General features: G+C 71.8%; 46 protein-coding genes and 2 pseudogenes (1 of these 48 only partly in view). 31 read left to right on the forward strand and 17 right to left on the reverse strand.

The features are described 5' to 3' along the window. The first annotated feature begins 191 nt into the window (after positions 1 to 191). From ACIRB4_RS15290 to ACIRB4_RS15315, 6 genes and pseudogenes are all read left to right on the forward strand, one after another. Positions 192 to 1,457 carry an alpha/beta fold hydrolase gene (locus tag ACIRB4_RS15290; RefSeq protein WP_403291422.1) on the forward strand — a complete coding sequence of 422 codons (1,266 nt, stop codon included), beginning with the start codon at positions 192 to 194 and terminating at the stop codon, positions 1,455 to 1,457. A 45-nt stretch (positions 1,458 to 1,502) separates the two neighbouring features. Beyond that, positions 1,503 to 2,135, forward strand: a complete 633-nt coding sequence (locus ACIRB4_RS15295) for an MBL fold metallo-hydrolase (RefSeq protein WP_403291424.1) — start codon at positions 1,503 to 1,505, stop codon at positions 2,133 to 2,135. A gap of 39 nt (positions 2,136 to 2,174) precedes the next feature. Further along, positions 2,175 to 2,954 (forward strand): exodeoxyribonuclease III, encoded by a 780-nt coding sequence (locus tag ACIRB4_RS15300; protein WP_403291426.1) that lies wholly within the window; start codon positions 2,175 to 2,177, stop codon positions 2,952 to 2,954. Between the two features lie 78 nt (positions 2,955 to 3,032). After that, on the forward strand, positions 3,033 to 3,470 hold the full coding sequence (locus tag ACIRB4_RS15305) for a DUF6278 family protein (protein ID WP_403291427.1): 438 nt from the start codon (positions 3,033 to 3,035) through the stop codon (positions 3,468 to 3,470). Positions 3,471 to 3,681: 211 nt separating this feature from the next. Continuing rightward, positions 3,682 to 3,810: pseudogene (locus ACIRB4_RS15310) on the forward strand (amino acid ABC transporter ATP-binding protein); the annotation flags it as partial. A gap of 65 nt (positions 3,811 to 3,875) precedes the next feature. Further along, positions 3,876 to 3,998: pseudogene (locus ACIRB4_RS15315) on the forward strand (amino acid ABC transporter permease); the annotation flags it as partial. Between the two features lie 52 nt (positions 3,999 to 4,050). Here ACIRB4_RS15315 and ACIRB4_RS15320 read toward each other — a convergent pair. The 3 genes from ACIRB4_RS15320 to ACIRB4_RS15330 all read right to left on the reverse strand — a co-directional run bounded on the left by ACIRB4_RS15320 (position 4,051) and on the right by ACIRB4_RS15330 (position 7,747). Next, a complete protein-coding gene (locus ACIRB4_RS15320; RefSeq protein ID WP_403291429.1) occupies positions 4,051 to 5,598 on the reverse strand; it encodes an alpha/beta fold hydrolase in 1,548 nt (515 codons plus the stop codon). 123 nt (positions 5,599 to 5,721) lie between these two features. Next, positions 5,722 to 6,888, reverse strand: a complete 1,167-nt coding sequence (locus ACIRB4_RS15325; protein WP_403291431.1) for an Ig-like domain-containing protein — start codon at positions 6,886 to 6,888, stop codon at positions 5,722 to 5,724. A 127-nt stretch (positions 6,889 to 7,015) separates the two neighbouring features. Further along, positions 7,016 to 7,747, reverse strand: coding sequence for a hypothetical protein (locus tag ACIRB4_RS15330; protein ID WP_403291433.1), 732 nt, complete (start codon positions 7,745 to 7,747; stop codon positions 7,016 to 7,018). A gap of 104 nt (positions 7,748 to 7,851) precedes the next feature. Here ACIRB4_RS15330 and ggt point away from each other — a divergent pair, with 104 nt between their 5' ends. Continuing rightward, positions 7,852 to 9,696 (forward strand): gamma-glutamyltransferase, encoded by a 1,845-nt coding sequence (gene ggt, locus ACIRB4_RS15335; protein ID WP_403291434.1) that lies wholly within the window; start codon positions 7,852 to 7,854, stop codon positions 9,694 to 9,696. A gap of 108 nt (positions 9,697 to 9,804) precedes the next feature. On the opposite strand, the gene map is transcribed toward ggt, so the two are convergent. After that, a complete protein-coding gene (map, locus tag ACIRB4_RS15340; RefSeq protein ID WP_403291436.1) occupies positions 9,805 to 10,572 on the reverse strand; it encodes a type I methionyl aminopeptidase in 768 nt (255 codons plus the stop codon). 32 nt (positions 10,573 to 10,604) lie between these two features. Between map and ACIRB4_RS15345 the strand changes: the two genes are divergently transcribed. From ACIRB4_RS15345 to ACIRB4_RS15380, 8 genes are all read left to right on the forward strand, one after another. Continuing rightward, positions 10,605 to 10,856: a helix-turn-helix domain-containing protein gene (locus ACIRB4_RS15345; protein ID WP_403291438.1), complete on the forward strand. Its 252-nt coding sequence runs from the start codon at positions 10,605 to 10,607 to the stop codon at positions 10,854 to 10,856. Between the two features lie 100 nt (positions 10,857 to 10,956). Beyond that, positions 10,957 to 12,267, forward strand: a complete 1,311-nt coding sequence (locus ACIRB4_RS15350; protein WP_403291440.1) for a UL36 very large tegument protein — start codon at positions 10,957 to 10,959, stop codon at positions 12,265 to 12,267. Between the two features lie 245 nt (positions 12,268 to 12,512). Then, positions 12,513 to 13,355: a nitrilase-related carbon-nitrogen hydrolase gene (locus ACIRB4_RS15355; RefSeq protein WP_403291441.1), complete on the forward strand. Its 843-nt coding sequence runs from the start codon at positions 12,513 to 12,515 to the stop codon at positions 13,353 to 13,355. Next, positions 13,352 to 14,632: an aspartate aminotransferase family protein gene (locus ACIRB4_RS15360; RefSeq protein ID WP_403291443.1), complete on the forward strand. Its 1,281-nt coding sequence runs from the start codon at positions 13,352 to 13,354 to the stop codon at positions 14,630 to 14,632. The genes ACIRB4_RS15355 and ACIRB4_RS15360 overlap by 4 nt, the downstream gene beginning before the upstream one ends. Positions 14,633 to 14,657: 25 nt before the next feature. Further along, positions 14,658 to 16,061 carry a dihydropyrimidinase gene (gene hydA, locus ACIRB4_RS15365; protein WP_403291445.1) on the forward strand — a complete coding sequence of 468 codons (1,404 nt, stop codon included), beginning with the start codon at positions 14,658 to 14,660 and terminating at the stop codon, positions 16,059 to 16,061. Between the two features lie 11 nt (positions 16,062 to 16,072). Then, positions 16,073 to 17,071 carry a TIGR03842 family LLM class F420-dependent oxidoreductase gene (locus ACIRB4_RS15370; protein WP_403291447.1) on the forward strand — a complete coding sequence of 333 codons (999 nt, stop codon included), beginning with the start codon at positions 16,073 to 16,075 and terminating at the stop codon, positions 17,069 to 17,071. Between the two features lie 126 nt (positions 17,072 to 17,197). Further along, a complete protein-coding gene (locus tag ACIRB4_RS15375; protein ID WP_403291448.1) occupies positions 17,198 to 17,893 on the forward strand; it encodes a response regulator transcription factor in 696 nt (231 codons plus the stop codon). After that, positions 17,890 to 19,263 carry a sensor histidine kinase gene (locus ACIRB4_RS15380; protein WP_403291450.1) on the forward strand — a complete coding sequence of 458 codons (1,374 nt, stop codon included), beginning with the start codon at positions 17,890 to 17,892 and terminating at the stop codon, positions 19,261 to 19,263. Before ACIRB4_RS15375 ends, ACIRB4_RS15380 begins: the two co-directional genes overlap by 4 nt. A gap of 3 nt (positions 19,264 to 19,266) precedes the next feature. On the opposite strand, the gene ACIRB4_RS15385 is transcribed toward ACIRB4_RS15380, so the two are convergent. After that, positions 19,267 to 19,767, reverse strand: coding sequence for an SgcJ/EcaC family oxidoreductase (locus ACIRB4_RS15385; protein ID WP_403291452.1), 501 nt, complete (start codon positions 19,765 to 19,767; stop codon positions 19,267 to 19,269). A 348-nt stretch (positions 19,768 to 20,115) separates the two neighbouring features. Here ACIRB4_RS15385 and ACIRB4_RS15390 point away from each other — a divergent pair, with 348 nt between their 5' ends. Next, positions 20,116 to 21,690, forward strand: a complete 1,575-nt coding sequence (locus tag ACIRB4_RS15390; protein WP_403291453.1) for a polysaccharide lyase family 1 protein — start codon at positions 20,116 to 20,118, stop codon at positions 21,688 to 21,690. 87 nt (positions 21,691 to 21,777) lie between these two features. Here the strand turns inward: ACIRB4_RS15390 and ACIRB4_RS15395 are convergent, their stop codons facing one another. The 3 genes from ACIRB4_RS15395 to ACIRB4_RS15405 all read right to left on the reverse strand — a co-directional run bounded on the left by ACIRB4_RS15395 (position 21,778) and on the right by ACIRB4_RS15405 (position 30,474). Then, a complete protein-coding gene (locus ACIRB4_RS15395; RefSeq protein WP_403291455.1) occupies positions 21,778 to 22,107 on the reverse strand; it encodes a hypothetical protein in 330 nt (109 codons plus the stop codon). A 125-nt stretch (positions 22,108 to 22,232) separates the two neighbouring features. Further along, complete coding sequence (locus ACIRB4_RS15400; protein ID WP_403291457.1) at positions 22,233 to 28,409, reverse strand: DNRLRE domain-containing protein; 6,177 nt, start codon at positions 28,407 to 28,409, stop codon at positions 22,233 to 22,235. Between the two features lie 157 nt (positions 28,410 to 28,566). Beyond that, positions 28,567 to 30,474, reverse strand: a complete 1,908-nt coding sequence (locus tag ACIRB4_RS15405; protein ID WP_403291848.1) for an ABC transporter ATP-binding protein — start codon at positions 30,472 to 30,474, stop codon at positions 28,567 to 28,569. A gap of 617 nt (positions 30,475 to 31,091) precedes the next feature. On the opposite strand from ACIRB4_RS15405, the gene ACIRB4_RS15410 reads away from it, so the two are divergent. From ACIRB4_RS15410 to ACIRB4_RS15425, 4 genes are all read left to right on the forward strand, one after another. Continuing rightward, a complete protein-coding gene (locus ACIRB4_RS15410) occupies positions 31,092 to 31,715 on the forward strand; it encodes a class I SAM-dependent methyltransferase (RefSeq protein WP_403291459.1) in 624 nt (207 codons plus the stop codon). A gap of 266 nt (positions 31,716 to 31,981) precedes the next feature. Next, positions 31,982 to 33,403, forward strand: a complete 1,422-nt coding sequence (locus ACIRB4_RS15415; protein ID WP_403291461.1) for a phytoene desaturase family protein — start codon at positions 31,982 to 31,984, stop codon at positions 33,401 to 33,403. 186 nt (positions 33,404 to 33,589) lie between these two features. Beyond that, positions 33,590 to 34,108 carry an O-acetyl-ADP-ribose deacetylase gene (locus tag ACIRB4_RS15420; protein WP_403291462.1) on the forward strand — a complete coding sequence of 173 codons (519 nt, stop codon included), beginning with the start codon at positions 33,590 to 33,592 and terminating at the stop codon, positions 34,106 to 34,108. A 146-nt stretch (positions 34,109 to 34,254) separates the two neighbouring features. Beyond that, complete coding sequence (locus ACIRB4_RS15425) at positions 34,255 to 36,324, forward strand: SpoIIE family protein phosphatase (RefSeq protein ID WP_403291464.1); 2,070 nt, start codon at positions 34,255 to 34,257, stop codon at positions 36,322 to 36,324. Positions 36,325 to 36,403: 79 nt separating this feature from the next. On the opposite strand, the gene ACIRB4_RS15430 is transcribed toward ACIRB4_RS15425, so the two are convergent. Beyond that, entirely contained in the window at positions 36,404 to 39,157 is a 2,754-nt protein-coding gene (locus tag ACIRB4_RS15430; RefSeq protein WP_403291466.1) for a SpoIIE family protein phosphatase, read from the reverse strand. Between the two features lie 201 nt (positions 39,158 to 39,358). Between ACIRB4_RS15430 and ACIRB4_RS15435 the strand changes: the two genes are divergently transcribed. Beyond that, positions 39,359 to 40,834 (forward strand): AlkA N-terminal domain-containing protein, encoded by a 1,476-nt coding sequence (locus ACIRB4_RS15435; protein WP_403291467.1) that lies wholly within the window; start codon positions 39,359 to 39,361, stop codon positions 40,832 to 40,834. A gap of 14 nt (positions 40,835 to 40,848) precedes the next feature. Beyond that, positions 40,849 to 41,388, forward strand: a complete 540-nt coding sequence (locus ACIRB4_RS15440) for a methylated-DNA--[protein]-cysteine S-methyltransferase (protein WP_403291468.1) — start codon at positions 40,849 to 40,851, stop codon at positions 41,386 to 41,388. On the opposite strand, the gene ACIRB4_RS15445 is transcribed toward ACIRB4_RS15440, so the two are convergent. Next, positions 41,369 to 42,088: an SIR2 family NAD-dependent protein deacylase gene (locus ACIRB4_RS15445; RefSeq protein ID WP_403291470.1), complete on the reverse strand. Its 720-nt coding sequence runs from the start codon at positions 42,086 to 42,088 to the stop codon at positions 41,369 to 41,371. The two genes, ACIRB4_RS15440 and ACIRB4_RS15445, sit on opposite strands and share 20 nt — an antisense overlap. 64 nt (positions 42,089 to 42,152) lie before the next feature. Between ACIRB4_RS15445 and ACIRB4_RS15450 the strand changes: the two genes are divergently transcribed. The 3 genes from ACIRB4_RS15450 (at position 42,153) to ACIRB4_RS15460 (ending at position 44,171) form a co-directional block, all read left to right on the forward strand. Next, complete coding sequence (locus ACIRB4_RS15450; protein ID WP_403291471.1) at positions 42,153 to 42,359, forward strand: type II toxin-antitoxin system VapB family antitoxin; 207 nt, start codon at positions 42,153 to 42,155, stop codon at positions 42,357 to 42,359. 4 nt (positions 42,360 to 42,363) lie between these two features. Further along, positions 42,364 to 42,840, forward strand: coding sequence for an NUDIX hydrolase (locus ACIRB4_RS15455; RefSeq protein WP_403291472.1), 477 nt, complete (start codon positions 42,364 to 42,366; stop codon positions 42,838 to 42,840). 164 nt (positions 42,841 to 43,004) lie between these two features. Then, positions 43,005 to 44,171, forward strand: a complete 1,167-nt coding sequence (locus ACIRB4_RS15460) for a glycerate kinase (protein WP_403291474.1) — start codon at positions 43,005 to 43,007, stop codon at positions 44,169 to 44,171. A gap of 63 nt (positions 44,172 to 44,234) precedes the next feature. Here the strand turns inward: ACIRB4_RS15460 and ACIRB4_RS15465 are convergent, their stop codons facing one another. Continuing rightward, on the reverse strand, positions 44,235 to 45,434 hold the full coding sequence (locus ACIRB4_RS15465; protein ID WP_403291476.1) for a PucR family transcriptional regulator: 1,200 nt from the start codon (positions 45,432 to 45,434) through the stop codon (positions 44,235 to 44,237). Positions 45,435 to 45,618: 184 nt separating this feature from the next. Between ACIRB4_RS15465 and ACIRB4_RS15470 the strand changes: the two genes are divergently transcribed. The 6 genes from ACIRB4_RS15470 to ACIRB4_RS15495 all read left to right on the forward strand — a co-directional run bounded on the left by ACIRB4_RS15470 (position 45,619) and on the right by ACIRB4_RS15495 (position 51,359). Next, positions 45,619 to 46,437, forward strand: a complete 819-nt coding sequence (locus ACIRB4_RS15470) for an ABC transporter ATP-binding protein (RefSeq protein ID WP_403291478.1) — start codon at positions 45,619 to 45,621, stop codon at positions 46,435 to 46,437. Continuing rightward, positions 46,434 to 47,219, forward strand: coding sequence for an ABC transporter ATP-binding protein (locus ACIRB4_RS15475; RefSeq protein ID WP_403291480.1), 786 nt, complete (start codon positions 46,434 to 46,436; stop codon positions 47,217 to 47,219). The genes ACIRB4_RS15470 and ACIRB4_RS15475 overlap by 4 nt, the downstream gene beginning before the upstream one ends. After that, positions 47,216 to 48,106, forward strand: coding sequence for a branched-chain amino acid ABC transporter permease (locus ACIRB4_RS15480; RefSeq protein ID WP_403291481.1), 891 nt, complete (start codon positions 47,216 to 47,218; stop codon positions 48,104 to 48,106). The genes ACIRB4_RS15475 and ACIRB4_RS15480 overlap by 4 nt, the downstream gene beginning before the upstream one ends. Next, the gene (locus tag ACIRB4_RS15485; RefSeq protein WP_403291482.1) at positions 48,099 to 49,208 is read left to right on the forward strand and encodes a branched-chain amino acid ABC transporter permease; all 1,110 of its coding nucleotides are present in this window, start codon (positions 48,099 to 48,101) and stop codon (positions 49,206 to 49,208) included. Before ACIRB4_RS15480 ends, ACIRB4_RS15485 begins: the two co-directional genes overlap by 8 nt. Then, positions 49,205 to 50,479, forward strand: a complete 1,275-nt coding sequence (locus ACIRB4_RS15490) for an ABC transporter substrate-binding protein (protein ID WP_403291484.1) — start codon at positions 49,205 to 49,207, stop codon at positions 50,477 to 50,479. Before ACIRB4_RS15485 ends, ACIRB4_RS15490 begins: the two co-directional genes overlap by 4 nt. 304 nt (positions 50,480 to 50,783) lie before the next feature. Continuing rightward, positions 50,784 to 51,359, forward strand: coding sequence for a GNAT family N-acetyltransferase (locus tag ACIRB4_RS15495; protein WP_403291485.1), 576 nt, complete (start codon positions 50,784 to 50,786; stop codon positions 51,357 to 51,359). A 51-nt stretch (positions 51,360 to 51,410) separates the two neighbouring features. Here the strand turns inward: ACIRB4_RS15495 and pssA are convergent, their stop codons facing one another. The 6 genes from pssA to ACIRB4_RS15525 form a co-directional block, all read right to left on the reverse strand. Then, complete coding sequence (gene pssA / locus ACIRB4_RS15500) at positions 51,411 to 52,292, reverse strand: CDP-diacylglycerol--serine O-phosphatidyltransferase (protein WP_403291850.1); 882 nt, start codon at positions 52,290 to 52,292, stop codon at positions 51,411 to 51,413. Then, complete coding sequence (locus ACIRB4_RS15505; protein WP_391135563.1) at positions 52,285 to 52,941, reverse strand: phosphatidylserine decarboxylase; 657 nt, start codon at positions 52,939 to 52,941, stop codon at positions 52,285 to 52,287. The genes pssA and ACIRB4_RS15505 overlap by 8 nt, the downstream gene beginning before the upstream one ends. A gap of 179 nt (positions 52,942 to 53,120) precedes the next feature. Next, a complete protein-coding gene (locus tag ACIRB4_RS15510) occupies positions 53,121 to 54,326 on the reverse strand; it encodes an acyl-CoA dehydrogenase family protein (RefSeq protein ID WP_403291487.1) in 1,206 nt (401 codons plus the stop codon). A 2-nt stretch (positions 54,327 to 54,328) separates the two neighbouring features. Next, positions 54,329 to 54,841: a MaoC family dehydratase gene (locus ACIRB4_RS15515; RefSeq protein ID WP_403291489.1), complete on the reverse strand. Its 513-nt coding sequence runs from the start codon at positions 54,839 to 54,841 to the stop codon at positions 54,329 to 54,331. A gap of 5 nt (positions 54,842 to 54,846) precedes the next feature. Then, positions 54,847 to 55,809 (reverse strand): HpcH/HpaI aldolase/citrate lyase family protein, encoded by a 963-nt coding sequence (locus ACIRB4_RS15520; RefSeq protein WP_403291491.1) that lies wholly within the window; start codon positions 55,807 to 55,809, stop codon positions 54,847 to 54,849. Next, positions 55,806 to 57,671, reverse strand: the 3' portion of a protein-coding gene (locus ACIRB4_RS15525) for a protein meaA (RefSeq protein WP_403291493.1). The gene runs 147 nt beyond the window's last position; only the last 1,866 of its 2,013 coding nucleotides appear in the window; its start codon lies beyond the right edge, outside the window; its stop codon occupies positions 55,806 to 55,808. Before ACIRB4_RS15525 ends, ACIRB4_RS15520 begins: the two co-directional genes overlap by 4 nt.

Raw genomic sequence — 57,671 nt, forward strand, 5'->3', positions numbered from 1 at the left:
CCGCCGTGGTGGCCGGGGCGCTGGTCACGGGGGCGATAGCGGTCGGTGGCCAGTCGGCGCAAGCCGCCGGCTCGGCCGCGTACGAGGGGTCTCCATGGGCCTGCTCTGGACCTGATCTGGCGGGAGGGGGAGGAGCCACCAGGTTCGACCCGGCGACGTGAGGCGCCGTGGTACGTGAGAGGGTCTGGCGGGTGAGCGAGACACCACCGAACACCCTGCAATACCGCGTTGACGGGCCCGGAGACGCCCCGGTCCTGGTGATCGGACCTTCCCTCGGTACCACATGGCACATGTGGGACCGGCAGGTCCCCGAGCTGACCCGTCAGTGGCGCGTCGTCCGCTTCGACCTGCCCGGTCACGGCGGCGCGCCCGCCCGCCCCTTCACCTCCGTCGCCGAGCTCGGTGACCGGCTGCTGGCCACCCTCGACGAGCTCGGCGTCCAGCGCTTCGGCTACGCCGGCTGCTCCATCGGCGGCGCCGTCGGCCTCGACCTGGCGCTGCGGGCGCCCCACCGGGTCGCCTCGCTGGCCCTGGTGGCCACCTCCCCCCGGTTCGGCAGCGCCGACGAGTTCCGGCAGCGGGGAGTGATCGTGCGCACCCACGGCCTCGAACCCATGGCCCGTACCGCCCCCGAACAGTGGTTCACCCCCGGCTTCGCCGCCACCCAGCCCGCGATCGTCGAGTGGGCCGTGCAGATGGTGCGCACGACCGACCCCGGCTGCTACATCGGCGCCTGCGAGGCGCTCGCCCTCTTCGACGTCCGTGACTCCCTGGGCCGCATCGGCATCCCCGCCCTCGTGCTGGTCGGCGCCGACGACCAGGTCACCGGTCCCGCCGAGGCCCGCACCCTGGTCGCCGGGATAGCCGACGCCCGGCTCGCCGTCGTCCCCGGCGCCTCCCACCTCGCCCCCGTCGAGCAGCCCGGCGCCGTCACCGACCTCCTCACGAACCACTTCGCCGGGATCGTGCACGACACGCAGAGCGCCCTGCCCGCCCCGCCGATGCCGCCCGTCTCCGCCCCGGTCGTCCCCGTCGCCGAGATCGCCCCCGCGCCCGCGCCCGAGCTCGCCGGATCCGCGCGGCCCGACACGTACGACGAGGGCCTCAAGCTGCGCCGCGAGATCCTCGGCGACGCCCATGTGGACCAGGTCCTCGCCGACGAGTTCGGCGCCGACTTCCAGTCCCTGGTCACCCGCTACGCCTGGGGCGAGGTGTGGAGCCGCGACGGGCTCGACCGCCGCACCCGCAGCTGTGTGACCCTCACGGCCCTGATCGCGGGCGGCCACCTGGAGGCGCTGGCCGATCACACCCGGGCCGCGCTGCGCAACGGTCTGACCCCCGCCGAGATCCGCGAGGTCCTGCTCCAGACCGCGGTCTACTGCGGCATGCCCGCAGCCGACAGCGCCCTGCGGGTCGTGAGCCGGGTGATCAAGGAGGAGACCACGCCCCAGGCGTAGGCTGACCGGGCATGCCCATGCCCGGAACGTGTGAGGTGGACTCCTGTGAAGCTGACGAAGAAGTCGCACGCCTGCATCCGCTTGGAGAAGGACGGGCGGACGCTCGTCATCGACCCCGGCGGCTTCACCGAGCAGGACGCCGCCCTCGGCGCCGACGCCGTTCTCGTCACCCACGAGCACCCCGACCACTTCGACGAGAACCGGCTGCGGGCCGGTCTGGAGGCCAACCCGGCGGCCGAGATCTGGACGCTGAGGAGCGTCGCCGAGCAGCTCTCGGCCGCCTTCCCCGGCCGGGTGCACACCGTCGGGCACGGCGACACCTTCAGCGCGGCCGGCTTCGACGTCCAGGTGCACGGCGAGCTGCACGCGGTGATCCACCCGGACATCCCGCGGATCACCAACATCGGCTTCCTCGTCGACGGCTCGCTCTTCCACCCCGGCGACGCGCTGACCGTCCCCGGGCAGCCGGTGGAGACGCTGATGCTGCCGGTGATGGCCCCCTGGAACAAGATCTCCGAGGTCATCGACTACGTCCGCGAGGTCAAGCCGCAGCGCGCCTTCGACATCCACGACGCCCTGCTCACCGACCTCGCCCGGCCGATCTACGACCGGCAGATCGGCGCGCTCGGCGGCACGGACCACGGGCGGCTGGCCCCCGGGGACTCCGCCGAGCTGTGAACTCGATGACTGTCACACCCCGCCGTTAGGCTTGCGCGCATGCGCATCGCCACATGGAACGTCAATTCGATCACCGCCCGGCTGCCCCGGCTCCTGGCCTGGCTGGAGAGCAGCGGTACGGACGTGCTCTGCCTCCAGGAGACCAAGTGCACCGCCGAGCAGTTCCCCACCGACGAGCTGCGCGAGCTGGGGTACGAGTCGGTGGTCCACGCCGACGGGCGGTGGAACGGCGTGGCGCTGCTCTCCAAGGTCGGCGTGGAGGACGTCGTCATGGGCCTGCCCGGCGGGCCCGACTACGAGAGCGTGCAGGAGCCCCGGGCCGTCTCGGCGACCTGCGGCCCGGTCCGCGTCTGGTCGGTGTACGTGCCCAACGGCCGCGAGGTCGCCCATGACCACTACGCCTACAAGCTGCGCTGGCTGGAGGCGCTCAAGGGAGCGGTCGCCGCGGACGCGGCGGGGGAGCGCCCCTTCGCCGTCCTCGGGGACTTCAACATCGCCCCCACCGACGACGACGTCTGGGACATCTCCCTCTTCGAGGGCGCCACGCACGTCACCGCGCCGGAGCGGGCCGCGCTCGCCGGACTGCGGGAGACGGGCCTGTCCGACGTGGTCCCGCGCCCCCTCAAGTACGACCATCCGTTCACGTACTGGGACTACCGCCAGCTCTGCTTCCCCAAGAACCGGGGTATGCGCATCGACCTGGTGTACGGCAACAAGCCCTTCGCCGACGCGGTCAAGGACAGCTATGTCGACCGCGAGGAGCGCAAGGGCAAGGGCGCGTCCGACCACGCCCCCGTCGTCGTCGACCTCGACGTCTAGCACCTTCCGGCACCCGGTGGGGCGGTGATCTCCGCGTGCCGGGTGGTCCACGGGAGGGTCCGGTGCGACGCTGGTCGGATGAACATCCCCTTCCTGGGCAACTGGCGCAAGCGGCACGCAGTCGGGACCTCTCCGCTGACGGCGGCCTTCGACCGCGACCCGGAGGGCGTCGGCGAGCTGCTCGCCGAGTGCGAGCTGCTGCGTGCCAGGGCCCAGGAGGCCGGGGTGGAGCTGGACGACACCCCGCGCTCGCTGGCGGCCCTCGACCAGCTGCCGCCGCTCTGGCGCGACGACCCTGAGGAGCTGCCCTGGATCGGCAACGACGCCGGTCTGTATCTGGGCACGGTCGTCGTCCGCACGGTGCCGGGTGCCTGCTGGCAGGTGTGGCCCGGAGGGCAGCCGGTGGTGCGGCTCGCCTCCGGCCGTGAGATCAACGTGGTCGAGGCCGGCCTCGACTGGGCCGTGAGCGGATCCCCGGAGCTCTCCCACGTGTACGCGGAGGCCTCCGAGTGCTGACCGGCCGCCCCACCCTTCCGCAGTAAATACGGCTTATTCGTGTTTCATGCGTGTCGGGTGTGAAGTCCCTTTTCGTGCTGGATAGTTTGCGCTGACCTCGACAGAGCCGAGAAGGGGGCAGGGCAGCGCATGGCCGTCGACCCGTTGATCGAGCTGCGTGGCGTCGACACACACGGCCCAGCTCTCCGGCGGCCGGCAGCTGGGGGTCCCCCTCGTCACCCACGAGATGGGCTTCGCCCGCTCCGCCACCCACCGCGTCGTCCTCATGGCCGGTGGCCGGGTCGTCGAGGACCGCACCCCCGAGGACTTCTTCACCGCCCCGCGCAGGGGCCGCGCCAAGAGGCCGGCCCGCCCGTCAAGGGGCAGCAGCCCGACGCGCTCCCGAGGTACCGGATCGCGGCCGCGTCCTGGTGCGCCACGTGGGTCGCCAGGAAGGAGCGCCGCAGTCTCAGGGCGAAGGCCGTGGAGGTCGCCCCGGCCGAACCGGGGACGCTGCTGCCGGGCGGAGGTCCTCCCACGGGCGCGTAGCGGTCGCGCAGCAGTTCGCAGGAAGCCCTGCCCGTCCGGCAGCAGCCGGTGATCACTCCTCCCGCAGCGGGACCGACACGTACGACGGGTCCGCCGGCGGGGAGGAGAAGGTCAGCTGCGCGCCGGTCGGGTTGTGCTCGATGTAGAGGGGGTCGACGGTGTCGACGACCACGGCGAGACGGTGTCCGGCGGGCACGTCGTAGGCCGTGGAGAACAGCTCCAGATCGACGGTGAACGGCTCGCCGGGCGTCTTCCCGTGGAACGTGTACGGGGCGTTGCTCACCAGTCTGCCGAGTCCGAGCGGGCCCACGTCGTAGAGGTACGCGACGAGGGTGCCGCTCTCGGCCGTGGAGGTGACCGTGGTGTGGAGCTTCGCCGTGCCGCGCACCCGCTGGGCGGTGGCGTAGCGCTCGGACTGCCACACGCCGGCGAAGGCGCGGGGGAGGAGCGGGATGGAGGCCACGGGCGGGGTCCCGAGGAACTGGTCCAGGGCGTTGGAGAGGAGGACGACGCCGCCATTGGCTCCGGAGTCGACGTTCGCCCGGATCTTCTGGGAGCCGCCGAGGGCGATCTTCCGCTGGTCGGCGCCGACCGATTTCCAGTCGGGGTACCCCTCGTAGCCGCCGCTGGAACGGGTCTTGAGCTGGACGGGCTGCTCGCGGTCGATGCCGTTGTCGGCGCCCTTGAGGTAGCGGTCGAACCAGCGGTGCGCGCTGGTCCAGGTGTCGTTGGGCAGGCCGAGCAGGCCGGTGGCCTCGGCGGTGGCGTGGTCGCCCGGGCGGAACTCCAGGCGCTTGGGCCCCTGGAGCTTCTCGTAGAAGGACGCGTACTGGTTGGGCGGGAAGACGGTGTCCCCCCAGGCGTTCCCGAGCATGATCGCGGCGCCGTTGGCGTTGATCCGGTCCAGGTAGGTGACGGCGGAGCGCTTCCTGCCCCAGGCGATCATCTTCTCCTCCTGGGCGAGGTCGGAGGAGAGGAAGTCGCCCAGGATCTCCTGGAGTTCGGGCCCGGGGCGGCCGGTGAGGTAGCCGGCGCCGCCGAGCAGGGCAGCGGCCTGGAGGTGCTGGGTGCGGCCGCTGTAGATCGACTCGATGAGGTCGGCCCAGCCGCTCAGCGCCGCCACGGCCTTGACGCGCTTGTCGTGCGCGGCGGCGAGCAGGCTGATCCCGGCGCCGTACGAGACGCCCGCCATGCCGATCCTGTCGGGGTCGGCGTGGGTGTTCGCGAGGACCCAGTCGATGACCTTGGAGGCGTCGGCGACGTCCTTCGGCCCGGCGGTCTCGATGTGCCCGCCGGACTGCCAGAAACCGCGCGAGTTGTAACTGACCACGACATAGCCGGAGTCGGCGAGCTTCCGGGCCTGGGCGAGGTACTCGACCTGGGGCATGGCCCAGCTGGTGGGCAGCACGATCACGGGGTGGCGGGCGCCGGAGCCCGCATCCGCCGGGGTGACGACATTGGCCTTCAGGACGGTGCCGCCGTCGCCGGCGATGTCGACGAAGCGGATGCCGGTCTCGGTGGCGTGGGCGGCGGGCGCGAGCCCGAGCGCCGTCCCCGCCACGAGGGCGGCCGAGACGGCGAGGACCAAGGGTGTGCGCACGGGTCACTCCTCACTGGGATCACTGATGGGGGGCAGTGAAAGTGACCCGACGGTAACCGGGGAGACTTACTCCTGGTAACCGATCGGTGAGTTACGTGCGGGTAACGATTATTGGACGCCCTGTCAATTGAGGGCGCTCTTGGACCGCCACTCGGCCCAGGACAGATTCCACTCGCCGTAGCCGTTGTTCAGCGCCTGTGTCCCCTTGGCCTCGGAACCGGTGATCTCGAAGGGGTCGCCCACCCGCACCTGGTCGTACACGGCCCGCGCGTCGCCGTCGCTCATCCCGACGCAGCCCGAGCTCCTGTTGGCGCTGCCGAAGTACGCCGCGTTCCACGGCGCCGCGTGCGCGTACATCCCCGACCAGGTCAGCCGCATCGAGTAGTCGACCATCTTGTCGTAGGCGTCACCGAGACCCACGGTCTCCGAGCGCATGTTGATGGTGCCCTCCTTCGACATCAGGACGGTCCTGCCGCGCCAGGAGGCCTTCTCGCCGCCGGGTGTCCCGGCCGACATGGGTACGTCCAGGACCTCGGCGCCGTCCCGCAGCAGCTTCAGCCGGTGGTTGTCGAGGTCGACCTTGACGAGCTGCTCGCGACCGATGCCGAAGGTGGTGGTGTAGTCGCGTACGAACCAGCCGCCGGCGCCGGAGTCGATCCCGCTCAGCCGGGCGTCGAGGGTGACCTTCGTACCGGCCTTCCAGTACTCCTTCGGCCGCCAGTCGACCCGGTCCTTGCCGGACCAGTCCCGCATCCAGCCCCAGGAGCCCTCGGTGCGGTTGGAGGTGGTGACCGTGAGGTGCTTCTCGACCTCGGCCTTGTTCTTCACCGGGTGGTCGAAGACGATCGACAGCGGCTGGGCGATGCCGACGGTGGTGTTCTTGCCGGGGGCGAGCGTCAGCTTGTTGACCCGCTCGGCCGGCGCGGTGGTGAACCCGGCCCGGGCGCTCCCGCCGGACGCGTCCCGCGCCTCGATCGCGTAGGCGGTTCCCGGGACGGCCTTGCGCGAGGAGGTCCAGCTCGTCCCGTCGGCGGACAGCTTCCCCTCAAGGCGGCCGCCCTTGGAGTCGGTCACGTCGACCCGCGAGAGCTTCCCCTCGGCGAGCCGGACGACGACCGGTTCGCCGGCCGTGGCCCGCTCCCCGGTGAGATTCACCGCTATCCGCGTCCGTGGCGCCCCCTCCTCCGCGCCGCCGGCCGCCGGCGTCCCCCCGGAGCAGGAGGTGACGGCGGCCAGGGCGAGCGCCCCGGCGGCGGTGGCGAGCAGGGTGCGCGGGCGTATGCGGTTCACGGGGACGACCTCCGGTGTGGATCACTTTCGCGGGGAGAGAGGGGCGGAGGCCGGGAAAGGTTGCGTACGTTTGCTCTATTTCACGGTCGTCGGGTGTGAGATGGGCGATACGCTCGACCGGCGTCCGTCAGGTCGTCGCCGGTTCGGCCGTGACGGCCGTCATCGCGTGCCGCGTCACATCGGCGACCAGCTCCACCACGTCCGGGCCGTACGCCTGCGAGTTGACCACCTTGAGGAGCAGGACGAACGGGCCGGAGCCGTAGGTGCGCGCCAGTTTCTCGTGGTGCTTGGCCAGATAGCGGGTCGCGGCCTGGTTGGTGACCGCGAACTGCCCGCAGAAGAGGAACACCGGCCGCCCCCCGTCGCCCGCCGTGAGCCGGGCGAGGACGACGTACTCCGTCACGCCGTTCACCCCCCGGTACACCTCGCCCCCGATCGTGAACATGCCCCGGTCCTCGACCGGTTCCGACTCCACGTTCATGAGCAGACCCGGAAGGAGGGAGGACAGATGCGCGGCCATCCGGCGATTGGAGTACGGTCCGCCGACGCAGAACTCCGCGAGGTCGCCGATGCCCTGCCGTGCCGAGTCGTGCTGGACTATCCGGGGCTGCGCCCCGCAGTCCTTGATGAGGGCGGACAGTTCGAGCAGCGCGGAGACGTCGGTACGGTGCACCGAGCCCTCGCTGCCCGCCTTGCGGTTCACCACCAGCAGGCACTCGGAACCGCCGGTGAGCCCGAAGAACGCCTGCTTCCGGCGGAGCCCGCGGCGCCACAGATACGTGCGGGTCAGCCAGCCCAGCGACGCGCTGACGCCGGTCGCGAGCACGCCGAGGACGACATTGCGCAGGTCTTCATTCATGGGCGCGCATGCTAGCGGGGCGGCGCCACTCCGTTCGAGGCGGTCCTGACGAGGAGGGCGGCCGGAAGTTAGGCTGCCGGGACGGCTGTTGACTGGAGGTAGGAATGCGTCGTTCCGCCGCACGGAATGGGTCGGTTCTCGCCGTCACCGCGACGGTGCTGCTCTCGGTGGGCGCCGCCGCGCCGCCGTCCGCCGCGCCGCTCTCCGCCGCATCGCCCTCCGCGTCGGGGGCGACCGGGACGAGGCCGCCGGTCAAGGAGCCCGTGGCCGTCGGCTGGGGCGGCGCCGTCGCCAGCGTCGACGCGGACGCCTCCGCCGCCGGCATCGAGGTGCTCCGCCAGGGCGGCAACGCGGTCGACGCGGCCGTCGCGGTGGCCGCGGCCCTCGGCGTCACCGAACCGTACTCGGCCGGCATCGGCGGGGGCGGCTACTTCGTCCACTACGACGCCAGGACCCGGACGGTGCGCACCATCGACGGCCGCGAGACCGCGCCGCGCTCGGCGGACGCGAACCTCTTCGTCGAGAACGGCGAGCCCATCCCCTTCGAGGAGGGCATGACCAGCGGCCGCGGCGTCGGCACCCCCGGCACACCGGCCACCTGGAAGACGGCCCTCGACACATGGGGCAGCAAGCCGCTGCGCACCCTCCTCGCCCCGGCCACGCGGCTGGCCCGGGACGGCTTCACCGTCGACCCGACCTTCCGCGCCCAGACGGCCGCCAACGAGGCCCGGTTCCGTGACTTCCCGGCCTCCTCGGAGCTCTTCCTTCCCGGAGGGCAACTGCCCGTCGTCGGCTCGACGTTCAAGAACCCGGACCTGGCCCGTACGTACGAGAAGCTGAGCCGGGAGGGCGTCGGCGCCCTCTACCGGGGCCCGCTGGCCCGGGACATCGTGAACACCGTACGGAAGCCCCCGGTACGCGAAGGGGCCACGCGGGTCGTCCGATCCGGCGACCTGACCGAGCGCGACCTGGCGGCGTACGAGACCGAACGGCGGCGGCCCACGAAGGTCTCGTACCGCGGTCTCGACGTCTACGGCATGGCGCCCTCGTCCTCCGGCGGCACGAGCGTCGGCGAGGCGCTGAACATCCTGGAGCGCACCGATCTGTCCAAGGCCACCCAGGCCCGCTATCTGCACCGTTTCATCGAGGCCAGCCGGATCGCGTTCGCCGACCGGGGCCGCTGGGTGGGCGACCCGGCGTTCGAGGACGTCCCCGTGCGGGAGCTCCTCTCGCAGCGGTACGCGGACTCCCGGGAGTGCCTGATCCGCGACGACGCGGTCCTGACCAGTCCCCTCGCGCCGGGCGACCCGCGCGACCCCGCCGACTGCGCGAGCGGCGGGACGGCGGCGCCCACCACGTACGAGGGCGAGAACACCACGCACCTGACGGTGGCCGACAAGTGGGGCAACGTCGTCGCCTACACGCTGACCATCGAGTCGACGGGCGGCAGCGGGATCACCGTGCCGGGGCGCGGCTTCCTGCTCAACAACGAGCTGACCGACTTCTCCTTCGCCCCGGCGAACCCGGCGGTCCACGACCCGAACCTGCCCGGCCCCGGGAAGCGGCCCCGTTCGTCGATGTCCCCGACCATCGTGCTCGACAAGCACGGACGGCCGGTCCTCGCCCTGGGCTCCCCGGGCGGGGCGACCATCATCACCACCGTGCTGCAGACGCTGACCGGCGTCGTGGACCGGGGGCTGCCCCTGGTCGACGCGATCGCGGCGCCCCGGGCGAGCCAGCGCAACCAGACGACGACGGAACTGGAGCCGGGGCTCTGGAACAGCCCGCTGAGGGGCGAGCTGGAGGCGATCGGCCACGGCTTCCGGCAGAACCCGGAGATCGGCGCGGCGACGGGCGTCCAGCGGCAGCCGGACGGCAGCTGGCTCGCGGCGGCGGAGACGGTCCGCAGGGGCGGAGGCTCGGCGATGGTGGTACGGCCCCGGCGCTGAGGGGACGTCAGGACGCGGAAGCCGTCAGGGTCGTACGGCCCTGACGTCGTGACCGAGGGGCCTCGCGCCCCGACCGACGGGCTCCCGCGCGACCCCCGGCCCCGGCGGCTACAGGGCCGTCAGGATGCGGGGCCCGTCGTCGGTGATCGCGATCGTGTGTTCCGTGTGGGCCGCGCGGGAGCGGTCGAGGGTGCGGATCGTCCAGCCGTCCGCGGCGGTGTAATGGTCGTCCCGGCCGCCGCCGATCAGCATCGGCTCGATCGCGATCGCCATTCCGTGGCGCAACGGCACGCCCCGGCCCGGACGTCCCTCGTTGGGGACGTCCGGGCCCTCGTGCATGGAGCGGCCGACGCCGTGCCCGCCCATGCCGTCCGGGATGCCGTAACCCGCCCGGCGGCACACACGGCCGACGGCGTGGGCGATGTCGCCGACGCGGTTGCCCACGACGGCCGCGCCGATCCCGGCCTCCAGTGCCGCGTACGCCGTGTCGATCAGGCGGGTGTCCTCCGGGCGGGCCCGGCCGACCGTGAAGCTGACGGCCGAGTCGCCGACCCAGCCGCCGAGGGACGCCCCGCAGTCGAGGGAGACGAGATCGCCGTCGGCGAGCCGGCTCCCGTCCGGGATGCCGTGCACGATCGCGTCGTTCACGGACACGCACAGCACGGCCGGGAACGGCACGGGCGCCCAGCTCGGGTGGTAGTTCAGGAACGGCGATCCCGCGCCCGCCTCGTCGAGCACCTCTCGCGCCGCCCGGTCCAGCTCGCGGAGGGACACCCCCGGCACCGCCTTCTCCCGCGCCGCCGCCAGGGCCTGGGCGACGACCCGGCCGGCCTCCCGCATCGCGCGCAGGGACTCGTTCGTCTTGATCTCCATCATGCCAATTACTATACCGGTATTAGAATGGTGGCATGGTACGCACACCCCTGACCCCCGAAGAGCGTGAGCGCGGCGAACGACTCGGCCTGCTGCTGCGCGAGGCCCGCGGCGGCCGCTCCATGGTGGAGATCGCCGCGGCCGCCGGGCTCTCCGCCGAGACGCTCCGCAAGATCGAGACCGGACGGGCCCCGACCCCCGCCTTCTTCACCGTCGCCGCGCTGGCGCGGGTTCTCGGTCTCTCCATGGACGAGATCGTCACGCGCTGCGCGCTCGTGCCGGTCTGATGTCGACACGAAAACCGTCTGTAGCCGTCCCGTAACGCGACTGAGGTCCAATGCCTGCGGACCGGAAGGTTCCAGTCGAGTGTGCGGGTGGTGCGGCGGTATGACGACGGATCAACGTCCGGCGGCGGCAGGCGCGTTCGCGCGTCTCCTGAGAGACCTGGTGGCACGCCTCGACCCGGGGGAGGGCTGGTACGGCGTCTTCGCGAGCCGGGACCCCGACGGGATGCGGGCCTGCTTCGACGGTACGGAGATCCTGCCCTGGGACGTGGTCGAGTCCCTGCTCCACGACCTGGGCGAAGCGCCGTCCGGGCCGTGGAGCGTACGGGCCAGGGCGCTGCACGCCGCGGCCGCCGCCGCCCACGACCGTGGACCGGGTGGAGCGGAGGCGCTGCGCGAGCGCCTGGACATGATGGGGCGGGAGCGGCGCCAGGCCGCGAACCGCTCACGCGAACTCGAGGCCCTCCTCGGCGCGGCCCCCGGCTCCCCGGACACGCCCCGGCTCCAGCACGAACTGGCCTGGGCCCGGGACGACCACCGCCGTGCGGCGGCCCGGATCGCGGAGCTGACGGCGCGCCTGACCGCCCTGACCCACCCGGCCCCGGCTCCCGCGGCCGAGCAGGCCCCGGCCCCCGCGGTCGAGCCGGCCCCGGCTCCCGCCCCCGCCCGCGCACCGGCGGCGAGCGCCAAGCGGCGCCCCCGGGGCGCCCGTTACGCGTGGATGGACGAGGCCGAGACCGAGGACGGGCCGGAGACGGTGGGGGTGCCGCAGCTGCCGGTGGCCGGCGCCCTTCCGCGCGGTGCCCGGTTCGGCGGCGCCGAGACGGCCCCCGCCGCCCCGCCCCGTACCCCCGCACCGCCCCTCACCGCCGACGTCGCCGCCGAGGCGGCCCGCGCCGCCGGGAACGCGGTCTACGCGTTGCGGCGGCTGCGCGCCCAGGGACGCAGCGGCGAGGCGCACGCACTGCTCTGCGAGGCCGTCGCGGGTCCGCCCGCCTGGCTCCCCCCGCTCGCCGCGGAACTCCACCGGATGGGGCTCGGCGCCGACTGGACCACCCTGCTCTGGGAGGCGGCCACGCTGCCTCCCGGCCGGCTCGCCGCCGTCGCCGGGGCGCTCGCGGACGCGGGCCGGGACCAGGACTGCGATCAGCTGCTGCGCCAAGGCGTCGCCCGGCCGGTCGAGGAGCTCGCCGACGCCTGCGCCGCCCTGCGCGCGGAGGGGCATCAGCGGGAGGCCCAGGCCCTGCTCGCGGCCTTCGTCCGGGTCCGTACGCCGGAGGACGCCGCCAGGCTCGCCGCCGTGGACCCGCACGCTCTGGTGCCCCAACTCCTCGACGCCGCGCACGCGGTGTCCCCGGGCCGGGCACGGGACCTGGCGCACGCCCTGCGGGTCGCCGGCCTCGGCGGAGCCTGACACCACCACCCCTGGCCGTCACCTCACCCGTCCCACCCCCACGCGTCACGCCGTAGGTCACACCGGAACAGACCCGGACGTGTCGGTGTGTGTCCGACGTGGACCACTCGGGTATGAAACATGATCGACTCCGGCGGTTCACGGCGGTGGTCTTGCTCCCGGGTGTGACGGGGCTTACGTTCTCCTCCTACGTACCGCGTCTACGTGCGTAGAGGCTCTCTGACGCCGTGCCGAAGGAGCAGCTCATGACCGCTGTCGTACGCGCCGCACTCGTCCAGGCGACCTGGACCGGCGACACCGAATCCATGATCGCCAAGCATGAGGAGCACGCCCGTGAGGCGGCCCGGCAGGGCGCTCGGATCATCGGGTTCCAGGAGGTCTTCAACGCCCCCTACTTCTGCCAGGTGCAGGACCCCGAGCACTACCGCTGGGCCGAGCCCGTGCCGGACGGGCCCACCGTCCGCAGGATGCGGGAGCTCGCCCGCGAGACCGGCATGGTGATCGTCGTCCCGGTCTTCGAGACCGAGGGCTCCGGTTTCTACTACAACACCGCCGCCGTGATCGACTCCGACGGCTCCTACCTCGGCAAGTACCGCAAGCACCACATCCCCCAGGTCAAGGGGTTCTGGGAGAAGTACTACTTCCGCCCGGGCAACCTCGGCTGGCCGGTCTTCGACACCGCCGTCGGCAAGGTCGGCGTCTACATCTGCTACGACCGCCACTTCCCCGAGGGCTGGCGCCAACTCGGCCTCAACGGCGCGCAACTGGTCTACAACCCCTCCGCCACCCACCGCGGACTCTCCTCCCACCTGTGGCAGCTGGAACAGCCCGCCGCCGCCGTCGCCAACGAGTACTTCATCGCCGCCATCAACCGCGTCGGCCAGGAGGAGTACGGCGACAACGACTTCTACGGCACCAGCTACTTCGTCGACCCGCGCGGCCAGTTCGTCGGCGACGTCGCCTCCGACAAGGCCGAGGAACTCGTCGTGCGCGACCTGGACCTCGGCCTGATCGAGGAGGTCCGCAAGACCTGGGCCTTCTACCGCGACCGGCGCCCCGACGCCTACGACGGGCTGGTGCGGCCGTGAGCAGCCTCCACGACCGTCACCGCGCCGTCATCCCCGACTGGGTCGCCCTCTACTACCAGGACCCCATCGAGATCACCCACGGCGAGGGCCGCCATGTGTGGGACGCCGAGGGCCGCAGGTACCTCGACTTCTTCGGCGGCATCCTCACCACCATGACCGCCCACGCCCTGCCCGAGGTCACCAAGGCCGTCGCCGAGCAGGCCGGCCGGATCATCCACTCCTCCACGCTCTACCTCAACCGCCCGATGGTCGAGCTTGCCGAACGGATCGCCGCCCTCTCCGGCATCCCGGACGCCCGGGTCTTCTTCACCACCTCCGGCACCGAGGCCAACGACACGGCGCTCCTCCTCGCCACCGCGTACCGCCGCTCCAACCAGATCCTGGCGATGCGCAACAGCTACCACGGCCGCTCCTTCTCCACCGTCGGCATCACCGGCAACCGCGCCTGGTCACCCACCGGCCTCTCCCCGCTGCAGACCCTCTACGTCCACGGCGGCGTCCGCACCCGGGGCCCCTACGCCCAGTACACGGACGACCGCTTCATCGACGCCTGCGTCGCCGACCTCGAAGACCTCCTCGGTCACACCCGGAACGTCGCCGCGCTGATCGCCGAACCCATCCAGGGCGTCGGGGGCTTCACCTCCCCGCCCGACGGGCTGTACGCCGCCTTCCGCCGGGTCCTCGACCGGCACGGCATCCTCTGGATCGCGGACGAGGTGCAGACCGGCTGGGGCCGTACCGGCGACCACTTCTGGGGCTGGCAGGCCCACGACCAGGCCGGCCCGCCCGACATCCTCACCTTCGCCAAGGGCATCGGCAACGGCATGTCCGTCGGCGGAGTCGTCGCCCGCGCCGAGGTCATGAACTGCCTGGACGCCAACTCCATCTCCACCTTCGGCGGTTCACCCGTCACCATGGCCGCCGGCCTCGCCAACCTCAACCACCTCCTGGAACACGACCTCCAGGGCAACGCCCGCCGCGTCGGCGGACTGCTCCTCGAACGGCTGCGGGCCGTCGGCGCCGGGGTGGAGGCGGTCCGCGAGGTCCGCGGCCGCGGCCTGATGATCGGCATCGAACTGACCGTCCCCGGCACGGACGAGGCGAACCCGGCGGCGGCCGCCGCGGTCCTGGAGACGGCCCGCGAGAACGGACTCCTCCTCGGCAAGGGAGGCGGGCACAACACCAGCGCCCTGCGGATCGCCCCACCGCTCTCGCTCACCGCCGCCGAGGCCGAAGAAGGGGCCGCCATCATCGAACAGGCGCTCCGGTCCCTGTAGTTCACCGCACCCCAGGGAGAGACCCGTGAGTACCCGTACCCTCATCCGCGGCGGTCTGGTCGTCACCGCCTCCGACGAACTGCACGCGGACGTCCTGATCGAGGACGGCCGGATCGCCGCCCTCGCCACGCACGGCTCGGACGCCGCCGCCCGCTGGACCGCCGAGCGGACCCTCGACGCCACCGACCGCTACGTCCTGCCCGGCGGCGTCGACGCGCACACCCACATGGAGCTGCCGTTCGGCGGCACCTCCGCCTCCGACACCTTCGAGACCGGCACCCGGGCCGCCGCCTGGGGCGGCACCACCACCATCATCGACTTCGCCGTGCAGAGCGTCGGCCAGACCCTGCGCGAGGGCCTCGACACCTGGTACGCCAAGGCCGACGGACAATGCGCCGTCGACTACGCCTTCCACATGATCCTCTCCGACGTCAACGAGCACACGCTCAAGGAGATGGACAAGCTGGTCGAGGAGGGTGTCACCTCCTTCAAGCTCTTCATGGCCTACCCCGGCGTCTTCTACAGCGACGACGGCCAGATCCTGCGTGCCATGCAGCGCGCCGCGGGCAACGGCGGGCTGATCATGATGCACGCCGAGAACGGCATCGCCATCGACGTGCTCGTCGAGCAGGCCCTGGCCCGGGGCGAGACCGACCCCCGCCACCACGGCGAGGTCCGCCGGGTGCTCCTGGAGGCCGAGGCCACCCATCGGGCCATCCAGCTCGCCCGGGTGGCCGGGGCGCCCCTGTACGTCGTCCACGTCTCCGCCGACGAGGCGGTGCGGGAGCTCGCGGCCGCTCGGGACAAGGGGCTCCACGTCTTCGGCGAGACCTGTCCGCAGTACCTCTTCCTCTCCACCGAAAACCTCGCCGAGCCCGGCTTCGAGGGCGCCAAGTACGTCTGCTCCACCCCCCTCAGGCCCCGGGAACACCAGGAGGCGCTCTGGCGGGGACTGCGGACCAACGACCTCCAGGTCGTCTCCACCGACCACTGCCCCTTCTGCTTCAAGGGCCAGAAGGAGCTCGGCCGCGGCGACTTCTCCAAGATCCCCAACGGCCTCCCGGGCGTCGAGAACCGCATGGACCTGCTCCACCAGGCCGTCGTCGACGGGCACATCAGCCGCCGCCGCTGGATCGAGATCGCCTGCGCCACCCCGGCCCGCATGTTCGGCCTCTATCCGCAGAAGGGCACGATCACGCCCGGTGCCGACGCCGACGTCGTCATCTACGACCCGCACGTCCGCCAGACGCTCTCCGCGGACACCCACCACATGAACGTCGACTACTCCGCGTACGAGGGAAAGACCGTCACCGGGCAGGTCGAGACCGTCCTCTCGCGCGGCGAGATCGTCATCGACAAGCGGGAGTACACCGGACGCGCCGGGCACGGCTGCTTCATCCCCCGCTCCACCTGCCAGTACCTGAACTAGGAGGCGCCGACGTGGACTTCGGACTCGTCCTGCAGACCGACCCGCCCGCCTCGGCGGTCGTCGGCCTGATGCGCCGGGCGGAACGCAACGGCTTCCGCTACGGCTGGACCTTCGACTCCGCCGTGCTCTGGCAGGAGCCCTTCGTCATCTACAGCCGCATTCTCGAGCACACCCGGAAGCTGACCGTGGGCCCCATGGTCACCAACCCGGGCACCCGCACCTGGGAGGTCACCGCCTCCACCTTCGCCACCCTCAACGACATGTACGGCAACCGGACCGTGTGCGGCATCGGCCGCGGCGACTCCGCGATGCGGGTCGCCGGCCGCAAGCCGAACACCCTCGCCCGCCTCGGGGAGGCCATCGACGTCATCCGCGACCTCGCCGAGGGCCGGGAGGCGGTCGTCGACGGCAACCCGATCCGCATCCCCTGGGTGAAGGACGGCCGGCTGCCGGTCTGGATGGCGGCGTACGGCCCGAAGGCGCTGGCGCTCGCCGGCCAGAAGGCCGACGGTTTCATCCTCCAGCTCGCCGACCCTTTCCTCACCGAGTGGATGGTCAAGGCGGTCCGGGACGCGGCGGAGGCGGCGGGCCGCGACCCCGCCGCCATTACCATCTGTGTCGCCGCGCCCGCCTACGTCGGCGACGACCTGGCCCACGCCCGGGACCAGTGCCGCTGGTTCGGCGGCATGGTCGGCAACCACGTCGCCGACCTCGTCGCCCGCTACGGCGAACACTCCGGGATGGTCCCCGAGTCCCTGACCGCGTACATCAAGGAACGCCACGGCTACGACTACAGCCACCACGGCCGCGCGGGCAACCCGTCCACCGACTTCGTCCCGGACGAGATCGTCGACCGCTTCTGCCTCCTCGGCCCGGCCCAGGCGCACATCGAGAAGCTCCGGGCCCTGCGCGACCTCGGCGTGGACCAGTTCGCCGTCTACGCCATGCACGACGCGAAGGAGGCGACGATCGACGCCTACGGCACCGACATCATCCCCGCCCTTCGCTGACGAAGCCGTTCGGTCCGGGCATCGCGGCATCCGTCGCCCTGTCCAGCGCATGCATCCCGTGGCCTTCGAGGGCAAGCGTCGCAGGTGAGGGCGGTGAATCAGGGGCAACCCGCTAGGGTTCGGCCTGTGCACGTACTTCTTGTGGAAGACGATGAGCCGGTCGCCCAGTCTCTGCGCCGAGGCTTGATCCGCTACGGCTTCGAGGTCGACTGGGTCTCCACAGGCGCGGCCGCGCTGGCTCACTCCGAGCCCTACGACGTCGTGCTCCTCGATCTGGGTCTCCCGGACACGGACGGTCTCGACGTCTGCCGGGCGCTGCGTCGGCGCGGTGACGTGCCGATCATTGTGATCAGCGCGCGCAGCGACGAGACGGACCGGGTGGTGGGCCTGGAGCTGGGTGCCGACGACTACGTATCCAAGCCGTTCGGTGTCCGGGAGGTCATCGCGCGGATACGAGCGGTGATGCGGCGCATGCAGCCGCGTACCTCGTCGCAGAACGGGCCGGACCGCTATGGCACCCGCCTCACTGTCGACCGCAAGGCAGGCCGCGTCCACCTCGACGGCCAGGAGGTGTCTCTGGCGCCCAAGGAGTACGACCTGCTGGCTTTCCTCACCGAGGAACCGGGAGCGCTGATGTCGCGCGAGCAGATCATGGAGGCGGTCTGGGACGCGAACTGGTTCGGGCCGACCAAGACGCTGGACGTGCACGTGGCGGCGCTGCGGCGGAAGCTGAACGGCGCGATCACGATCGAGGCGGTGCGCGGGGTCGGCTTCCGCCTGGAGATCGTCAAGGACGGCGACGGCGGTAACGGCGCCTCATGAACCGCCAGCTCATCCGCAGCTACATCCTGATCGTCGCGGTCGCCATCTTCCTGTTCACGGTGCCGGTGGCTTTCACCCTTACCAGCCAGCTGCGGGACGACACCCTGCAGTCCGTGCAGCGCGAGGCCAAGACCATGGCGTTGCTGCTGGGCAACGGCGACAGCGCCTCGTGCGATGCGCTGGAGGAGATGGCCAAGGCGTACAGCGGACAGGTGCCCGGCACGGTCCAGGTGACCCCCGTGGGCACCTGCGCGCCGGACCTGTCCGCGCCCGCGAAGGACCCGGACCTGGCGCGCACGATGGAAGACGACCAGCCCACGAAGAGCTGGGGCTCCGACTTCATCTGGGGCAGGCACCTGGTGGTCACCGTTCCGGTGCACGGGGAGTCCGGCCAGGGCTCGGTCATCGGTGCCGTACGGATTGTGTACGAGACCTCGGACATGACTTCCAGGCTGTGGCAGATCTGGGGTTTCCGGGCGGGCTTGGCGGTGCTCGTGCTGGCGGCGGCCGCGGTGATCGGCGCGTTCGCCGCCCGTCGGATCACCGCTCCCCTACGTCAACTCAACGCTATGGCCAGCAAGTTCAGTGATGGCGACCTCACCGCACGCTCCCCGGTGACGGGCCCGCCGGAAACTCAGACCCTGGCACGCACCCTCAACCAAGGCGCGGAACGCCTGGACACGCTGGTCGCCTCACAGCGGATCTTCGTGGCGGACGCGTCCCACCAACTCCGCACTCCGCTCACCGCGCTGCGACTGTCCCTGGACAACATCGCGGACGGGGTGGACGAGGAGTCCGTACGCGAGGACGTGGAGCAGGCGACGGCCGAGGTGGTCCGAATGAGTCGGCTGGTCAGCGGCCTGCTGGTGCTGGCGCGTGCCGAGGCGAAGGTGACGGCCACGGAGCCGCTGTCGCTCGCGGACATCGTGGCCGAGCGTCTGACGGTGTGGAGGCCGGCCGCCGACGAGCGCGGAGTCACTGTCGCGCTCAGGGGGAGTGCCGACGGCCGGCTGCTGGTGCTGACCAGCCCCGGTCATCTGGACCAAGTGCTGGACAACGTCCTGTCGAACGCCCTGGAGGTGTCACCGGACGGCGGGACCATCACCGTCCGGACGGAGTCCCGGGGCGACGAGGTACTGCTGTCGGTGCTGGACGAGGGCCCGGGAATGTCGGGCGCCGAGAAAACCCGTGCCTTCGACCGTTTCTGGCGCGGCCAGGGCCTGACCGGACGATCTGGTTCCGGACTCGGCCTCGCCATCGTCAAGCAACTGGTGACGGACGACGGCGGGATCGTGACACTGCGGGACGCTCCAGGCGGCGGACTGTGGGTGGAGATCCGCCTGCGGGCGGCGGCCGGGAGCGGCGGCTGAGGCTCAGCCCTCGGGCATCGCCGAGGAGTGGTGGTTGACGATCAGCCACTTGCCGTCGGTCTTCTCATAGGCGTAGGTGTAGCGGGCTTCGACGACCCGCTTCTCGCCGGTGTCGGGGTCGGTGAGCGTGAACTCGTACACGCCGGTGTCGATCGCGGAGTTGCCGTCCACGATGTCGACGATCGTGTGGATCTTCTTGCCGACCGGCTTGTTCTGCAGGAAGTGGTCGAAGTAGTCGACGATCTCGGCCCGGTCGGTGCGGATCTTGTTGGAGACAGTGGGCAGGAGGACCGCGTTCTTCGCATACAGGTCGGCCACCTTGTCCGGGTCACCGGTCTGGAGCGCGGCGTTCCAGGTGTCGAAGAGCGCGGCGACCTGCTTCTTGCTCGTCCCCTTCGAGGACTCCTGGCCGGCCAGGCCGACTCCGGCGCTGACGGTGCCGACGGCGACGAAGGCGGTGGCGGTGACGATGGCTGCGCGCTTGGTTATGGAACGACGGGTCATCGTTATCTCCTGCGGTTGGAGGCGGATCCTTCTCCCGCCGCGTGCTGTGCGGTGGGGAGTGACTCCAGACTCGCTTTCCGCTGGTTAGCGCCCGTGCAGCGGACGTCCAAGGCACAGACAAGGCACCGCCAATGTGCGTTGAGTGGACGGCGGATCACACCCAGTGCTGAGGGGACGCCCCCACTTGGGCCTTCGCCCCAACTGAGGCCCTGCACTACGCCGTTGAGTGACGCGTGAGGTGTCGAAGCGCTTTTTTCGCGACCGGTCGGAACCCTTGTCAGCCTCCCCGGAGCGCCCTACTGTCCCCGGACAGAAAGCGCTTTCTCCATCTCTGAAAGGGAGGCGAGGATGAAACGACCCGTCGCACTACGACTCTGCGTCGCGCTGGCCACCATGGCCCTCGCGGCCGCGACCGGTGCGGTTCTCTCGGTACCGGAGGCGTCCGCGGCGACCGGCAGCGCCACCGGCTACGCGACCCAGAACGGCGGGACCACCGGCGGTGCCGGCGGGCGGACGGTGCGGGCCACCACCGGCACCGCGATCCACGCGGCCCTGTGCGGCCGGGCCGCCACCAACACCCCCATCACCATCGAGGTCGAGGGGACCATCAACCACGGCAACACCACCAAGGTGTCGGGCACCGGCTGCAACACCACCGCCGGGGTGATCGAACTCAAGCAGGTCAGCAACGTCACGATCGTCGGAGTCGGCTCCGGAGCCGTCTTCGACCAGCTGGGCATCCATATCCGGGAAGCCAGCAACATCATCATCCAGAACGTGACGGTCCGGAACGTCAAGAAGTCGGGTTCGCCCACGTCCAACGGCGGTGACGCCATCGGCATGGAGAGCGGCGTCCGGAACGTCTGGGTCGACCACGTCACCCTGGAGGCGTCGGGCGGGGAGTCGGAGGGGTTCGACGGCCTCTTCGACATGAAGGACAACACCCAGTACGTGACCCTCTCCTACAGCATCCTGCGCAACTCCGGCCGCGGCGGCCTCGTCGGGTCCAGCGAGAGCGACCTCTCGAACAGCTTCATCACCTACCACCACAACCGGTACGAGAACATCGACTCCCGGGCGCCTCTGCTGCGCGGCGGCACGGCCCACATGTACAACAACCACTACCTGCGCCTCAACGAGTCCGGTATCAACTCCCGCGCCGGAGCGCGCGCCAAGGTGGACAACAACTACTTCGAGGACTCCAAGGACGTCCTGGGCACCTTCTACACCGACGCGGCCGGCTACTGGCAGGTCAGCGGCAACATCTTCGACAACGTGACCTGGTCCAGCCCCGGCAGCGAGAACAAGCCGGCGGGTCCCGACCCCCAGTCGAACACCACCGTCACCATCCCCTACTCCTACCGTCTCGACGCGGCCGGCTGCGTGCCGGACGTGGTGAGCCGGACGGCGGGCGCCGGCAAGGGGCTTCTGGTGTCGGACGGCAGCTGCTCACCGCAGACACCGGCCCCGTCACCGACGCCGACCAGCCCCACGCCCCAGCCGACCACTCCCACGCCGGGGCCCACCACGCCCACGCCGGGGCCGTCCCAGCCCGGTGGGGGCAACCTCAGCATCGGGGCCGGCTCCGACGGCTCCAGCAAGGCCGACGGGACGAGTTACGGCAACGTGCGCGACGGTGACATGAGCACCTACTGGTCACCGGCCGGCTCGACCGGTTCGATCTCGATCAAGTGGGGCTCCGCCACCACCGTCTCCGCGATCAACGTGCGCGAGGCGTCGGGCGCCACGGGCCGGATCGGCGCCTGGAGGGTCGTCAACGCCGACACCGGCGCCGTGCTGACCTCCGGCAGCGGGGCGGGCGTCATCACCTTCCCCCGGACCTCGCTGAACAAGATCACCTTCGAGGTCGTCAGCTCCGCCGGTACGCCGCGGGTCGCCGAGTACGAGACCTACGCCGGCTAGCGCCGCCACCGCCGCGGTCGAACGACCAAGGGGCCGTTCCGGATTCCTCCGGAACGGCCCCTTCACCCTGTCCGGCGGAGGGCGCCGCTACAGCGGAACGCGCGCGACCAGGGCGGCCAGCAGGACACAGGCCGCGGCCGCCGCCCAGAAACGGGGGGCGCGGGTGTCGTCGAGGGCCTTGCGCGGGGTGCCGGCCTTGCGGAGGCCCTTCTCGACGAGCGGGGCGATGCCCACCGCCACGTACACCCTGAGCACCGTCTCGAACAGGTGCGGGCCGTCGTCGGGCGGCAGGAGGACAAAGGCCAGGGCGAATCCGGCGGTGACGGCGGACTCCAGCTTCCAGCCACGACTGTGACGCACGACCAGCACGGCCTGGACGGCCAGGAGCAGCAGGAAGGCGGCTTGGAACACGATCACTGAGACGTCCTCGCTTCCGGAAATCCGGGGGGCCTGTGGACCCCGGGCGAGCCCGGGGTCCAGGGGTGGCTAGAGGGAAGGTACGGGGAGGGGGCCGGTCGTGCCGACCCCCTCCCCTCAGCCCGCTACTTCTTCCAGCGGTTGACCTTGATCCTCGGGTACATCACCCACTTCCAGAACCCGCTCTTCTGCCAGATCCCGACCGTGATCTTGACGCCCTTGCTCTTGGGCATCGCGTTCTTCAGCTGGATCTCGGTGGCGAACCACCGCATCGCGCCGCCGATGGCCTCCAGCGCCAGGCCCGCGATCTTGGCCCAGAAGGCGGGCATGGTGAGGCCGATCCGCCCGAAGGCCGACGCGAGGCGCGCGCCCGCCTTGATGGCGCGGGCCAGCTTCTTGGCCTTCTTCTTCTTGACGTGCCAGACCTTCTTCTTCTTCCAGCGCTGGCCGTCCAGGTCCTGCGAGTTCACCGGGTCGCCCGGGTAGGCGTAGGCGCTGAGCGAGCCGCCGGGGACCGGGTCGGTCTGCAGGAAGCGGCCGGTGGCCGGCGCGTACAGGCGGACGCCCATCAGCGTGGAGCCGCTCAGCGTCTCCGAGGAGCGCTGGTGGCCGCCGACCCAGCCGTACCGCGCGGTGGTCGCGCCTTCGGCCCGGTTGCCGTACTCGTCGGTGCGCAGCACCACGGGCGCCTGGGTGGCGTCCGCCGGCAGCTGCACCGAGACGTCCCCGTGCAGGTTGACCAGCTGCAGGACGAGTCCGCCGGTCCTGCCCGTCGTCGCGGTCAGCAGGCCGCTGAGTCCGTTGACGTAGCGGGTGATGGTGCCCTGGGCGTCCTCGACGGTCCAGGTCGGGTTGTCACCGGTGCCGAAGTGGTGCGTCTTGGACTCGGTCCGCGTCCAGGTGCCGTCCGTCCCCTTGGTCTCGACGGTCCACGCCGCCATGCGGCCGGTGGCGTCGAGGTTCCAGGTCTGGCGGCGGTCGCCGACGGTCTCGCTGTGGACGAGGTCGTTGGCGTAGTACGTCAGCCGGCCACCGGCCGGTGTGGCGGTGGTGCGGCCGAAGGCGTCGTAGGCGTAGCCGCTGTCGACGATCCGGTCGGCGCTGTCGTACGTGTGCGTCGTGCTGGTGGAGCCGGTTCCTCCCTCGGAGCAGTCGGCCGTGGTCAGGCCGGTGCGGTTGCTGTTGGCGTCGAACGCGTAGGACCTGCGGGTGCACAGGGCGTCCGCGGTGTCCTTCGCGGTCACGAGCCGTCCCGCCGCGTCATAGGTGTACGCCGTGGAGGTGGCGGTGCCGTCGGACTGGTGGTGCCCGGCCTGCTGCTGGTGCGCGGTGTGTCCGGTGGTGTCGGACAGCAGCGTCGTGCCGTCGGCGGCCGCGTACGTGCGGGCGGTGGTGTTGCCCGCCGGGTCGCGGTCCACGGTCAGCGTGACGGCGCCGGGCAGGGACTCGGTGGCGAGCTCGCCGTCAGCGTCGTAGGTGCCGGCGAAGGTCCCGGCGACCGAGTCGGTCACCTTGGTGGCCAGACCGCGCGGTTCGACGGCCGTGTCGTAGGCGTACGTCGTGGTCGACGGCGCCGAGTCGGAGACCTGGACCGGCCGGTCCAGGGCGTCGTACGCCGTGGTCACGGTGTTGCCCGTGCCGTCGGTGGTGCTGATCCGGCGGCCGAGCGCGTCATAGCCGTACGCCACGGTGGCGCCGGCGGCGGTCTGCGAGGCGACCTCGCCGGTCTGCTGGTGGTAGACCGTCGTGGCCTCCGGCACCGGGGTGCCCGCGTCACCGGTCACGGCGGACTTGATCTGCCGGCCCGCCGCGTCGGTGGTGACCGTGGTGGTGCGGGTGGCGCCGTTGGCGGTCTCGGTGGCCGTGGAGACGTTGCCCCAGCGGTCGTAGCCGTAGGTCTTGGTGACCCGTTCGGCCGGGTGGGAGCCGCCGCCCGTGATCGTCCCCGCCGGGCTGGTGCGGCACACCAGGCCGGCCCAGGCGGGCTTGCCCGCGCAGGCACCGGTGCCGGTCGCCGACCAGTACTCGGTCACGGTGGTCAGCGCGTCGGTGCCGTTGGAACGTCCGGAGGTCTCCCGGATCTTGCGGCCCGCGGCGTCGTACGCGGTGGTGGTGGTGATCGCCAGACCGCCCGGGTCGACGACGCTGCGCGTCGGCCGGCCGGAGGCCCAGTCGTAGCCGGTCACCGTGGTACGCCGGTCGGCGTCGGTGGCGTAGCCCTTCACGGAGGCTCCGGTGACCGCCGTGGTCACCAGGTCCTGGACCGCCGCGTCGGCGGGACGGCCCTCGTCGTAGGTGTTGACGGTGTGCGTACGGGCCGGGACCTCGGTGCCCGCGGGCAGCGTGCCCGCGGCGGTGCCGCCGGACAGGGCGCGCTCCAGGGTGACCAGGTGCAGCGGGCCGAACTCCTCGGTCTCGCGCCGCCCGTCCGCGCTGTACACGGTGCGGGTGGAGAGCTGCTCGGCGCGTTCGGCGACGGTCGCGTCGACGATGCCGAGCCGGGTGAGCTCCGCCTTGGCCGCGTCGGTGGCTCCGACGGCGAGGGCCCGGTTGCCCGGGGTCAGGGAGCGCTCCTCGGAGCCGTACTGGTTGTAGTCGACGGAGTCGATGTGGCCGCCCGGCTGCGCCGTGTTGACCTCACGGCCGGACGCGTCGGCGTACACGATCGTCGCCCGCTTGTACGCGTCCGCCGTCAGCGAGGTGCCGACGTGGGAGGCGGGGACCTGGTCCGGCGGGAAGACGGCGGTGGCGTCGACCGGGGCGTCGGTCTGGCCCCAAACGGCGACCGCGGCCGCGTCCAGCTGGTACGGGGCGCCGGAGCCCGACACCGGCACCTGGTAGACGACCGTAGTGACGGCCTTCCCGCCGTCGGTCTCGGCGGCGCTGCCCTGCTTGAGGGTCGGCCGCGACGCGGACAGGAGCATGCCCTCGCCCGCCGTGACCGCGGTGCCCGCCTTGCCGTACGTCAGCGTCCACGGCAGCTCGCCGGGCTCGGTGAGTGTGGTGAGCCGGCCCGCGCTGTCGTAGGCGTACGCGGTCTTCAGCGCGGGGCTGATCCGCGGGTCCCACACCTCGCGCAGCCGCCCGGACGCGTCGTACGCGTACTGCGCGACGGTCTCGGCCGTGGCCGCGCTCGCGCCGGGGCTGGTGGCCCACAGCTTGAGCTGCGCGACCTGTCCGGTGTAGCTGCCGAACGCGGTCGACGTCGCCGTGGTGGAGGAGGCGTACACGTACTCGAGGACGCGGCAGCCGTTGGTGGCCGGGTCGGCCTGGCAGGTGGCCGCGTCGACCGCCGGGGAGGCGCCGATCAGGTACTTCGGCCGGGACTGCACGGCGCCGCCGGCGGTGACCTTCTCGGAGACCACGGTGGTGGTGGAGTCGTCGACCGAAAGGGCCGTGGTGGCCAGCGTCCAGGTGGCGGCGGCCGCGTCGACCTTGCGGAAGACGCTCACCGTGCCGCTGGTGTCCTTCAGGGTGAACGAGGTGGTCGGCGAACCGGTCAGGGTCAGGTCCTCGGAGCCCGACTCGGCCTTCCAACCGCCGCCGCTGGTCGCGGTGAAGGCGGTGGCGACACCGGTGGAGTCCAGGATCTCGACCGAGGTGGCCGAGGTCCTGCGCAGCACCGTCCAGTCGGTGCCCGCGTCCTCGGCGCCCACGCCGGAGGACCAGTTGGGGCCGAAGATCGCGGCCTGGCCCTCCTGGACCTCCTGCGCCACCGGGCGGCGCGAGGAGTGCGAACGCTCGGCGGAGAGCCCGAAGACCTCCGCGTCGGTGTCGGTGAAGGTGAAGTCGCCGGTCTGGGCGTTGACCGTACCGGGACCCACCTCCAGGCTCGGCGCGTTGCCCGCCTGCCGGTCCAGGGTGACCTCGACGACCTGCGAGTGATACCTGGCGGCCGTACCGGAGTCGAACACGGCGCGCAGTTCGAGCACGCCGTCCTCGGCGAGCGAGGTGGCCGCGTCCCAGACGAGCGGAGGGGCGGTGCCGGAGGTGACCTGGGCCGGCCAGCTGACGGCCCCTCCCGTGGTGGTGGTCACCTGCGCGGTGGGCACGGTCTTCCAGCTGTCGGTCTCGCCGCGCCGGTACTCGTACGTCACACCGGTGTACTCGGCCTTGCCCTTGGCCCGCAGGGAGACGCGCCGCGCCGTGTCGTCACCGTCGGCGGGGGAGATGACGGCGGCGCCGTCGGCGCCCACCCCGAAGCTGTAGCTGGTGACGTCGGTGGAGAGGTTGCCGCCGGAGTCGACGGTCTTGGCGCGCAGGGTGTGCCAGCCGTCGGCCGGGTCGAGCGAGATGGTCAGCGCGTCACCGCCGGTGCCGTCGACGGTGTCGTCCACGCGGTGGGGCAGGTTGGTGTCGTCCAGACCCCAGTAGTAGCCCTGGCCGTCCGTGGACGCGGTGTCCAGGGTGCAGGTGACCGGGCCGCTCGCGCGGGCGGTCCAGGTGTCCTTGTCGTACGTCTGGCAACTGATCGCGGGCGCGGCCGGCTTGGCGGTGTTCACGCCGAACGGCATGTACGCGCTCCACGGGCCGTAGAAGGTCCCGTCGTAACCGCGCACGCGGTAGCGGAGCTTCGGCCCCGAGGGCAGCTTGTTCGTCGTGGGAACGGTCAGGGTCGCGTTCGACCCGGACGCCACGGCGGCGCTGGTGCCCGTGTAGGTGTACGTGGTCTCGTTGTACGCCGGGTCGGGGGTGATCTCGAACTGGGCCCTGACCGTGGCGCCGTCGGGGTCGGTGACCTTCGCGGACAGCGTCGGGGTCACCGAGGTGACGTACCGGATGCCGTTGTACGCGTTGACGGCGGACGGCGAGATCGCGGTGGCGGTCGGCGACCCGGGGTAGGAGTCGTAGGTGACCGTCAGATGCGGCTCCTGGGCGTGGTCACCGCTGACGTAGTTCGCCGAGCGGTAGCGCCGCCAGGTCGTCGAGTCCGTCTCGCCGGCCCCCTTGACCTGCAGGCCGTAGTTGGGCTGGCCGTCGGCCCACGCCTGCACGATCGCGTCGATGTCGAAGTCGACGGTGCCGGCCGGGCAGGTGGAGTTGTAGCCCTTGGCGGCGGTGCTGGTCACCGCACCGGCGTCGGTGGTCGCCGGCTGCGCGCCCCAGGTGATGGCGGAGGAGCTCCAGTCACCGGTGATGCGCCGCACCTGGGTGCCGGAGCCGCTGGTCGAGCAGGTCGACGAGTAGTACGAGTAGAGACCCAGGTTGGTGTCGTTGATGCGCTTGCCCTTGAAGGCCGACACGTCGAACTTCAGGTACGCGCGGGCCTTGGTGGTGCCGCCGTCGTACGTGCCGGACTTCAGCTCGGCCGAGGAGACCTGCGAGTCCGGGTAGTTGGTGGCCACCCAGGTGTCGGTGGAGGCCGCCAGGGTCGAGGTCGGGTCGACCGTGACCGGGTAGGTCAGGTCCTTGGTGAAGTACTTCGGGTCGGGCGACAGGACGAGGGTCTGCTTGCCGTTCTTCGCCGTCTCGATCTTCACCGGGACCCTGGCCAGGTGCTTGGACTCGCCTGAGCGCGGGTCCTTGGAGGAGTCCCACATCATCGGCGCGGGCGCCTCGGCAACCAACTTGCCGGCGGAGTCCTTGAGCAGCAGCCGCCCGCTGGGCGCCTGGGACAGCTTCAGTCCCTTGGCCTCGACGGGTATGCGGTAACTGACGGGAGCCGTGGGCGCCTTGGCCAGGTGGACGTTCTGCGAGAAGCCCTGGGGCAGCGCGGTGACGGTGAGCGTCTCGCCGCCGCCGAGGTCGTACGCGGCGGTGTCCCCCTTCAGCTTCGGCGCGGGCAGGTTCTTCTCCCAGCCCATGGCGAAGCCGCGCCCGCCGCGTCCGACGGAGGCGAGTTTCCTGTCCCCGCCGTCGGAGACGGTGATGTCCGCCGTCGCCGTACGGGGGCGCAGGTCGGCGCCCGCGTCGGCGAGGGTGGTGTTGATGTCCTGCCAGACGCCGTCCTTCTTGACCCGGACCGGCGCGGCGTACACGGCGGTCTGCATCTGTCCGTCGGGCAGCACATAGGTGGCCGAGGTCTCGGTGCGAGCCGACAGGACCTCGATCCTGCGCTTCTGCAGCCGTGCCAACAGCCGTGCGGACGCCTCGTCCTGGGCCTCTGCGGGGCCCTTGGGGGCGGCGTCCGCTGCGGCGGCGCGCGCGGGGGGCTGCTGAGAGCCGAGCGCGACGGCCTGGCCGGTGGTGGCGACGACCACGGCCGTCTCGGCGGCCAGTACGGCGGCCACCGCGCCGGCGATCAGGCGCAGCCGTTGACGGGTCGATCTGCGCGCAGTGGACCACTGGGGCCTCTTGGGCACAATCCCTCCCAAAATTTGTCTGTGACATGCCACGTCGTGGCGGCAGACAGAATTCCGGCTCCGTGACCGCCCGGTCACCCGAGAAAGGAAACCTCCATAGGATTCAGAGGTTCTCTTGAGCTAACCGAGGCCGCCGGGCCGGGGGAGCGAGGAGGGGTCACGGTGTCGCCCGGTCGTCCATGAGGGTGCCGGAAGGCGCCGGCCCCGCCTGTCCGGGGACGGCCGGGCGGACGAACTGGCGGGCCTGCAGCTCGTACGCCTCGCGGAAGAAGCCCGCGCCGGCCGGGCCCATGAGCTCCTCGAACGTCCCGGCCTCCACCACCCGGCCGTCCTCCATCACGTAGATGAGGTCCGCGTGGGCCACGCTGTGGAGGCGGTGGGTGATCAGGATCGTCGTCTGGCCGGTGCCGGCGAGGCGGTGGATCTGGTCGAAGACCCGCTGCTCGGCCGCCGGGTCGAGGGCGCTGGTCGGCTCGTCCACGATGAGGACCTGGCCGTGGCGGAACCGCGCCCGAGCGAGCCCGATCTTCTGCCACTGCCCGCCGGAGATCTCCTGGCCGCCGCGGTAGCCACGGGCCAGCAGCGTGTCCAGACCCCGGGGGAGCCCCTCGATCACCTCGTCCGCGCCCGCGTAGGCGGCGGCCGCCCGGATCGCGGAGTCATCGAGCGGGCCGCCGGGCCGGCCGATCCCGATGTTGACGCGGGCCGTGAACGGCCAGCGGTGGAAGTTCTGCGCCACCATCGCGATCCGGTCGAAGATCTGGGCCCGGCTGGCCTCGGCCGCGTCGACCCCGCCCCACATCACCCGGCCGCCGTCCGGGAGGTACAGCCCGCACAGCAGCTTGGTGACGGTGGTCTTCCCCGAGCCGTTCCTGCCGACCAGGGCGACCGTCCGCCCCCGGGGGATGACGAGGTCCACCTCGCACAGGGACGGCTTCTCCGCCCCCGGGTAGGTGAAGGTGACCTTCTCGAACCGGATCTCCTCCACCTCCTCGGGAAGGTCCGCCCCGCCGACGGGGATCTCACGGCGGACCGCCTCCTCGCACAGGGTCTCCAGATCGGCGACGAACAGCGACTCCTCCTGGACGTCCGTCACCCTCATCACCAGGTCGGTGATGCTCGCCGAGCCGGTGCGGATCGCGAGGACGGCCGTGCCGCCGACCGCGAGCGCCATCTGCCCGTGCCACAGCAGCACACCGAGCACCGCGTACGTGGCGACGGTCGCCAGTCCGCGCGCCGCGTCCGCCGCCAGCCCCGTACGGGCGCCGATCCACGCCAGCCGGGTCTGCTCCCGCTCGCTCGTCTCGGCCATCCCGCGGAAATGCTCCAGCAGGAACGGGCCGACGTCGTGGACCCGGACCTCACCAGCCGCCTGCTGGTCGATCAGCAGCCGGCTGATCAGCTGCGCCGCCCGCGCGTGCTGCACGAACCGGTGCCAGCTCACATACCGGGCCCGCGCCATCGTCAGCGAACTCCACGCGCTGGGCAGCGCCATGGCGATCAGCAGCGGCAGCAGCAGGGGATGCAGGACGGTGAGCACACCGGCCGCGGCCACGAGGGAGATCGCCGAGGTGACCACGGCCGTGCAGTACCCCACCATCCGGCGCGCGGAGTCCGCGCCCCACTGGGCGGAGTCCATCAGCTTGTGGAACGCGTCGTCCTCGATCGCCTCCAGCTCCACCCGTGCCACCAGCGCCAGATACCGCTCGGTCGCCACCCGTTGGACCTTCGGCTCCAGGATCCCCGTGCCCGCCGAGGACGCCGACTTCAACGCGGACCCGACCATCGCGAGCACCGCGACGACCACCAGGGACGGCAGAGCGGACCGCAGCCGGTCGGCCGTGCTGCCCTGGGCGAGGAGCTCGACCAGGATCGCGTTCACCGCGACCAGGGACACCGCCTGGGTGACACCGCGCCCGAACTCGCTGCCCGCGACCGTGTACAGAGCCCGCCGGTCGGCCGCGCGGGCCAGCCGCACCGCGATCGCCACCTGCCGGGGGAGCGAGAGGGCCATGGAGCGAAGGCTGAGCTTCACCCACACCCCGTGGTGCTGGCTCCACCCCATGTCGTACGCGAGCTCCCCGCCGAACAGCAGCCGTTCGGACGCCGAGGGGCCGCCTTCACCGGCCTCGTGCCGTTCGTTCTCCGTTCCGGCGGCATCGGTCGCACGGGCGGCTGAAGAGCGCATGGTGTCCTCCGGTGGGGATCGGCCGGGTTGCCATCGAGCTCAACGACATGGACGGAAATTTCGAACACACGTTTTTCGGACGCGTCCCGCGCCCCGCGACAGAGCGAGAAACCGAGCGTGCGGGTTACACCGACCCTTGCCGTGCGGGGGCCGCGGTCCGAGCCCGTCATGGCCGAAACGCCGACGCCCTGGCCGGACCGTGGCACGGCGGGGGGAGAGCGGGGACGGAAAACGCCACCCGTGGAACGGATGTACGGCGGCCGGCTCGCCGGGCTGTCGAAACCTCGGGAAGGGTGCCGGAATTCGCCGCCCGCGCTCTTCCGGCCTTTACCTCCGGCTTCCCGGTGTCCTAGCCTGGGTGCCGTAGATCACACGGCTGATCACGCGGCCTCGTGTGCCGCCGTGCGCCGTGATGTCACTTTCCACTCTCATGGTGTGGATTCCCTCTCATGGTGTGGATTCCCTTGGACCAGCGCAAGGTAAGGCGGACGCCGATGGCCGGCACCCAGGACAGGACGCTCGAACCCGGCACGGAGTCTTCGGACTACACCAAGCGGCTCGCCCGCCTGGAGCAGTCGGGGATCAAGCGGTTCCTTCCCACCCAGGCGCCGTACCGGTGGAACCTGAAGCGGCTCGGACTCGGCCGTGTCCTGGACGTCGGCTGCGGCCTCGGCCGCAATCTGCTCAACTGCGAGCCGGGCAGCGTCGGCGTCGACCACAACGCCCACTCCGTGGCCACCTGCCGCGAGCGCGGACTGACCGCCTACACGCCCGAGGAGCTGGCCAAGGCGCCGGACTGCGGGCCCGGCTCGTTCGACAGCCTGCTCTGCGCGCACGTCCTGGAGCACATGGACGGGGAGTTGGCCTCCTCGATCCTGGAGCAGTACCTGCCGCTGGTGAAGCCGGGCGGCTCGGTCGTGCTGATCACCCCGCAGGAGGCCGGCTACAAGACCGACGCGACGCACGTACGCTTCGTCGGCTTCGACGAGCTGCGGCACCACGCGGAGAAGGCCGGTGTGGCCGTCGCGCGGACCTACTCCTTCCCCTTCCCCCGCTCGGTCGGCAAGGTCTTCCCGTACAACGAGTTCGTCCTCGTCGGGAAGGTCCCCACGGCCTGATCCGGCCTGATCCAAACGAGAGGCCCTAGCCGTCCCGGTGGGGCCGGCCGCCGGGCCCGGGCGCGACGAACGCCCGGGCCCGCGACATGAGTTCACCCGGCCGCCGAGGAACACGTGTCTCGGCGACGGGCCGCCCGATGGCCCCCGCCCCCGCGGCGGACCCACCGCCCAGGAGGCCTCCTCCGAGGAGCCCCGCGGCGCACGGCGCCTATCCTGGGACCTGCCGGTCGCCGTACGGCGACCGAGGGCCGACGAAGGAGTCCGAGGTGCCGTCGATGCTCGATGCCGTCGTCGTGGGGGCGGGCCCCAACGGACTGACCGCCGCGGTGGAACTGGCCCGACGGGGCTACTCCGTCGCCGTGTTCGAGGCCAAGTCCACCATCGGCGGCGGTGCCAGGACCGAGGAGCTGACCCTCCCCGGGTTCCGGCACGACCCCTGCTCCGCCGTGCACCCGCTCGGCGTCGGTTCGCCCGTCTTCAAGACCATGCCGCTGGACCGGTACGGCCTGGAGTGGCTGCATCCCCGACTGCCCATGGCCCACCCCTGGGACGACGGCACCGCCGCCGTGCTCTCCCGGTCCGTCGCCGAGACCGCCGCCTCCTTCGGCCCCCGCGACGCCGGCACGTACCGCAGACTCGTCGCTCCCTACCTCGGCAAGTGGGACACCCTGGCACGGGACTTCATGTCGCTGCCGCTGACCGCCCTGCCCCGCGACCCCGTCACGCTCGCCCGCTTCGGCGTCGACGGGCTGCAGCCCTCCACCTGGCTGATGCGCCGCTTCCAGGACGACAAGGCGCGTGCGCTGCTCGCCGGGCTCGTCGGCCATGTCATCGCACCCCTGGAAGGGTTCGCGACGACGGCGATCGGCCTCGTCTTCGCGCTCGCCGCGCACGCGGGCGGCTGGCCGCTGCCCCGCGGCGGCTCCCAGTCGATCTCCGACGCCCTCGCCGCGTATCTGAAGGACCTCGGCGGCGCCGTCCACACCGACTTCGAGGTCAAGCGGCTCGACGACCTGCCGCCGGCCCGTGCGTACGTCTTCGACACCTCGCCCACGGCTCTCGCCAGGATCGCGGGCTTCGGCGGCTTCTACGACCGGTACCGCTACGGCGCCAGTGTCTTCAAGATCGACTACGCCCTCGACGGTCCGGTCCCTTGGACCGCCGAGGCGCCACGCCAGGCGGGCACCGTCCAGATCGGCCCCTCCAGCGGCGAGATCGGCGCCGCGCTGCGTCAGGCGTCCTCCGGCACGGCGCCCCGCACGCCCTTCCTCATCACCGCCCAGCCCAGCCTCGTCGACCCGAGCCGCGCCCCCGAGGGCAAGCACGTCTTCTGGGCGTACGGCCATGTGCCGAACGGCTGGGGCGGCGACCTCACCGAGGCGGTCGAGCGCCAGATCGAGCGCTTCGCCCCCGGCTTCCGGGACCGCGTCCTGGCCCGCGCGACGGCGGGACCGCCCGAACTGGCCGCCCACAACGCCAACTACGTGGGCGGTGACATCGCCTGCGGTGCGGCCCGCGGCCTCCAGTTGCTGCTGCGGCCCCGACTCTCCCTCTCCCCCTACCGCACCCCCCACCCGGCGGTCTTCCTCTGCTCCTCCGCGACCCCGCCGGGGCCGGGCGTCCACGGCATGTCGGGCCACAACGCCGCGAAGGCGGTCTGGCGCCGCCTGCGCGCGACCCGGGACTGACCGCGCGGTCCCGGACGGCGGCGTGCGCCCGGAACATCCGCGCCGCCGCGCCCGCAAAGCCAGGCATGCGCCCCGCGACATCCGCGTCACCCTGCCGCAAAACCCTCGTCGCGCGCTCGCCGAAGTTCCGGCATGCGCCCGTAAACCCCCCGGCGTGCGCCCGCGCCCGCGGGCCATCATGGCCTCATGGCCGAGACCACTTTGATCACGCTCGCCCTCGGGGACATCACCGAGGAACACGCCGACGCCCTCGTCAACGCGGCGAACTCCTCCCTGCTGGGCGGCGGGGGAGTCGACGGCGCCATCCACCGCCGCGGCGGCCCCGCCGTCCTGGCGGAGTGCCGCGCACTCCGCGCCGGCCACTACGGCCGCGGCCTGCCCACCGGCCGGGCCGTCGCCACCACCGCTGGCCGCCTTTATGCCCGCTGGGTGATCCACACCGTCGGCCCCCGATTCAGCCCGGAGGAGGACCGGTCGGCCCTGCTGGCCTCCTGCTACCGGGAGTCGCTGAAGGTCGCGGACGAGCTCGGCGCTCGTACGGTGGCCTTCCCGGCCGTCTCCGCCGGCATCTACGGATGGCCGATGGAGGACGCGGCCCGGATCGCGGTCGAGACGGTACGAGACACGGAGACGAAGGTCGAGGAGGTCAGGTTCGTCCTCTTCGACGACCGGGCGTACGAGGCGTTCGCCCGGCACATCCGCTGACCGCTAAGCCGTCGTCGACGCCGCCCCCCGAGGCGGCCGCGGGCCCCGGGCGGCGAGCCGATCGGGCGAACACACAGAGCCCCGCGAGGACGCCTCGGATAGGGTGACCGAGTAGGAAAAACACCCCCCGGGGTTAGGTCGATGCGTTGGACACTGATCAGTCGACGAGCGAGACGCCGGAGCGGCCGCCGGCGGCCGTCGGGTACGCGGGTGTGCTGCGCGAACTCCTCCCGATCGCCTTGTGGCGGGAGGACGCCGACGGCCGCGTCGTCGAGTGGTCCCTCGCCGCGCAGGACCTCCTCGGCTACCGCCCCGAGGAGCTGCTCGGCCGCCCCGCCACCCCCGTGCTCGCCCCGGAGACCAACCAGGAACTCGCCCAGCAGCTGACGCGGCGCGTCCAGAACGGTGAGACCGTCGTCGGGACCCTGCCCGTACGCCACCGCGACGGCCACGACGTGACGATGGAGATGTGGATCGTCCCCGACGTCGACCCACGGGGGCGGCCCGGAGCCATGCTCATCGCGGTGGAGACCTCCGAGGTCCTGCGCATGCGGGACTCGCTCGCCGCCCTGCAGAGCCTCTTCACCCAGTCGCCCATCGGCCTGGCCACCCTCGGCCCCGACCTGCGGTTCCTGCGCGTCAACGACGCCCTGGCCCGGATGAACGGCGTCTCGGCCGCCGAGCACCTCGGCAAACGGCTGACCGAGGTGGTGCCCGGGGTCAACGCCGTCGCCCTGGAGGCGATGATGCGGCAGGTCCTGGAGCGCGGCGAGGCCGTCGTCGACGTCCGCCGCACCGGCCGCACCCCGGCCGACCCCGACCACGACCGGACCTGGTCCTGCTCGTACGCCCCGCTGCTCGACGGCTCCGGACGGCGCCTCGGACTGATCGCCTCCCTGATCGACATCACCGAGGGCCAGCGCGCCCTCGTCGAGGCCGAACGCGCCCGCTCGCGCTTCGCCCTGCTCGCGGAGGCCGGCACCCGCATCGGCACCACCCTCGACCTGCGGCAGACCGCCGAGGAGGTGGTACGGGTCCTGGTGCCCCGGTTCGCCGACTCGGCCGACGTACAGATGCTGGAGGCGGTCCTCGCCCCCGACGAGGCCGCCGCGGCCGGGGCCTCCACCCAGGGCCTGCTGCGCCGGCTCGCCGCCGTCTTCCCCGACCCGTCCGCTCCCACCGCGCTGCTCGCCGCCGGGCAGACCTTCCAGATCCCGCTCGGCACCGTGTACGAGCGGGTCGTCGCCGAAGGGCGCGCGATGAACCTCTACCAGAGCGACATCCCGGCGCTGTTCCCCGACCCCCGCTCCGCGGGGCTGCGCGACTACCTCGCCACCAGCATCGGCTCCGCCCGCCTCGTCCCGCTGGTCGCCCGTGGCAGGGTCCTCGGCGCGGTCACCGTGACCCGCGTACGCGGCCGAGAGCCGTTCGACGAGCAGGACTGCGTCCTCGTCGACGAACTGGTCGCCCGCGCCGCCCTGAACATCGACAACGCGCGGATGTACACCGCCCAGCGGGAGGCCGCGCTCACCCTGCAGCGCAGCCTGACGAACAGCACGCTGCCCAAGGTCGAAGGCCTGGAACTCACCGGCAGGTACCTGCCCGCGAGCGACCACGACGTCGGCGGCGACTGGTTCGACGTCATCGCCCTGCCCGAGGGCCGTACCGCCCTGGTCATCGGCGACGTCATGGGCCACGGCGTCCACGCGGCCGCCGTCATGGGCCAACTCCGCACGGTGGTAAGGACCCTCGCCCGGCAGGGCGTGCCCCCCGCCGAGCTGCTCCGCTCCCTCGACGCCGCCGTGGCGGACCTCGGCGAGGACGAGATGGCGACCTGCGTGTACGCCGTCCACGACCCCGCCTCGGGCGGTGTGGTGATCGCCCGGGCCGGCCATCCGCCGCCGGTCGTGGCCACCGCCGACGGGGCGATCACCTTCCTGGAGGGGCCGCCGGGCACACCGCTGGGCACCGGAGGGCAGGACTTCCGTACCGAAGAGGTGCGGCTGCCCCCGGGCAGCCTGCTGGTCCTGTACACCGACGGTCTCATCGAAGCCCGGGACCGGGATCTCGACGAGGGCATGGACCGGCTCGCCCGGGCGCTGTTCCACCACGAACGGCCCCTCAGCCAGCTCTGCGACGGCATCCTCGAACAACTGCTGCCCTGCGCGCAGCAGGACGACGTGGCGGTGCTGCTCGCCCGTACCTCCCTGCGGTGATCCGCGCGCCGGGTGCGGGTGGACGGTCCGCGAGCCGGGCGGGGGTGACCGGTCCCGCGCGCCGGGAGCCGGCCCGCGGTCACCAGGCCAGGTTCTCCAGCGCGTCCAGGTCCGGCATCCCCGCCCCCACCGAGGACCCGGGAGGCGCCGTGGTCAACGTCAGCTCCGCCCAGATGACCTTTCCCCGTTCGGTGTAGCGCGTGCCCCACCGCTCGGCGAACTGGGCCACCAGGAACAGCCCGCGCCCGCCCTCGTCGGTGGTCGCGGCGTACCGCAGATGCGGGGAGGTGCTGCTGCCGTCGGCGATCTCGCAGATCAGCCGGCGGTCGCGCAGCAGACGCACCCGGATCGGCTCCGCGCCGTACCGGATGGCGTTGGTGATCAGCTCGCTGAGGATCAGTTCGGCCGTGAAGGCGATGTCGCCCAGCTCCCAGTCGGCGAGCTGCTCGGAGGCCGCGTTGCGGATGCGCGAGACGGCGGCCGGGTCGGCCGGCACGTCCCACTGCGCGATCCGGTCGGACTCCAGACGGCGGGTTTCGGCGATCAGCAGGGCGATGTCGTCGTCGGGGGCCGGCACCAGCAGCGAGGTCAGGACGTCCGCGCAGGCCTGCTCCGGGCTCCGGCCGGGCCGCGCCAGGGCATCGCGCAGCAGTGTGAGACCGGTGTCGTAGTCCCGGTCGCGGGTCTCGAGCAGCCCGTCCGTGAACAGCACCAGACGGCTGCCCTCCGGCAGCCAAAGCTCCGTCGCCTCGAACGGCATCCCGCCCACCCCGAGCGGCAGACCGGAGGGCATCTCCGGGAACTCCACCCGCCCGTCGGCGTGCACCAGCGCGGGGCCGGGGTGCCCGGCGCCGGCCATGGCGCAGCGGCCGTTCGCCGGATCGTAGATCACGTACAGACAGGTGGCGCCGGTGATCGGCTCGCGTTCGGCACCGCCCCGGTTGTCGTCGTCGCCCACTCCGCCGCCGTCACCGGACTCCGGCCGGTCGATCCGGTCGATCAGCTCGTCGAGGTGGCCGAGGAGCTCGTCGGGCGGCAGGTCCAGGGTCGAGAAGTTGTGCACGGCCGTCCGCAGCCGGCCCATCGTGGCGGCCGCGTGCAGCCCATGGCCCACGACGTCGCCGACGACGAGTGCCACCCGGGCGCCCGGCAGCGGAATCACGTCGAACCAGTCACCACCCACCCCGGCCTTCGCGGGCAGATACCGGTAGGCGACATCGACGGCGGACACGTCCGGCAGCACCCGGGGCAGCAGACTGCGCTGCAGGGTGACCGCCATGGCGTGCTCGCGGGTGAACCGGCGGGCGTTGTCGATGGAGACCGCGGCCCGCGCGGTCAGCTCCTCCGCGAACGACAGATCGTCCTCCCCGAAGGGCTCCGGGGTCTCGGCCCGCCAGAAGTTCGCCATCCCCAGCACCACCCCCCGGGCCAGCAGCGGCACGGCGACGAGCGAATGCAGCCCGTAGGCGAGCGCGAGCGCCGCACCCTCGGGGTCCTGGGCACGCCAGCCCTCGGCCGCGCTCAGATCCTCCACGAGCACCGCGTGCCCGCTGTCGAGCGCCGTCGCCATCGGCGTCGTCGGCACCACGCACCGGATCAGATCGCCCACCGGCTGCAGCGGTGGCTCGTCCCGGATGCCGGTCAACGCCGTACGGCGCATCTCCGTGTACGTTCCCGAGGGCTCCTCCCCGCGCAGCACCGGCTCCAGCAGCTCCACGGTGACGTAGTCGGCGAACCGCGGCACCGCCACCTGCGACAGCTCCTCCGCCGTGCGCACCACGTCCAGCGTGCTCCCGATCCGCACCCCCGCGTCGTACAGCAGCTGCAGCCTGCCCCGGGCCACCTCCGCCCGGCCCGACAGCGCGGCGAGCTCGGTCGAGTCGCGCAGCGTCATCACCGTGCCGGTGGGCCGCCCCCGGTTCGGCTCGGTGGGGCGTACGTTCACGGCGAGCAGCCGGTCGCCCGCCAGATGCACCTCGTCCGTCACCGCCCGGCCCGAGGCGAGCAGCGCGGCGGTGCCGGGGTCGAGCCCCAGCTCGGTGACATGCCGCTGCTCGGCGTCGGGCGCCAGGTCGAGCAGCCGGCGGGCCTCGTCGTTGGCGAGCAGCAGACGGCGGTCGGCGTCGATGATGAGCACGCCCTCGCGCACGGCGTGCAGGACCGCCTCGTGGTGTTCGTTGATCCTGGTCATCTCGAGCGGGCCCAGCCCGTGGGTCTGCCGGCGCAGCCGCCGGCTCACCAGCGCGGCGCCCCCCACCGCGAGCAGCAGGGCGCCCGCGGCGGTGCCGAGCAGCAGCGGCAGCTCGTTCTCCACCACGTTGCCGACGTTCTCGATCTCGATCCCGGTGCCCACCAGGCCGACGACGTCGCCGTCCTCGGTCCGTACCGGAACGATCGCCCTGACCGCGTCCGTCGGCTCCCCGGTGAAGATCTCGGTGAACGACTCACCGGCCCGGGCCCGTGCGATGTCGCCGGTCGCGCGCTGCCCGATCAGCTCCGGCCGGGCGTCGGTGTAACGAATCCCGTCGGGGGTCATCACGGCGAGGAAGTCCAGACCCGCGGCCACCCGGGCGGCCTCGGCCCGCCGCTGGAGGAGGGCCGACGGGTCCGGGGCCCGCAGGGCGTCTATGAGACCGGGCGCGTGCGCGAACGCCTCCGCCGCGGCGAGGGAACGGTTGCGCGCCTCACGCTCGCTGTCGTAGCGGGTCTGGAAGATCAGGGCCAGCGCGGCCACCGTCACCAGCAGGACCACGATGACCGCCTGCAGGGCGAAGACCTGACCGGCGACACTGCGCACCCACAGCCCCCTGGGTCGTCCAAGACGTCCGGTCATGGGGTTCTTCTCATGGATGTGGCTGTCATCACGGACTCGGCTGTCACCCGTCCACTTCCTCCGGCTCGCCGGCGCGCCGCAGAGTTCCCTTCCTTCCATGCTGCCCCCGCCGCGCCGGGAAATCGAGGCGGCACCGGCCAGACGAGGTCGATGTCGTTTTCTCGCCAGCCCGAGGGCGTGGACGTCCCCGATCCTGGACACATGCACACCGACACCGAGCGCTGCGTACGGGCCGTCCGGTCGAAGGACGCCCGCTTCGACGGCGTCTTCTTCACCGCGGTCCTGACCACCAGGATCTACTGCCGCCCCAGCTGCCCGGTCGTGCCGCCCAAGGCCGAGAACATGGTCTTCCACCCCAGCGCCGCCTCCTGCCAGCGCGCCGGGTTCCGCGCCTGCAAGCGCTGCCGCCCCGACACCAGCCCCGGCTCCCCGGAGTGGAACGTCCGCGCCGACGCCGTCGCCCGCGCCATGCGCCTCATCCAGGACGGCGTCGTGGACCGCGAGGGCGTGCCCGGACTCGCCGCCCGGCTCGGCTACTCCACCCGCCAGATCGAGCGCCAGCTCCTCGCCGAACTGGGGGCCGGACCGCTCGCCCTGGCCCGCGCCCAGCGCGCCCAGACCGCCCGGCTGCTCATCGAGACCACCCCGATGCCCATGGCCGAGATCGCCTTCGCGGCCGGATTCGCCTCGATCCGCACCTTCAACGACACCGTCCGCGAGGTCTTCGCCCTCGCCCCCGGCGAGCTGCGCGCCCGGGCGGCGCGCTCTTCGGGCCGGGACCGGGCGACCCCCGGGGTGATCGCGCTGCGGCTGCCGTTCCGCGCTCCCCTCAACCCGTCGAACCTCTTCGGCCACCTCGCCGCGACCGCCGTGCCCGGTGTCGAGGAGTGGCGGGACGGCGCCTACCGCAGGACGCTCCGCCTCCCGCACGGCCACGGCATCGTCTCCCTCGCCCCGCGCCCCGACCACATCGCCTGCCGGCTCTCCCTCACCGACCCGCGCGATCTCACCCTCGCCATCAATCGCTGCCGCTGGATGCTCGACCTCGACGCCGACCCGGTCGCGGTCGACGAGCAGCTGCGGACCGACCCGCTGCTCGCACCGCTGGTCGACGGGGCGCCCGGGCGGCGGGTGCCGCGGACCGTCGACGCCGCCGAGTTCGCGGTACGGGCCGTGCTCGGCCAGCAGGTCTCCACCGCGGCCGCCCGGACCCACGCCTCCCGCCTGGTCACCGCGCACGGAACCCCCGTCGAGGACCCCGAAGGCGGGCTCACCCACCTCTTCCCCACCCCCGAGGCGCTGGCGGGTCTCGACCCCGAGGCGCTCGCACTGCCCCGCAGCCGCCGCACCACCCTCCTCACCCTGGTGGAGGCGCTCGCCGACGGCTCCCTGCACCTCGGTCCGGCCAGCGACTGGGAGGAGGCCCGCGCCCGGCTTCTCACCCTGCCCGGCTTCGGACCCTGGACCACCGCGGTCATCGCGATGCGCGGGCTCGGCGACCCCGACGCCTTCCTCCCCGGCGACCTCGGCGTCCGCCGCGCCGCCCAGGGCCTCGGCCTGCCGTCCACACCGGCCGCGCTGACCGCCCGCGCCGCGCACTGGCGGCCCTGGCGCGCGTACGCCGTGCAGTACCTCTGGGCCACCGACAGCCACCCGATCAACCACCTCCCCGCGTAAGGAAGCCATCGAGCATGCCGACCGTCCAGCACATGGTCGTGGACAGTCCGTACGACGCGCTGACCCTGGTCGCCGTCGACGGCGTCCTCAGCCGTATCCACATGACCGACCAGCGCCACCGCCCGCCAGAGGAGACGTTCGGCGCTCCCGACCCCCGCCCCTTCGGCGAGGTGATCCGCCAGCTCGACGCGTACTTCGCCGGCGAACTGACCGAGTTCGACCTGCCGTTGAGGCTGATCGGCACCCCGTTCCAGCTGCGGGTGTGGGAGCAGCTGCGCCGCATCCCGTACGGCGAGACCCGTACGTACGGGGAGCTGGCCGAAGCCCTCGGCAACCCGGCCGCCTCACGCGCGGTGGGCCTGGCCAACGGCAGGAACCCCGTCTCCATCGTCGTGCCCTGCCACCGGGTCATCGGCGCGAGCGGTTCCCTGACCGGCTACGGCGGCGGCCTGGACCGCAAGCAGCGACTGCTCGCCTTCGAGTCGGGCGCCGGCACCGAGCCGGACACGCTGTTCCAGTTCGCGGCGAAAGGCCCTAGCTCCGCAGGCGGGTGAGGAGCGCGGGCAGCGAGGTCCCGATCGGCTCGCGCACGATCTCGTCGGCGATCGCGTCGTACGGGGTGGGCTCGGCGTTCACGATGATCAGCCGGGCCCCGTGCTCGGCGGCGATCCCCGCCAGGGAGGCCGCCGGCTGCACCTGGAGGCTGGTGCCGACCGCGACGAACACCTCGGCGGCCTTCGCGATCGACATCGCGTCCCGCAGGACGACCGGGTCGAGCCGCTGCCCGAACATCACGGTGGCCGACTTCAGGATCCCGCCGCACGCCAGACACTTCGGATCGTCCTCGCCCGCCCTCACCCGCTCCAGGGCCTCGTCCATGGAGGAACGGGTCCGGCACCCGGTGCACACCACCGACCGCGCGCTGCCATGGAGTTCGAGGACCTTGCGAGCCGGCACGCCGGCGATCTGGTGCAGCCCGTCGACGTTCTGTGTGATGACCCTGACCGGGTTGCCGCTCCGCTCGAACGCGGCGACGGCCCGGTGCGCGGCGTTCGGCTCGGCGCGCAGCACCGGTCCGTCGAGCCGCATCCGCCACGACCGGCGCCGGACGTCCGGATCGGCCATGTAGTGCGCGTAGGTGGCGAGCTTCTCGGCCTCGGGGTCCCGCGTCCACAGGCCGTCGGGGCCCCGGTAGTCGGGGATGCCGGAGTCCGTGGAGATCCCGGCTCCGCTGAGGATGGCGACCATGGTCATATCGCGAGCCTAGGTCGCCGACCGGGCCTGCCGCGAACGGAATAGCGGGTGCTAGGTTCCCGCCATGGCAAAGGTGAACATCGCGCTCGACGCCGAACTCGTCGTCGAGGTCATGGTCTTGGCGGGCGTGGGCGACCCGCGGGACGCGGTCGAGGCGGTCGTACGCGACTACATCGCCCGCGGTCACCGCACCGAGGCGCGCGTGGACGACCCGCGCGACGACACCCGCCGCAGGGGCGATCTCACGCCTCCCGAGACCACGCAGGGCTGAGCCGATGCGAAGGACACCCCGCCGAGCGGCCCGGATCGCCGTCCTCGCCCCCGACGGCTCCGTCTTCCTCTTCCGTTACGACAACGAGGAGGTCGGCGTCCACTGGGCCATGCCGGGAGGCGGGCTCGAACCGGGAGAGAGCCCTCGGGAAGGGGCCGTGCGCGAGCTGCGCGAGGAGACCGGGTGGGAGGGGATCGTGCCGGGCGAGCTGCTCTGCACCTGGGAGCACGACTTCACCCGCGCCGGGGTGCCCGTCCGGCAGCACGAGCACATCTACGTGGCGCACGGGCCGCGCCGTGACCCCGCCGGCGATCTCGCCGCCGCGCACGCGGAGGACCGGATCCAGCGCGGGCGCTGGTGGAGCCCCGAGGAGCTGGCGGACGCCGAGGAGACGCTCTGGCCACCGGATCTGGCCCGGCTGCTCGCGGACTTCACCGCGTCGGCGGACCGTTCCCGAGCCGTGCCCGGTCCGCGGACCTGACCCGCCCCTCCCAAAGGTCCCGTCCGTGCCGGACGGGCGGGTTCCGCGCTCGTCCCGCCCCCCTATGGTGCGGAATATCGGCTCATCAGGGGGTGGCATGCCCTCTCGCGCTCCGGATAGGGTCGGCCTCGGCGCGACTCCTGTTCGAAAGCAAGGGATGCAAGGTGACGGACGGAGCAGCAACGGAGGCCGCACGGGGACGAGCACACGTGCTCGTCGCGGCCGACAAGTTCAAGGGTTCGCTCACGGCCGTACAGGTCGCGGAGCGGGTCACGGCGGGACTGCGACGGGTCGTCCCGGAGCTGGAGGTGGAGACGCTTCCCGTCGCCGACGGCGGCGACGGCACGGTCGCGGCCGCGGTGGCGGCCGGTTTCGAGCGCCGTGAGGTGCGGGTGACCGGACCGCTCGGCGAGCCGGTGACGGCGGCGTTCGCGCTGCGCGACACGACGGCGGTCGTGGAGATGGCGGAGGCGTCCGGCCTCCAGCTGCTCCCGCGGGGCGTCTTCGCGCCGCTGACCGCCACCACGTACGGCTCCGGCGAGCTGCTGCGGGCCGCGCTGGACGCGGGCGCGACGACGCTCGTCTTCGGCGTCGGCGGCAGCGCCACGACGGACGGCGGGGCCGGCATGCTGGCCGCGCTCGGCGCGGTCTTCCTGGACGCCGACGGTGAGCCGGTCGCCCCCGGCGGCGGCCCGCTGAAGGATCTCGCCACGGCCGACCTGTCCGGTATCGACCCCCGGTTCGCCTCGGTCGACCTGGTCCTCGCCAGCGACGTCGACAACCCGCTGACCGGCCCGAAGGGCGCGCCGGCTGTCTACGGCCCGCAGAAGGGCGCGTCCCCCGAGGACGTCGAGACCCTGGACGCGGCGCTCTCGCACTTCGTCACCGTCCTGGAGAAGGCCATCGGCCCCAAGGCGTCGGAGTGCGCGCTCGCCCCGGGCGCCGGCGGCGCGGGCGGCATCGGGTACGGGGCGCTGGTCGGCCTGGACGCGAGCTTCCGTCCCGGGATCGAGCTGATGCTCGACGTCCTCGGTTTCGCCCCCGCTCTGGATCGGGCCACTCTCGTCATCACCGGCGAGGGCTCCCTCGACCAGCAGACCCTCCACGGCAAGGCCCCGGCCGGCGTCGCCGCCGCGGCCCGGGCGGCCGGCAAGGAGGTCGTCGCGGTCTGCGGCCGCCTCGCCCTCGCCCCCGAGGCACTGGGCGCGGCCGGTATCCGCCGCGCCTATCCGCTCACGGACCTGGAGCCGGACACGGCGAAGTGCATCGCGGAGGCGGGCCCGCTCCTCGAAAAGGTCGCGGCGAACATCGCCCGCGACTTCCTGGCGTAGGCCCGGCGCCGCAGAGCACACCGGCGGGAAGCCGCCCCCCCCATGGGGCGGCTTCCCGGTCTGTCACCCCGCCGCCGTCAGGCGGAACGCGTCCAGGGCCAGGGTCATCTCCGTCAGGTCCCGCGGGCGGGACAGCGACCGTGACGTGAGCTGTTCCAGCCGGCGCAGCCGGTTGAAGACCGTGTTGCGGTGGCAGTACAGCCGTCCCGCCGCCCGGCCCGCCGAGCCCTCGCAGTCCAGCCACACGTCCAGGGTCTCCAGCAGGATCGCCCGGTCCGCCGGATCCAGCTCCAGGAGCCCGCCCAGGACGTCCGAGATCAGCAGCCCCGCCATCTCCGGCTGGCCGACCACCAGCGCCCCCGCCATCCGGCGGTCCAGGCGCACGATCTCGTGGGACTCCGGCGGACACGTCCGCAGGGCGAGCTCCGCGAGGCGACGGGCACGCCCCAGCTCGGCGAGCCCGGTGACCACCGGGCTGATCCCGCCCGGCCCCGGACAGCGGCCCGCCAGAAGCTCGGACAGCGCGTCCAGACCCGTGCCCTCCGCCAGCGACACCACGCCGATCTCGCAGTCCGCGCGCATCCGCCACAGGAACCGCACCCCGGCCCCCTGCACCCGCCGGTGGAACGGCTCGGGCACGTCCCTGCGGTCGTAGCGCAGCACCACCACCGCGTACCGCCCGTGCTCCGGCAGATCCAGGCCGGCCGCGGCCCGCGAGACCACCTCCGGCGTCCGCTGCCCCTGCAGCAGCGCGTCGAGGAGCGCCTGCAGCTGCTCGTCCGTACGCCGCCGCAGCTCCAGCTCCGTCGCCCGGTACGCCTCCGACGCCGTGTCCGCCTGCGCGTCTACCGCGTGCCACACCATCGTCGCCGACTGCATCAGCGCCGTCAGCTGCGCCGGATCCTCCGCCGCACCCTCGATCAGCGCGTCCCACACCAGATGCCCGGCCTGACGGTACGAGTGCACCACCAGCTCCAGCGGCATCCCCTGCTCCGCCCGCAGCCGGCCCGTCTCGTCGGCGTGCTCCAGATCCCGCCGGGGCGAGTCGCGGGGCGCCGAGATCATCTCGATGCCGATCCGCATCGCCTCGTGTGCCTCCTGCCAGTGCTGGTCGTACGGCACGATCCGGCCGTACGCCGGCTCGTACTCGTGGAGCTCCCTCAGATGTTCGTCCACCAGCTCGGGCAACCGTTCCAGCAGCGCCGTGCACGCCTGTGCCAGCAGCTTCCAGTCATCGCCGGTCCGTGGTCTGCGCCGTCCCATGACCGGAGGATGCCATCCTTCCGGCCCATCCCACAGGCCCCTGACACGCACTGTTGTGCCCGTGCACAACCCGCCGCCGCGCCCGCTGGTCACCGGCAGCGTTTCGGCCGCCGGACGTGGACGGGCGGCGCCCGCGGTGCTGGGGTGAGCGCCACTGAACGGGGCAATCGGTGGAAGGGGAGCCATGGGAGGTACCGCACTCGCCCTCGAGGTCGCGGACCTGTCGGCGGGATACGGACCGGTACGCGCACTGCGCCGGGTGTCGCTCGACGTACCGGAGGGCGGTGTCGTCACCGTCCTCGGCGGCAACGGCGCCGGAAAGTCCACGCTGCTGCGCGCGGTCTCGCGCACACTGTCGTTCCACGGCGGCGCCGTCGTCTCCGGCACCGTGCGCTTCGGCGGCCGCGAGATCGGCGGGCTCGCACCCGACCGGGTCGTCGCCGCCGGGGTCTCCCAGGTGCCGGAGGGCCGCCAGGTCTTCGCCCGGATGACGGTCGAGGACAATCTGCGCGCCGGAGCGCTGGGCGCGCGCGACGACCGCGCCGCGAAGAGCGCGGCCCTCGGACGGGTCCACGAACTCTTCCCGGTCCTCAAGGAACGCGCCCACCAGCGTGCCGGGCTGCTGTCGGGCGGCGAGCAGCAGATGCTCGCCGTCGGCCGCGCCCTGATGGCCGCGCCCAGGCTGCTCCTCCTCGACGAGCCCTCGCTCGGCCTCGCCCCGCTGATGGCCGCCCGCATCGCCGACACGATCCGGGAGATCAACGCCCAGGGTACCGCGGTCCTGCTCGTCGAACAGAACGCGGCGCTCGCCCTGCGCCTCGCCTCCCGGGCGTACGTCCTGGAGGTCGGCGAGGTCACCCTCTCCGGACCGGCCGACGAACTCGCCGCCTCCGACGAGGTGCGCCGCCGCTATCTCGGCGTCGTCGACGAGACCGCGGCCGCCGACGCGGCCGGGGCGAACACGACGCACCCGGTGCTGTCCCGCTGGGAGGAGAAGCGATGAGCGCGAACCCCGTGCCCGCCCTGGACGTCCGCGACGTCACCGTCCGGTTCGCCGGACTCACCGCGCTCGACTCCGTCGGCTTCACCGTCCGTCCCGGCACCGTCCACGCCGTCATCGGCCCCAACGGCGCCGGAAAGTCCACCTGCTTCAACGTGCTCTCCGGGGTCTACAAGGCCACCTCCGGCTCCGTCCGCTTCGGCGACCACGAACTCACCGGACTGCCCCCGCACAAGATCGCGGACCTCGGGGTCGCCCGCATCTTCCAGAACCTCGCGCTGCCGCCCCGCGCCACCGTCGAGGACAGCCTGATGCTCGGCCGCCACCGGCTGACCCGGACCGGATTCGTCGCCGCCGGGCTCCGGCTGCCGTCCGCCGCCCGGGAGGACGCCCGCCACCGGGCCCGCGTCCGCGAGATCGCCGCGTTCGTCGGCCTGGAGGGGCAGCTGGGGCAGCCCGCGGGCTCCCTGCCGTACGGGCAGCAGAAGCTGGCCGAGCTCGCCCGCGCCCTCTGCATGGAGCCCCGGCTGCTCCTCCTCGACGAGCCGGTCGCCGGCATGACGGCCGACGAACGCCGCCGTACCGCCGCCGTCATCGCCGGCGTACGCGACAGTCTCGGGATCTCCATCGTCCTCGTCGAGCACGACATGGGGGTGGTGATGCGGCTCGCCGACTCCGTCACCGTCCTCGACTTCGGCCGCCGCATCGCCGACGGCGTGCCCGCGGACGTACAGAACGACCCGGCGGTCGTCCGCGCCTACCTCGGAGAGGAGACCACCGAGTGACCACGTTCGCCGAACTCCTGCTCAACGGCGTCTCGTTGGGCTCCATCTACGCCCTCATCGCCCTCGGCTTCGTGGTGATCTTCCGCGCCACCGAGGTCGTCAACTTCGCCCACGCCTCCCTCCTCCTCGCCGGCGGCTACTTCACCGCCGTCCTGCACGACGAGATCGGCTTCTGGCCGGCGCTGCTCGCCGGCATCGCCGGCGCGGCCCTGGTCGGTGCGGCCGTCGAGTTCCTCGTCATGCGCCGCTACCGTGGCTCCGACCACAGCGTCCTCGCCATCGTCACCATCGGCGTCGACATCCTGCTCGCCACCGAGCTGACCCGCCGCATCGGCACCGACATCCTCTCGCTCGGCGACCCGTGGGGCGACGCCGTCGTCACCCTCGGCCCGATCTCGATCGCCCAGACCCGGATCGCCGCCTTCCTCGCCGCCGCCCTGCTGATCACCGCGTTCCTGCTCGCCTTCCGCCACACCTCCTGGGGCGTCGCCATGCGCGCCGCCGCCGAGAACCAGGAGACCGCCGCGCTCATGGGCATCCGCCTCGGCCGGGTCTCGATCGGCGCCTGGGCCGTCGCCGGCGGACTCGCCGCCGTCGCCGCGCTCTTCCTCACCGTCTTCCCGACGCCCGGCCTGGAGCGCTCCACCTCGTTCGCCGCCATGAAGGCCTTCCCGGCCGCGATCCTCGGCGGCCTGGACTCCACCACGGGCGCCCTCGTCGGCGGCCTCCTCGTCGGCGTCACCGAGTCCCTCGCCACCGGCTACCAGGGCGATCTGACCTTCCTCGGCCGGGGCATCGGCGACCTGGCGCCGTACCTGGTGATGGTCGCGGTGCTGCTGATCCGCCCCGCCGGACTCTTCGGTACGAAGGAGCTGGCCCGTGTCTGATCTCCTCGCCCGGCCCGTCGCCGCCCGCGCCGCCCTCACCCGGCCGCGCACCTGGGTCTGGGCCGCCGCCGGCCTCCTCCTCGCCGCCTTCCCCTTCTATCTGGACCGCTTCTGGCTCCAGGCCGGGCTGTTCGCCATGGCCGCCGCCATCGGCGCCATCGGCATCAACCTGCTGACCGGCGCCACCGGCCAGCTCTCCATGGGCCACGCCTTCTTCCTCGCCGTCGGCGCCTACGGCTACTGCGCCTTCGCCGGCGACGGCGGGGACGGCCTCGCCGGACTCGGGCTGCCCGGCTGGCTCGCCGCCGTCCTCGCCGTGGCCCTCGCGGGCCTGGCGGGCGGCGTGTTCAGCCCGATCGCGGGCCGGCTGCGGGGCGCGTACCTCGGTATCGCCACCCTCGCGCTGATCTTCATCGGCCAGCATGTGCTCTTCAACGCGCACGACCTGACCGGAGGTTTCAACGGCCGGGCGGTCCCCCCGCTCACCCTCTTCGGCCTCACCTTCGACGACAGCGAACTCCTCGTCGCCAACGTGCCGTTCGGCTCCGCCGAGAAACTCTGGTACGTGGGTCTCGTCCTGCTCCTCGGGGGCGCGCTGTTCGCCCGCGGGGTGCTGCGCGGCCGCCCCGGCCGCGCCATGAACGCCATCCGGGACCACCGGATCGCGGCGGGCGTCATGGGCATCCCCGTGGCCCGCTACCGGGCCGCCGTCTTCGTCCTGTCCTCCATGTACGCGGGACTCGCCGGCGTCCTCCTCGCGCTGGTCTTCCAGCGCACCGTGCCGGAGTACTTCGGCATGCTGCTCTCCCTCGAATACCTGGCCATGATCGTCATCGGCGGTCTCGGCTCGGTCGCCGGAGCGGTGGTCGGGGGCGTCTTCGTCTCCCTCCTGCCGCAGCTCCTCAACCGGTACAGCGACGCGCTCCCCCTGGTCTCCGCCCCCGGGACGGGCGGGATCGCACCGGGGGAGGCCGCCCGCTATCTCTACGGCGCCGCCGTCGTCGCGGTGGTGCTCTTCCTGCCCGGAGGCCTGGTCCGGCTGGCCGCACGGCGCACCAAACAACCCTCGCGTTCCACGCAATCCTCTGGGGAGGACCGATGAACCACCGACGACAGGCCGTGCGGGGCCTGACGGCCGCACTCGCCGTCCTGGTCGCGCTCACCGCGGCCGGATGCAGCTCCAAGGCCAAGAGCGGCGACGACCAGGGCACCGGCGCGGGCGGGGTGAAGGCCGGCGAAGGCGTCACCGACACGACCATCGCGATCGGCGCCCTCACCGACATGACCGGTGTCTACGCCACGCTCGGCAAGAGCGTCACGCAGGCCCAGCAGCTGTACGTCGAGCAGGCCAACGCGGCCGGCGGGATCTGCGGCCGGAAACTGGAACTGACCGTCCGCGACCACGGCTACGACCCGCAGAAGGCGCTGTCGGCGTACACCGAGCTGGAGCCGAAGGTCGTCGGCTACGCCCAGTTCATCGGCTCCCCGTTCGTCGCCGCCGTCAAGCAGCGCGTCGACGGCCAGGACAAGGGGCTCGTGCTGCCGCAGGCCTGGTCGGCGTCGCTGCTCGGCTCCCCGTACATCCGGGTCCTCGGCACCACGTACGACGTCGAGACGATCAACGCCGTCGACTTCCTGGTCACGGAGAAGGGCCTGAAGCGGGGTGACAGGCTCGGCCACGTCTACTTCGAGGGCGACTACGGCGAGAACGCGCTCGCCGGCTCGAAGCACGCCGCCGAGAAGGCCGGGCTCACGGTCGTCGAGCAGAAGATCAAGCCCACCGACAACGACATGTCGGCGCAGGTCGCGGCGCTCAAGCAGGCGGGAGTGAAGGGCATCGTCATCAGCGCGGGCCCGCGCCAGGCGGCCTCGCTGGTCGGCGTCGCGGCGGCGACCGGGCTGCGCGTGCCGATCGTCGGCAACAACTCGGCGTTCGCCCCGCAGCTCCTGGGCACCCAGGCCGGACCCGCCCTGGAGAAGATGTACTGGTTCGCCTCTCCCAGCCTCCCGATCGGCGCGGACACCCCCGCCGCGAAGAAGCTCGTGGCCGACTACAAGGCCGCCCATCCGAACGACAGCCTCGACAACGGCATCGTCGCCGGCTGGACGGCGGCGAGCGTCTTCGGCGAGGCCCTGAAGAAGGCGTGCGCGGACAAGGACCTCACGCGGGAGGGCATCGGCAAGGCGCTGCTCACGCTCGACGCCCATGACGCGGGCTTCGGCATGACGCACGACCTGAGCGACCCGAAGGCCCCCTCGTCCCGCGAGTCCGTCATCATCCAGCCGGACAAGAACGTCCCCGGCGGCATGCGCACGGTCCGCGAGCCCTTCGTCTCCGACGCGGCGAAGACCTTCACCCCGAAGGCCGGCTGAACCGGGGGCGCCGCACCGGCCCGGACCGGGCTCACCCCTCCTGGCGGGCGAAGCCTCGCGCCAGGAGGGGTGAGCCGGTGTCCAGCCCCGGGCCCGGGCCCGGGCGTTCTCCGCCCCCACGGGCCCACGGCGTGCCGCCCGCTGTCCGCGCCGGGCCGGCGCGTCCAGAGCCCGGGCGAGCACCGGGAACCACGTGTGGGCCGGGGCCGGCTCGTCGTCGACGATGTTGTACGCGCAGATGTGATCATCCTGGGCACCGGCGTGACGTCACCTGTCGGCAACAACCGCGTGTGAGGCTCAGGCCATGAGTGACTCCTTCACGCCCCGCCCCGCCACCGCCGACCACGCCCGGATCGAGCGGCTCGACGCCGACCACATCCGCACCCATGCGGCCGGCGGCCTCGCCGTGCTGCTCGTCGACGCGGTCGACGGCGGGGCCTCCCTGGGCTTCCTGGCCCCCCTCGAACCGGCCGACGCGGCCGCCTGGTGGCTCGGCGTCGCCGAGGAGGCGCGACAGGGGCTGCGGAACGTCTGGGCGGCCCACGGGCCCGCCGGGGAGGTTTTGGGAGCGGTCACCCTCGTCCGCACGGACAAGCCGAACGGCCGGCACCGCGGCGAGATCGCCCGGCTGATCGTCCACCGGGAGGCCCGGGGCCAGGGCCTGGGCGCCCGCCTGCTCGCCGCGGCGGAGTCCCACGCCGGCGAGGCCGGCCTGAGCCTGCTGGTCCTGGACACCCAGACCGACAGCCCCGCCGAGGCCCTCTACCGCAAGGCGGGCTGGACACCGGCCGGGACCATCCCCGACTTCGCCGCCGACCCCACGGGGGTCCTGCGCCCCACCACGCTGTACTACAAGCGGCTCCCGACCATGACGGCATGAAGAAGGGCCTGGACGCGAGATCTCGCGTCCGGGCCCTTCGTCGTCCGACTGCTACGGCAGCTGCGCCGCCTCCGCCTGTCGCGCCTCCCGGCTCTCGCGCCGGTTGCCGCGGAAGGTGTTCACCCGGCGGGCCGTCGCGAAGAGGGGGATCACGGCGCCCATCACGACCTGCAGCGCGCACCCGGCCTGGAGCAGGAACTGCCCGCCCGGCGCGTCGAAGGCCCAGGCCGCCAGCATGCCCATGGCGCCGACGATCCAGGCGAGCATCGCCACCGCGAGGACACCCCGCGGCTTGGGGTACTCGACCCGGCTCACCATCAGCCACGCCACTCCGATGATCGCGAGCAGCGTCGGGACGAACGGCAGCTCGAGCAGCACGATCGAGACGACCGTCAGCGCGCCGAAGGGGCTCGGCATGCCCTGGAACATGCCGTCCTTCATGGTCACGCACGAGAATCTCGCCAGCCGCAGCACCACCGCGAGGAGCACGGCGACCGCGGCCACCGCGGAGACCTTCTGCTGCGCGCCGTCCGGGACCGCGACCATCCCGTACACGAGCACGAAGTACGCCGGGGCCAGACCGAAGCTGATCAGGTCCGAGAGGTTGTCGAGCTCGGCGCCCATGGGGGAGGAGCGCAGCTTGCGCGCCACGATGCCGTCGAAGAGGTCGAAGATCGCCGCGCACAGCATGAGGATCACGGCGGTGGCGGCGCTGTTGCGCGCCATGCCGGTCTCGGCGCTGCCCGTGAGGTGCGGGATGAGGATGCCGGTGGTGGTGAAGTACACCGCCATGAATCCGCACGTCGCGTTACCGAGCGTGAGGGCGTCCGCTATGGACAGCCTCAGCGACAGCGGCATCTCCTCGGCCTCGTCGGCACCGTCCGCCTCCGCGTCGGCGACCCAGTCGCCGGCACGCGTGTCCGGATCAATCACGGTCAATGCGAGTCACCCCCGCGGTCGTGGTCTGACCGACCTCGACGGCGACGTCCACACCTTCCGGAAGGTAGATGTCGACGCGCGACCCGAAACGGATCAGACCGATACGCTCGCCCTGCTCGACCTTCGTCCCCTGCGGGATGTACGGCACGATGCGGCGGGCCACGGCCCCCGCGATCTGCACCATCTCGATGTCACCGAGCTCGGTGTCGAAGTGCCAGACAACGCGCTCGTTGTTCTCGCTCTCCTTGTTGAACGCCGGGACGAACCCGCCGGGGATGTGCTCCACGGACGTCACCGTGCCGGCCAGCGGCGCGCGGTTGACGTGGACGTTCAGCGGGCTCATGAAGATGGCGACCCGGGTCCGGCCGTCCTTCCACGGCATGATGCTCTGCACCACACCGTCGGCGGGCGAGATGACCCGGCCCTGAGCGATCTCGCGCTCGGGGTCGCGGAAGAACCACAGCATGCCCGCCGCCAGGGCGGTGGTGGGCACGGCGACAGCGGCCCAGCGCCCGGACCTGCGGGCCCGGGTCAGGCTGAGCGCCGCGGTGGCGACGGTCGGCAGAAGCCACGGCGATGCTCCGCGCGCGAGGCGTACGCCAGCGAGGCTGTCGCGAGGTGCAGAGGTTTGGCTGTGGGGCATGGATGACCTTCGTAGCGGATGATGCCGCACGGGCAACGGGGACGGCGGCTTTCCGGCGATGCTATCGGTTGCGAGCCGCAACTGGGCAAGCCAGAAGCCGAGTCGGTCGGCCGGAAACCCTTGGCAAACGCTGTCAGGGTGTGATCTTCTTCGCGGCCGAACCGACCCGAAAGCGACAATCAACCCTGGAAGCGGTACTCCTCGAGCAGCCGACGACCGATGATCATTTTCTGGATCTCGGCGGTACCTTCACCGATGAGCAGCATCGGCGCCTCGCGGTAGAGGCGCTCGATCTCGTACTCCTTGGAGAATCCGTATCCACCGTGGATGCGGAAGGCGTCCTCGACGACCTCCTTGCAGTACTCGGAGGCGAGGTACTTCGCCATCCCTGCTTCGAGATCGTTTCGTTCCCCAGAGTCCTTTTTGCGCGCTGCGTTCACCATCATGGCATGAGCGGCTTCCACCTTGGTAGCCATTTCGGCCAACTTGAACTGAATCGCCTGATGCTGGGCGATCGGCTTGCCGAAGGTGTGACGCTGCTGGGCGTACGAGACACCCAGCTCGAAGGCACGCTGCGCGACGCCGCAACCACGCGCCGCGACGTTCACCCGCCCGACCTCGACACCGTCCATCATCTGGTAGAAGCCCCGGCCGGTGGTGCCGCCGAGCACGCGATTGGCCGGAATGCGCAGCCCGTCCATGATCAGCTCGGTGGTGTCGACCCCCTTGTAGCCCATCTTGTCGATCTTCCCGGGGATGGTGAGGCCCGGACGGACCTCTCCGAAGCCGGGCTCCTTCTCGACGAGGAAGGTCGTCATCGACTTGTGCGGGGCGGTCCCCTCGGGGTGTCCTTCGTCACTTCGGACGAGAACGGCGACGAGGTTTGACGTACCGCCGTTCGTCAGCCACATCTTCTGGCCGTTCAGGACGTACTCGTCGCCGTCCTTGACCGCCTTGGACGTGATGGCCGACACATCCGAGCCGAGGGCCGGCTCCGACATCGAGAAGGCGCCACGCGTCTCGCCGGCCGCCATCCGCGGAAGGAAGTACTCCTTCTGCTCCTGGGTGCCGTGCTGCTTGAGCATGTACGCGACGATGAAGTGGGTGTTGATGATGCCGGAGACCGACATCCAGCCGCGGGCGATCTCCTCCACGCACAGCGCGTAGGTGAGCAGCGACTCACCCAGGCCCCCGTACTCCTCGGGGATCATCAGACCGAAGACACCGAGCTCCTTGAGCCCGTCGACGATCTGCTGCGGGTACTCGTCGCGGTGCTCCAGCTCCGTCGCGACCGGGATGATCTCCTTGTCGACGAAGTCCCGGACCGTGGCGAGGATCTCCTGCTGCACATCGGTCAGACCGTGGGTCTGGGCGAGTCGCGCCATGACTACTTCCCCTGTTCCTTCAGCTCGGGCCGGCCCGGCTGCTCGCCGCCGCGCTCCTTGATGTACGTCTCCGTGGGGACCATCACCTTGCGGCGGAAGACGCACACGAGGGTGCCGTCCTGCTTGTAGCCCTTGGTCTCGACGTGGACGATGCCGCGGTCGCTCTTCGACTTCGACGGCGTCTTGTCGAGGACCGTGGTCTCGCCGTAGATGGTGTCGCCGTGGAAGGTCGGCGCGACATGGCGCAGCGACTCGATCTCCAGGTTGGCGATCGCCTTGCCCGAGACGTCCGGGACGGACATGCCGAGCAGCAGCGAGTAGATGTAGTTGCCGACGACGACGTTCCTCTTGAAGTCCGTCGTGTTCTCCGCGTAATTCACATCCATGTGAAGCGGGTGGTGATTCATTGTCAGCAGACAGAAGAGATGGTCGTCGTATTCGGTGACCGTCTTCCCGGGCCAGTGCTTGTAGACGGCACCGACTTCGAACTCTTCGTACGTACGGCCGAACTGCATGGGTCCTACGCCTCCGGGATCTCGAACTTGCTGGTGCGCTGCATTCCGGCGGCGCGGCCCTTGCCGGAGATGACCAGGGCCATCTTGCGGCTGGCCTCGTCGATCATCTCGTCGCCGAGCATGGCCGAGCCCTTCTTGCCGCCGGCCTCGGAGGTGTAGTAGTCGTACGCGTCCAGGATCAGCTCGGCGTGGTCGAAGTCCTCCTGCGAGGGGGAGAAGATCTCGTTCGCCGCGGCGACCTGGTCCGGGTGCAGCACCCACTTGCCGTCGAAGCCGAGAGCCGCGGCGCGCTGCGCGACGGCCTTGTAGCCCTCCTGGTTGCGGATCTGGAGGTAGGGGCCGTCGATCGCCTGGAGGTTGTTGGCGCGGGCCGCCATCAGGATGGCCATCAGGATGTAGTGGTACGCGTCGGCGCCGTAGCCGGGCGGCTGCTCGCCGACGACCAGCGACTTCATGTTGATGGACGCCATGAAGTCGGCCGGGCCGAAGATGATCGTCTCGACGCGGGGGGAGGCCTGCGCGATCGCGTTGACGTTGTTGAGGCCCTGGGCGTTCTCGATCTGCGCCTCGATGCCGATCTTGCCGACCTCGAAGCCCATCGTCTTCTCGATCTGGGTCAGCAGGAGGTCGAGCGCCACGATCTGCTGGGCGTCCTGGACCTTCGGCAGCATGATGCAGTCGAGGTTCTGGCCGGCGCCCTCGACGACGGTGACGACGTCACGGTACGTCCAGTGGGTCGTCCAGTCGTTGACCCGCACGACCCGCGTCTTGCCGGTCCAGTCGCCCTCGTTGAGGAACTTCACGATCGTGTGCCGCGCCTCGGGCTTCGCGAGCGGCGCGCAGGCGTCCTCCAGGTCGAGGAAGACCTGGTCCGCGGCGAGCCCCTGGGCCTTCTCCAGGAAACGCGGGTTGGAGCCGGGCACGGCCAGGCAGGAGCGGCGCGGCCGGAGCCGGTTCACGTTCGTCATGCGGGGACCTCCAGAGGGTCGAGCTTGTTCGCTTTCCGGATCTCGTCGACGATACGGCCGATGATCTCCGTGATACCGAAGTCCTTCGGTGTGAAGACGGCGGCCACTCCCGCCCGCTTCAGATCCGCGGCGTCGGCGTTGGGGATGATCCCGCCGACGATGACCGGAATATCGGCCGCGCCCGCCTCGCGGAGGCGGTCGAGGACGTCCGGGACCAGCTCGGCGTGCGAGCCGGAGAGGATCGACAGACCCACGCAGTGCACGTCCTCCGCGAGAGCCGCGTTGACGATCTGCTCGGGGGTCAGCCGGATCCCCTGGTACACCACCTCGAAACCGGCGTCACGCGCGCGTACGGCGATCTGCTCGGCGCCGTTGGAGTGGCCGTCCAGGCCCGGCTTGCCGACCAGGAGCCGCAGCCGCCCGGCGCCCAGCTCCTCGGCGGTGCGCGCCACCTTCTCCCGTACGAGAGCCAGCGGGGTGCCCTCCTCGGCGGTCACGGCGACCGGGGCGGAGGAGACGCCCGTGGGGGCGCGGAACTCGCCGAAGACGTCCCGCAGCGCCCAGGACCACTCGCCGGTGGTGACACCCGCGCGGGCGCACTCCAGCGTCGCCTCGAAGAGGTTCCCGTCGCCCGCGGCGGTCGCCTTGAGCGCGGCCAGCGCCTCCTGGGCGCGGTTCTCGTCGCGGTTGTCCCGCCACTCGTGGAGCTTGGCCACGACACGGGCCTCGTTGGCCGGGTCGACCGTCATGATCGCCGTGTCGAGGTCCGCGGTGAGCGGGTTCTCCTCGGTGGACTGGAAGATGTTGACGCCGACGATCTTCTCCTCGCCGGCCTCGATCCGGGCCCGCCGCTCGGCGTGCGAGGAGACCAGCTGCGACTTGAGGTAGCCGGACTCCACGGCGGCCATCGCGCCGCCCATCTCCTGGATCCGGTCGATCTCCGCCAGGCACTCCTCCACGAGGGAGTCCACCTTGGCCTCGATGACGTGCGACCCGGCGAAGATGTCCTCGTACTCCAGCAGGTCCGACTCGTGCGCGAGGACCTGCTGGATACGGAGCGACCACTGCTGGTCCCAGGGGCGGGGGAGCCCCAGGGCCTCGTTCCAGGCCGGCAGCTGGACGGCACGCGCGCGTGCGTCCTTGGAGAGCGTCACGGCCAGCATCTCCAGGACGATCCGCTGGACGTTGTTCTCCGGCTGCGCCTCGGTCAGACCGAGCGAGTTGACCTGCACGCCGTAGCGGAAGCGGCGCTGCTTGGCGTCCTCGATGCCGTACCGCTCGCGGGTGATCTTGTCCCAGATGCGGCCGAAGGCGCGCATCTTGCACATCTCCTCGATGAAGCGGACGCCCGCGTTCACGAAGAAGGAGATACGGGCGACCACCTCGCCCCTGCGCTCCTCGGGTACCTGGCCGGAGGCGAAGACCGCGTCGAGCACCGCGATCGCGGTGGACATCGCGTACGAGATCTCCTGGACCGGAGTGGCTCCCGCTTCCTGCAGGTGGTAGCTGCAGATGTTGATCGGGTTCCACTTCGGGATGTGGTTCACCGTGTAGGTGATCATGTCCGTCGTCAGCCGCAGCGACGGGCCGGGCGGGAAGACGTGCGTCCCGCGCGACAGGTACTCCTTCACGATGTCGTTCTGGGTGGTGCCCTGGAGCCTGGTGATGTCCGCGCCCTGCTCCTCCGCGACCACCTGATAGAGCGCCAGAAGCCACATGGCCGTGGCGTTGATGGTCATCGAGGTGTTCATCTGCTCCAGGGGGATGTCCTGGAACAGCCGGCGCATGTCACCGAGGTGCGAGACCGGGACCCCGACCCGGCCGACCTCGCCGCGGGCGAGGATGTGGTCGGGGTCGTAGCC

The sequence above is a fragment of the Streptomyces sp. NPDC093600 genome (assembly GCF_044764755.1).
Classification (GTDB): domain Bacteria; phylum Actinomycetota; class Actinomycetes; order Streptomycetales; family Streptomycetaceae; genus Streptomyces.

Excerpts from the sequence above, each read along its gene's own strand:
- map (WP_403291436.1), bottom strand. The coding sequence starts at position 10,572 with ATGATGGAGATCAAGACGAACGAGTCCCTGCGCGCGATGCGGGAGGCC.
- ACIRB4_RS15385 (WP_403291452.1), bottom strand. The coding sequence starts at position 19,767 with ATGACCCGTCGTTCCATAACCAAGCGCGCAGCCATCGTCACCGCCACC.
- ACIRB4_RS15450 (WP_403291471.1), top strand. The coding sequence starts at position 42,153 with ATGGCAAAGGTGAACATCGCGCTCGACGCCGAACTCGTCGTCGAGGTC.
- ACIRB4_RS15455 (WP_403291472.1), top strand. The coding sequence starts at position 42,364 with ATGCGAAGGACACCCCGCCGAGCGGCCCGGATCGCCGTCCTCGCCCCC.
- ACIRB4_RS15510 (WP_403291487.1), bottom strand. The coding sequence starts at position 54,326 with ATGGCGCGACTCGCCCAGACCCACGGTCTGACCGATGTGCAGCAGGAG.
- ACIRB4_RS15305 (WP_403291427.1), top strand. The coding sequence starts at position 3,033 with ATGAACATCCCCTTCCTGGGCAACTGGCGCAAGCGGCACGCAGTCGGG.
- ACIRB4_RS15350 (WP_403291440.1), top strand. The coding sequence starts at position 10,957 with ATGACGACGGATCAACGTCCGGCGGCGGCAGGCGCGTTCGCGCGTCTC.
- ggt (WP_403291434.1), top strand. The coding sequence starts at position 7,852 with ATGCGTCGTTCCGCCGCACGGAATGGGTCGGTTCTCGCCGTCACCGCG.
- ACIRB4_RS15430 (WP_403291466.1), bottom strand. The coding sequence starts at position 39,157 with ATGACCGGACGTCTTGGACGACCCAGGGGGCTGTGGGTGCGCAGTGTC.
- ACIRB4_RS15405 (WP_403291848.1), bottom strand. The coding sequence starts at position 30,474 with ATGGGGTGGAGCCAGCACCACGGGGTGTGGGTGAAGCTCAGCCTTCGC.
- ACIRB4_RS15490 (WP_403291484.1), top strand. The coding sequence starts at position 49,205 with ATGAACCACCGACGACAGGCCGTGCGGGGCCTGACGGCCGCACTCGCC.
- ACIRB4_RS15345 (WP_403291438.1), top strand. The coding sequence starts at position 10,605 with ATGGTACGCACACCCCTGACCCCCGAAGAGCGTGAGCGCGGCGAACGA.
- ACIRB4_RS15475 (WP_403291480.1), top strand. The coding sequence starts at position 46,434 with ATGAGCGCGAACCCCGTGCCCGCCCTGGACGTCCGCGACGTCACCGTC.
- ACIRB4_RS15330 (WP_403291433.1), bottom strand. The coding sequence starts at position 7,747 with ATGAATGAAGACCTGCGCAATGTCGTCCTCGGCGTGCTCGCGACCGGC.
- ACIRB4_RS15300 (WP_403291426.1), top strand. The coding sequence starts at position 2,175 with ATGCGCATCGCCACATGGAACGTCAATTCGATCACCGCCCGGCTGCCC.
- ACIRB4_RS15390 (WP_403291453.1), top strand. The coding sequence starts at position 20,116 with ATGAAACGACCCGTCGCACTACGACTCTGCGTCGCGCTGGCCACCATG.
- ACIRB4_RS15410 (WP_403291459.1), top strand. The coding sequence starts at position 31,092 with ATGGCCGGCACCCAGGACAGGACGCTCGAACCCGGCACGGAGTCTTCG.
- ACIRB4_RS15520 (WP_403291491.1), bottom strand. The coding sequence starts at position 55,809 with ATGACGAACGTGAACCGGCTCCGGCCGCGCCGCTCCTGCCTGGCCGTG.
- ACIRB4_RS15440 (WP_403291468.1), top strand. The coding sequence starts at position 40,849 with ATGCCGACCGTCCAGCACATGGTCGTGGACAGTCCGTACGACGCGCTG.
- ACIRB4_RS15355 (WP_403291441.1), top strand. The coding sequence starts at position 12,513 with ATGACCGCTGTCGTACGCGCCGCACTCGTCCAGGCGACCTGGACCGGC.
- ACIRB4_RS15465 (WP_403291476.1), bottom strand. The coding sequence starts at position 45,434 with ATGGGACGGCGCAGACCACGGACCGGCGATGACTGGAAGCTGCTGGCA.
- ACIRB4_RS15445 (WP_403291470.1), bottom strand. The coding sequence starts at position 42,088 with ATGACCATGGTCGCCATCCTCAGCGGAGCCGGGATCTCCACGGACTCC.
- ACIRB4_RS15435 (WP_403291467.1), top strand. The coding sequence starts at position 39,359 with ATGCACACCGACACCGAGCGCTGCGTACGGGCCGTCCGGTCGAAGGAC.
- ACIRB4_RS15420 (WP_403291462.1), top strand. The coding sequence starts at position 33,590 with ATGGCCGAGACCACTTTGATCACGCTCGCCCTCGGGGACATCACCGAG.
- ACIRB4_RS15505 (WP_391135563.1), bottom strand. The coding sequence starts at position 52,941 with ATGCCCCACAGCCAAACCTCTGCACCTCGCGACAGCCTCGCTGGCGTA.
- ACIRB4_RS15515 (WP_403291489.1), bottom strand. The coding sequence starts at position 54,841 with ATGCAGTTCGGCCGTACGTACGAAGAGTTCGAAGTCGGTGCCGTCTAC.
- ACIRB4_RS15495 (WP_403291485.1), top strand. The coding sequence starts at position 50,784 with ATGAGTGACTCCTTCACGCCCCGCCCCGCCACCGCCGACCACGCCCGG.
- ACIRB4_RS15470 (WP_403291478.1), top strand. The coding sequence starts at position 45,619 with ATGGGAGGTACCGCACTCGCCCTCGAGGTCGCGGACCTGTCGGCGGGA.
- ACIRB4_RS15380 (WP_403291450.1), top strand. The coding sequence starts at position 17,890 with ATGAACCGCCAGCTCATCCGCAGCTACATCCTGATCGTCGCGGTCGCC.